The organism is Jutongia huaianensis (genome assembly GCF_014384985.1).
Classification (GTDB): Bacteria; Bacillota; Clostridia; order Lachnospirales; family Lachnospiraceae; genus Jutongia; species Jutongia huaianensis.
In genome coordinates this window covers 1-57671 of sequence record NZ_JACRSX010000017.1, presented here as the reverse complement: position 1 = coordinate 57671, position 57671 = coordinate 1, and the positions used below count along the sequence as shown (strand labels likewise).

Below are 57671 nucleotides of genomic sequence, written 5' to 3'. Positions count from 1 at the left end.
GGCGCACACAAGTCCATTGTCGTTGACAGTTGCGATGCGGGGACGGCTGGATTTCCATGATGGCTGGATCCCGGAAGATACCTCGGCGGTCAGCTGGATCTGCTGGCATCGAAAAAGCTTTGCATAGATGTGATTCAGTTTGATCACGGGTTTTTTAACCGTAACGCGACAGGTAACCGTGGTTTTTGCTGCTTTGACAGAGATTATGGCAGTACCCGGTTTGCAGGCGGTGATCACGCCATTGCTGTCCACGACGGCAACACCCTTTTTGTTGCTGCGGTAGACAGGACAGGTGCCGTTGGATACAGATGCCCGAAGTGAAAAAATTTCTCCGTTTTCCATGGATATCTGTCTGGTATTTAATGTGATCTTAGGTCTGGAAACTGTTTTTCCTGTGGATCTGGCTGCGGCTTTGCAGGAGACGATGGGAATGCTGAAAAGTCCCAGAAGGATTGACAGTGTCGTGAGTATGACGAGAAGATATCGTCGAAATGATAATGAATGTTTCATAGAGAACTCCCTCCTTGCCGGGGGAGAAATATTGTAAAGTGTCTGGAGTATAACACCACGCATTGCAAAGGTCAATAGGGACGTTATATTTTTGGAACATTGCACGAAAATATAAATTTTTTCCAGTAAATATCACGGAAAATTCGGAAATCTCCGGAAACCAATTTGTGCATCATGCTTTTTTGTGGTATAGTTAAAGAGAGTGATGTTCTAATGCATACATGTGTATCAGTATACGAAACATTTGCCGGAGATTTTCAATAAATCCGGCATACATATTGCAAAAATGGAGGATAATGACATGGCAAAGATCGAGATGAAGACACCGTTAGTTGAGATGGATGGCGACGAGATGACCAGAATTCTCTGGAAAATGATCAAGGATGAGCTGCTTCTTCCTTTTATTGATCTGAAGACAGAGTATTATGATCTCGGACTGGAGTACCGTAATGAGACAAACGATCAGGTAACGATCGACTCTGCAGAGGCAACCAAAAAGTATGGTGTTGCTGTAAAATGTGCAACGATTACACCGAATGCAGCTCGTATGACAGAGTATAATCTGAAGGAAATGTGGAAGTCTCCAAATGGTACGATCCGTGCAGCGCTGGACGGTACTGTTTTCCGTGCACCAATTCAGGTAAAGGGCATCGAGCCTTGTGTAAAGAACTGGGAAAAGCCGATCACATTGGCACGTCATGCCTATGGAGATGTTTATAAAAATACAGAGATCAAGGTGCCTGGCGCAGGTAAAGCAGAGCTCGTATTTACCGGTGCGGACGGCAAAGAGATTCGTCAGACGATTCAGGAGTTTGATGGACCGGGTATTATTCAGGGTATCCACAATACAGACAAATCCATCACAAGCTTTGCAAAGGCATGCTTTAACTACGCATTGGATACAAAGCAGGATCTGTGGTTTGCAACCAAGGATACGATTTCAAAGATTTATGATCATAATTTTAAAGATATTTTCCAGGATATCTATGATAAGGAATACAAGGACAAATTTGAGGCAGCCGGTATTGAGTATTTCTATACTCTGATCGATGATGCCGTTGCCCGCGTTATGAAGGCAAAGGGTGGATTTATCTGGGCCTGCAAGAACTACGACGGAGATGTTATGAGCGATATGGTTTCCTCTGCATGTGGTTCTCTGGCAATGATGACTTCTGTACTGGTTTCTCCTTCCGGTGTATATGAGTATGAGGCTGCCCATGGAACCGTTCAGAGACATTATTATAAGCATTTGAAGGGCGAGGAGACATCAACAAACTCTGTAGCAACAATCTTTGCCTGGACAGGTGCTCTTCGCAAGCGTGGTGAGCTGGACAACATTCCGGAGCTGATGGCATTCGCCGACAAGCTTGAGAAAGCAACACTTTCTACGATTGAGAGTGGAAAGATGACAAAGGATCTGGCGCTGATCACCAGTATGAAGGACGTTACGGTATTAAACAGTGAGGGATTTATCAAGGCAGTCCGTGAGTCCCTGGAAACAATGCTGTAACAGGCATTCTTGCATAAAAAACAAAATCATAGAATAGAGATCCGTATGGAAGCAAAAAGCCTCGCAACAGGGGCTTTTTGTTGTTTGATGATGTATATTGTATATACAAGGAATTTAAAATAGATTATAATGATATCGGATTATTAAAACAAAGCATTGTAGAAAAGGAGATGAAGGCTTGCCGGAAATTAGCAGATTTTATGGAATTATTATTAAGATGTTTTTTAAGCCGAAAGAGCATGAACCAAGCCATATACATGCATTATATGGTGAGCATGTAGGTATTTTTGATTTAAGGACTATGGAAATGACAGAGGGGGACTTACCGAAGAGAGCACAGGAACTTGTAAAAGAGTGGCTGCTTCATAATCAGGAAGATTTGTTGGAGATGTGGGAGAGTCAAAATTTGAGAAAATTACCACCATTATAAGCGGTTTTAATGTTTGGAGGGATTCTATGATACCAAAAATAAAAAGTGTAAAACCGTTGGAGAATTTCATTTTATATGTAGTATTTGATGATGGAAAGACGGTTTATTATGATGTGAAAGATGATATTAATACTATTGCTGATTTTCAGGATTTAGAAAGTATACATGGGTTATTCTTACAGGTACAATTAGATCAAAGCAGAACCTGTATTTATTGGAATGATAGAATTGATCTTCCAAGTGATACAATTTATGAATTTGGAAAAGAGAGAATATTAGGGGAACTACAGACCAGGAGGACAACGTAATTATGATAGAATTTGAAAAAGAGGTTACCGGACTTGTGCCGGATCATGGATTTACTCATGGAGCTAAATTTCATGCGGATGACGTGTTTTCTACGGCGTTTTTACGCCTGTTGAATCCTGCGATTGAGGTGACGCGTGGATTTGATGTACCGGAGGATTTCGATGGCATTGTATATGATATTGGAAGAGGAAAGTACGACCATCATCAGCAGGACAAAGATATTCGTGAGAATGGTGTGCCCTATGCGGCATTTGGACTTCTTTGGAGAGAATTTGGCACCTGCTTCCTGACAGAGCAGGAGGCGGCTGATTTCGATGAGAAGTTTATTCAGCCATTGGATGAATCAGATAATACAGGATCTGAGAATATCCTGTCAGAGCTTATGGAAAAGTTTAATCCGGGCTGGGATTCGGATGCTTCCTATGATGATCGATTCTGGGAGGCAGAAGCCTTTGCGGAGAAGATTCTGATTCGATATATAGAGAGTATACAGGGACTTCGCCGGGCATCCGATGTGGTGAAAAAAGCTATGGAGGAGAGTGATGGAGAGATTCTGATCCTGCCGTGCTATGTACCATGGAAACGGGATGTGATTGGCAGCAGCTATCAGTTTACGGTATATCCATCGAATCGGGGAGGATATAGCGTACAGGGTGTACCAAAATCCAAAGAGGATCGGAGTCTTGTCTGTGATTTTCCTAAGGAGTGGTGGGGGTGTGATCCTTCAGAGCTTCCGGGTGTCAGCGGTGTAGCTACTGCACGGTTTTGCCATGCGACAGGCTTTATGGGAGCTGCGGATACAAAAGAAGATGCTATAAAAATGGCTGTGATATCGTTAGAACAAAACAGATAAATTGAATAAATACTGTATAGAAACACTTATAGGGGAGAATCTATTTCTATTTGAAATAAATCCTCCCCTTATTTGATTGTTTTAAAGTTTAATGATCATCCTTCGGTTCCGGAGGGGGTGACAGAAGCACGCTCCTGATAAGAAAGCACCTTCTCTACAGAAGCACAAACGCTGTAATACTCTCGTTTTGTTTCCTCAAGATGCTGCTTGCCGGCCTCTGTCAGGTGATAGTAGACACGGAAACGCTTTCCAACCACCTGAACCTTACGCTCGTCAAGATAACCATTCTTTTTTAAACGGTAGAGTGTTGGGTACATTGTAGCTTCATTTAACTGGTAATCGCCCTCACTCTGTTTTTCGAGATCCTGTGATAACTGGTATCCATACTTATCTTCCTGCTCCAGTAAATGCAAAAGGATCATTTCAATAGTTCCACGCTTTAAATTATCTTTTATGCCCATCGCTATCCATCCAACTTTCTATAGTTTTTTATGTATCTCTCATTATAACACATATTTAGAAAAAATGTCACACCTTAATATAAGAAATTGGAACATTTTCTAAAAGATATGCTGTAAGCCGATTTAAAACAAAATATCCAATGACAATAATAGCGATACAGCCTATAGCAATTGCCAACAGGATTTTTTGACGGCGTCTTAGGTCGAGCATCTTCCGTGTATCATCGTCAACAAAGTGACAATAAATTTCACGGTATCCATAATCAGGATGTTCTTCACTGTATTGCAACATATCACTGTAAAGTGATAAACATGCCGGAGATATATCGTCCTTGGTATGATTGACTTCTGACGTTGAAAACTTATGCCGAATTAAAGTGCGGCTGAGAAAATACAATCGCCGGGTTAATAGAAATGAGCGCATGAATATTCCTTTCTGTTAGCTCAGAACACCATGTTTACTACATGAAATCTGTAAATTAACAGTTTTTGAAGTGGTGGTTGCAATTAAGTGAATTGTTGCCCGACCGTAAGCGGTATTGCCCTGTTTCCAATGCTTTCCACCTTCATAGATCCATCTTTTTGGGTTATATATATTGATTTCATTAGATGTATCAGAGCATACAACAAGATAGTCATCATACATAAATGTAGCATGAAGAATATATTCCCATACGAGAACATCGCTGGCATTGTAGTATCGATATGCTTTTTGTGCCCCTTTTGTCTTCGTTTTTCCGCGTGCTACAGATGGGATCATAGTTTCGGTTGTTGTCACAATGCAGTATGCCCCATCCTCTAACTGGATGGTTTCCTCTGAGACTGTTGTGACATCTGACGATGCGGATGCCGGAACTGCTGTAAGTAGGATTGATGCCAGCATAGAAAGAGAAAGTGCAAAACAAGTGAGTGCTTTAAAAAGTTTTTTCATAGTAATTCCTCCTATTCGATAATATGAACTCGTGGTTTGTCGGAGGGGACATTCTTAGTGCGGCTGTAATTATCTGGTTTGGCATCTTTTGCCTTTTCTTCTTTTAAAATCACTTCGGAATGTCCATTAACTTCGTTAAGTATTTCGCAGGAATGAAGAATAAATGCTCCCAAAATTAACAGACATGCAGCAAAGATCGCAATGATCACAGTTTTGAAAAACTGTTTTTTATGCTCCCTGTGTTGTGCTGCAACAGCTTCCTCATATTGTTCCTCAAGTTCTTTTGGATGTCCGAAATGATGAAAGATTTCCACTGTCGTAGCAGAAGGATGTTCTTTCAGATAACAGTCCAAAGAATCGCTCATCTCTTCGAGAAACTGTTCTGTATCATTACGGTCTCCGGAGTAGTACATCCGTAATTGTTTCAGATATTGTTCCCGATTAAAAGAGTTCATCAAAATCCGCCTCCTCTTAAGTTACATTTTTATCATAACAAATCTAATATTTTTTGCAAATACATTGGCATAAAAAACATTGTGTTTAATCATATTCAAACAATAAAAAAGATGAAAAATATTTTTAGTTCATTTTCCTAATTTGTATGTTTGCAAAAATTGATTTTATCAAAAAAATAAATATCAGACAAGAGTTTTTTTTGCTCGAAAAAAGAATATACTCTCTATAAGATTATACGCAAACGCAAACAGAATAAAATTAACCATATTACACAAGTATAATCGTATATATCAGATACATAAAGAAAAAATATGCAGCAGAAATGGGCATTAGTTAAAATATAGAAGGTGTATATATGGCTTTAAGTGACAAAGAAATTGGAATGAGAGTTCGTAATATCCGTAGGGAAAACGGACTTACTCAGGATAAATTTGCAAGAAAATTTCATATGACACAGCAAACATTAAGTCGTTATGAGAATGGAAAAATATCTATTCCGAATGGTACTTTGGAAAACATTGCAAAGGGAATGGATGTGCTGATAGGTTATTTTCTTGGAATAGATTCCATGACATTTACGGATGATGAACTACGCCTTCTGGAACTGTACCGCCGTGCAGACGATCGTGTCAAAGAATATATTTTTGAGATGGTCCGGATGTCGGCAACAAAGCTGAAAGGGAAGGATAGTTAAATTTTATTGTATGTAAGGCTTTGAGGCTGAACCGGAAGTGTCTGGGAAAGATTTACTCCTGCAGATGTAACGGGAGAACAATAATTTGTTTATGAATTTAACCGTTGGCGGTTGACAAGCAGCGAAAAGGATACTAATATAAAACTATAGTGAAAAACTGTGACGGAGACAGTACCTTGTTTGGAAACGCTTCAGTGAGTCCGGGATAGTGCGAACCGGATGCATAGAGAGTATTCTCTTGGATAGATGAGGGAAGATCACTCCTGAGTTGCAGACTGGAACGTTGTGTTATCAGTACAGCCTGACGGATCCCGCCGTTATAGGGGTATGTATCGAATCGTTATTGCGTACAATGTGGTGTACACAAGGGCAAAGAATTTCACTGCCCCATTTTCCGTACAGATTAAATAGGTGGTTATGAATGTTACGGCTTTCATCCTGTTTAGGATGAAGGTCTTTTTTATTGATAGGAAACAAATATCCGGTTTTCTATAAATAGCAGCCTTATTTATATAACGGTTCACAGATGGGCAGACTGTTGATACCGGTCTGCTTTGGATCAGATATTTTAGAAGGAGGAAAACGTATGTATCAGAAAGTTTCACCTGACATGAATTTTGTTGACAGAGAAAAAAACGTAGGAAAATTCTGGCGAAATCAGCAGATTTTTGAGAAGTCCATGAAGGCAAGAGAGGGAAAGCCGGTTTATACCTTTTATGATGGACCGCCTACCGCAAATGGTAAACCTCATATTGGTCATGTGCTCACCCGTGTTATTAAGGATATGATCCCCCGTTACAAAACCATGAAGGGATATATGGTACCTCGTAAAGCAGGATGGGATACCCACGGACTGCCGGTTGAGCTGGAGGTAGAGAAGCTTCTGGGTCTGGATGGAAAAGAGCAGATCGAAGAGTATGGTATGGAGCCTTTCATTAAGAAGTGTAAGGAGTCTGTCTGGAAATATAAGGGAATGTGGGAGGATTTCTCCGGCACCGTTGGTTTCTGGGCAGATATGGACAATCCATATGTCACCTATGATGACAATTTCATTGAGTCCGAGTGGTGGGCTTTAAAGGAAATCTGGAACAAGAAGCTTCTATATAAAGGGTTTAAGATCGTACCTTATTGTCCGAGATGTGGTACACCTCTTTCTTCTCAGGAGGTAGCACAGGGCTATAAGCTGGTCAAGGAGCGCTCTGCAATCGTCCGTTTTAAGGTGGTTGGCGAGGATGCGTATTTCCTGGCATGGACCACGACTCCTTGGACACTGCCATCAAATGTGGCACTTTGTGTAAACCCGGAGGATACTTATATTAAGGTCAAGGCAGCAGACGGATATACCTATTATCTGGCCGAGGCTCTGGCAGACAACGTACTTGGTGGTCTGGCACAGGAGGAAGGCGTTAAGGCATATGAGGTGCTGGAGACATATAAGGGAAGTGATCTGGAGCATAAGGAATACGAGCCGCTTTATGCCTGTGCAAAGGAATGTGCGGACAAGCAGCACAAGAAAGGTTTCTTTGTAACCTGTGATACTTATGTTACGATGTCAGATGGTACCGGTATCGTTCATATTGCTCCTGCATTTGGTGAGGATGATGCGAATGTGGGACGTAACTATGATCTGCCGTTTGTACAGTTTGTAAACGGCAAGGGTGAGATGAGCGAGGAGACTCCGTTTGCGGGACTTTTTGTAAAGAAGGCAGATCCGGAGGTGTTAAAGGATCTGGACGCATCCGGTAAGCTTTTTGCAGCTCCGAAGTTTGAGCATGATTATCCTCATTGCTGGCGTTGTGATACTCCGCTGATCTATTATGCCCGTGAGTCATGGTTCATCAAGATGACAGAGGTTCGTGATGATCTGGTCCGCAACAACAATACGGTCAACTGGATCCCTGAGTCGATTGGTTCCGGACGTTTCGGAAACTGGCTGGAGAATATTCAGGACTGGGGTATTTCCAGAAACCGTTACTGGGGTACTCCGTTAAATATCTGGGAGTGTGAGGGCTGCGGCAGACAGGAGTCTATCGGAAGCCGTGCAGAGTTGGCGGAGAGAAGTGGCAATCCGGAGGATGCCAAGGTAGAGCTTCATCGTCCGTATATTGACGCCGTAACATTTACATGTCCGGACTGCGGCAAGACCATGCGCCGTGTTCCGGAGGTTATTGACTGCTGGTTTGATTCCGGAGCAATGCCGTTTGCACAGCATCATTATCCATTTGAAAATAAGGATCTCTTTGAGCAGCAGTTCCCGGCACAGTTTATTTCTGAGGCTGTGGATCAGACAAGAGGATGGTTCTACTCCCTGATGGCAGAGTCTACCCTTCTGTTTAACCAGGCTCCTTATGAGAATGTTATCGTTCTGGGTCACGTTCAGGACGAGAATGGACAGAAGATGAGTAAGTCCAAGGGGAATGCGGTAGATCCGTTTGATGCGCTGGATAAGTATGGTGCTGATGCGATTCGTTGGTACTTCTATATTAACAGTGCCCCATGGCTGCCGAACCGTTTCCACGGAAAGGCTGTACAGGAGGGACAGCGTAAGTTTATGGGTACTCTTTGGAATACCTACGCATTCTTTGTACTTTATGCAAATATTGATGAGTTTGACGCAACGAAATATACATTAGATTATGACAAGCTTTCTGTTATGGATAAATGGCTTCTGTCCCGTCTGAACAGTACCGTTAAGGCTGTGGATGAAAATCTGGCTGCATATCGTATCCCGGAGACAGCAAGAGCACTGCAGGAGTTTGTGGATGAGATGAGTAACTGGTATGTACGTCGCTGCCGTGAGCGTTTCTGGGCAAAGGGAATGGAGCAGGATAAGATCAATGCTTATATGACTCTTTATACCGCACTTGTTACGATCTCCAAAGCGGCTGCACCAATGATCCCATTTATGACTGAGGATATTTACCGCAATCTGGTATGCTCTATTGATCCAAGTGCACCGGAGAGCGTACATCTGTGTGACTTCCCGAAGGTGGATGAGGCACATATTGACTCTCAGCTTGAGGCTGATATGGAGGTTGTACTGGAGGCGGTCGTGATCGGACGTGCCTGCAGAAATACCGCCAATATCAAGAACAGACAGCCGATCGGCAAGATGTATATTAAAGCCGGCAAGGAGCTCAGTGACTTCTATGTAGATATTATCCGTGACGAGCTGAATGTGAAGGAAGCAGAGCTGACTGATGATGTGAGCAAGCTGACAACCTATAGCTTTAAGCCACAGCTTAAGACGCTGGGACGTCGTTTTGGCAAGAAGATCAATGATGTGAGACAGATTCTTGCAGAGCTTGACGGTCAGGCAGCTATGGCAGAGTTGAATGAAAAGGGAACTCTGACGATTCAGGTCGATGGTCAGGATGAGGCTTTGGAGAAGGATGATCTTCTGATTGAAGCAGCGCAGATGGAGGGCTATGTTTCTGACAGTGACCACGGCATTACGGTGGTTCTTGATACGAACCTGACACCGGAGCTTCTGGAGGAAGGTTTTGTACGCGAGATCATCAGTAAGGTTCAGACTATGCGTAAGGATGCAGGCTTTGAGGTGATGGATCATATCAGAGTCAGCATGCAGGACAATGATAAGGTTCAGAAGGTGATTCAGGACAATGAGGCACAGATCAAGTCTGAGGTTCTGGCCGACGAGGTTTCTTATGATGGAGCAAAGGGTTTTGTCAAGGAATGGAGTATCAACGGCGAGAAGGTTACGCTTGGTGTCGAGAAGCTGTAAGAGTTCATGGAGCAGTTTTAAAGATAAAAAGCCGGTGGGCTGTCACAAATGTGGCAGCCCACCGGCTTTGTTGTGTGTCAGAATAAAGTGATCCGTCAAAAATTATGACAGCTTCTCAATGGCAGCAACAGCGTCATCAAACCAATTTCCCTGCAGCTCCTCGACATTACCGGCATCGCTGGCAGCAGCGATCTCGGCAGTCATTGGGATGCGACCAAGAACCGGCAGATTATACTGCTTTGCAACCTCATCAACATGGCTTTCTCCGAAGATATGGATCTGTTTGCCGCAGTCCGGACATTCCACATAGCTCATATTTTCAATGATACCGAGAATTGGGATGTTCATCATCTGTGCCATACGAACTGCTTTGCCGACGATCATAGAAACAAGCTCCTGAGGAGAAGTCACAATAACGATTCCGTCTACCGGAAGAGACTGAAATACGGTCAGAGGCACGTCACCGGTTCCCGGAGGCATATCCACGATCATATAGTCAACATCCTTCCATAATACATCTGTCCAGAACTGCTTTACAGTACCAGCAATGACAGGTCCTCTCCAGATGACCGGGTCGTTGGAGTCCTCCAGCAGGAGATTGACAGACATGGTCTGGATGCCGGTCTTGCTTTCTACCGGGTAAATAACCGTGTCCGTGCCGATGGCATGCTCTGTGATCCCGAAAGCCTTTGGAATAGAAGGTCCTGTCACATCGGCATCCATAATGGCAGTATGGTGTCCCTTTCTCTGGAGGTTGACAGCCAGCATAGAGGAGATCATGGACTTGCCAACGCCTCCTTTTCCACTGACAACGCCGATCACCTTGTCGATACGGCTCTCTTTATTTGGTTGTTCAATCATATTCTGAGGGGAACGGCTGCTGCAGTCAGCAGAACAGCTTCCACAATCATGGGAACAGTTTTCGCTCATAATAATCCTTCCTTTCTTTATACACGTAAAATTCAGTATAACAATTAATTGACAAATTGTCCACACCTGTTCTAAGGGATGGAGTATGTACATATATTATGTATTATGACACGGGGATCAAAAGCAGATTGTAGTGCAGCGGTCTCTGGCATCAGCTGCAAAGTCATATAGAAAATAAAGAGGATGATGTTTTTCGGTATTGCCGGGTTGATCATTCCGGAATGGAGGAAATATGAGCGGGTATCAGAGGATGGTTTCCTATCTTTATCGATATGAGAAGGGAATCAAGGGGAAAAATGTCGGTTATGCGAGGATTGAATTAAGAAATGGTAAATGTCGCGTTACTGTGAGATTTCAGGATACAATCTCAGCATCCCCGGGAATGTCATTTTTTATACAGAAGGAAGAGGGACTTATTCCGGTGCCGGCGGGAAAGCTTGCACGAAATGGCAATACCTTTGCCGGAAGGATCGAGACTTCCCAGGTGCATGTGGCGGGAACAGATTATTCCTTTGAACAGATAGACGGAATTTATATTACGGGATCGCAGAATGTATTTTATGCAACGACATGGAAGGATATCGTCATCTCGGAGCATGGCACAGATACAGACACAGAAATCTCCGAAGGATCAGAGCATATGGAAGTGGAGCCGGCTGCACCGGAGGGAGGAAAAATTGGCAGGAAAAAGGAGTATGTCATACCGGAGCAGACAGAATTTGGGCCGGAGCAGACAAGGCTTGGACCGGAGCGGACAGAACTTGAGCAAGGGCAGACTGTGCCTGAATCGGAAGTGCCCCAGATGGAGGCTTCCTCGGTGTCGGCGGAAGGCTGCGAAGACAGGGATGCTATGCCGGAGGGGAGGCAGCAGAACCCCAAAACACGCTCGCAGGAATTTTGTGAAAAAATGCTGCGGGTATTTCCGAAAATGTATCCTTTTGAGACGGCAGGCATGGGAGAATGTGTGCGGATCGACCTGAAGGATATCGGGAATCTTCCGGTAGCGTACTGGTCGCTGGCGGGCAATCCGTTTCTGCTTCGGGGATATTATTGTTACCGCCATCTGATCTTTACCCGGATGGATGGTGACAGTTATGGAATCGGTGTACCCGGTATATATAGCGAGGATAACGGAAGATGGGCAGAGGAATGCCGGATGACACATTTCCAGCCTCTTTCTCCTGTAAAGGATCGTCAGGGGGCCTTTGGCTACTGGCTTTACCGAATTTCTTAGTGATGCTTCCGAAAACGGGAGCTTCCGGAGAAAGTATTTCGAAAATGCAGGTTTTCCAACAGGGCCAATCTGTGCTAAAATAAAGTTACATAAAATAAAAATGGAGCAGGGATTGCAATGGCAGAAGAGATCGCGGTTAAGGAAAAATATATGAAAGAGGCGCTGCGTCAGGCTAAAAAAGCGGCAGAGGCAGGGGATGTGCCGATAGGTTGTGTGATCGTGTATAAGGACAAGATCATTGCCAGAGGCTACAATAAAAGAAACCAGCAGAAAACAGCACTGGGTCATGCAGAGATTGCAGCGATACGAAAGGCGAGTAAAAAGCTGGGAGACTGGCGTCTGGAGGAATGTACCATGTATGTCACGCTGGAGCCATGCCCTATGTGTGCAGGAGCTATTGTACAGGCGAGGATTCCGGAGGTTGTGATTGGAGCGATGAATCCTAAGGCGGGATGTGCGGGAAGCATCATAAACCTGCTGCAGATGGATCGTCTGAATCACCGGGTTCGTATGGAAACCGGCATTATGGAAGAGGATTGCCAGAAGCTTTTAAAGGACTTTTTCAAAGATCTGCGTCAAAAAAAGAAAGCAGAGAAAAAGTCATCCAATGAAAGCTGATGTGTTCTGACCGGAAATGCCGGGACTCTATGCAAGATATGTATAAATGTAATGATTTTCCCACTGACCGTTGATCTGGGCAAAGTCATGAAGCAATCCCTCACGGTGGAAGGTCAGCTGCTCCAGAAGAGCGATGGAAGGGAGATTATCCGGCATAACATATGCTTCAATACGGTGAAAACGATATTCACGGCATACCAGAGGAATCAGAAAGGAGAGGGCCTCCATCATATAGCCTTTGCGGAGATGGTCTTTGTCTGTTTTATATCCGATCATACAACTGGAAAAAGCACCCCGGAGAAAATTACTGAAACAGACAGTGCCCACGGGAATCTCCGGCTGCTGTTTGTCGTAAAGCCACATGCGCAGATAGCGGGATTTCACGAAGGAATTATATTCAAAAGTGAGGTTTGAACGCTGGAATTCCAATGTATAAAAACCGGGTCTTTTGGAGGGTTCGTATGGCTCCAGAAAATCACGGTTATTTTCATAGAATGTCAGGATGCTGGCGGCCTTGTCAGGATGACTGACGCTGAGAAGAAGGCGTTTTGTCTCATATTCCGATCGCATGGTATCATACCTCCTTTTGTTTTTGTCTGCTGATTAGTTTAGCATGGGCAGGGAAAAATAACAAGGAAATATATCTTGACAATATCCTGTGGGAGAGGATATAATGAGCCTTACCTAGTATATATATTGTGTGAAATATGAAGTATGTCATAAAGCTTCCGTGCTAGCCGGGGAGATAGCGGTGCCCTGTACCTGCAATCCGCTACAGCAGGGGTGATGTTCTGCTTCGGATGCATTGATTGTGGAGCTGCCCGGTATAAGTGGTGTTGACGTTTTGGTCTCGCGCAATGGGAACTCATGAACCGTGTCAGGAGGGGAACCTAGCAGCACTAAGTGAGCCCTCCCGTGTGCCGTGAGGTTGCCGGAGCCGAGCTAACTGTACCGGTAACGTCCGCAGAGATGTGTACAACGCAGAATGCACGGTTTTTAAAATAAATGTATAAATATTTTTAGTTAGTTGGAAAAGTGGACGAAATGCCACTTTTTTCTTTATTTCTGGCGTAGATTTTGGTAAAATAAATGTATATTCTGAATGTTCGGGTACAAAGGGGGAGAAGCAGTGAAAGCAGAGTTGAAAAAGGGCAGTATTAATCAGATCCTTAAGGGGACAGATATATACGAAGCGGGAGAGTTTCTTGATTCTATTGCAATGGTAGTTAAGGGCAGGATACGGGTACACGGTTATGGCATCAATCTGGTAGTTGGATCGGGATGCTTTCTTGGGGTACGCGATCTCAACAGAGGAGCCCATAGTGTAACATATACGGCACAGACCAACGCAGTGATCTATGTATTTCCATCTTCCGGTGCAATGAGTGATATCCGTAAGATCATGCAGATCAACAAGGACTATGTGGCTTTGATGGTATCAGGGCTTCATCGCTCTCTGGCAGAGCAGGAAGCTGCATATGAAGAGCTGCAGGAGGCTGCACAGGGAGCATATGAACTGGTTGACAGAGTGTACCGGAAGTGTCAGGAAATATCAAAGGAGACCGGTGCATATTTTCAGGAGCTTCCGGCACTGGAAAAGCTGCATCCTTTTGATGAACCGCAGATGCTTTCATTGGACAAGGTTCATTATTACCAGGCGTGTGCCAAGGTTCCTATGGATGTACAAAAAGCATTTTACGGCAGCTCTGCAGAAATTTGTCTTTATCATGTACGGGAGCAGGTAGATCTGCTGCATCAGCTTCATGACTATAGCAAGTCCCTGGCGGAGTATCTGGAGCTGATGATGCGTCATCTGATCCTGGATGGCAGGAATCTTTACGCCTCTGTTGCCGGATTTGCGTTGATCCTGCAGAGAGCAGACCAGGATGCCGGGGAGGTTATGTCAGAACTGGATGAGGTGATTGACCGGATCAATGTGCTGGAAGGCGTTTTGATGAAGCGGGCAGATGTAGAGAGTGCCATTGACAGGGCGGCAATGGAAGAAACGTATTTTAATTTGCTGAATCCCGGCCGCAGCACAGGAAATGCACTGGATGTGGCAGGGGATACCCTTGCGCTGGTGGAGACATCGGATATTGATGCGGCAGAGCTTGTGGATACTCTGGGAACCATTCTTGCTTTTGGTGAGATTGAGGCGGGGGAAGCAGAGCACTTTGAAACCCTTGTAGGACAGTTTGAAGCGCTGAAGGACAAGGAAAGCTCATCGGATGAGGTGAGAAATCTGCGCCGTTCATTAATGAAAGCATATTATCCGATCTACGAGAAGGTTTTTTTGAAGGATTTTTATTCCAAGGAAGATACTCCTGTTGAGGTGGATCTGTTCCTGCGGTACGGCTTTTTGAGTGAACGCCTGCTGAGAGAGGATCTCATCGAGGATCTGCTGTCTCTGGAAAATGGCGGAATCCATCAGAACGGCTGCCAGGTATATGATATGAAGGAGTGGCTGCAGGCCATTATGAATGGTGACAGAATGCCGTCAAAAAATGAATTTGATCTGGATTACGAGGAAAACCTCCGGGACAAGGTTAAAAATAAAGAGATTACATCGCAGCAACGGGACGGGTTGTTGAAGGATTCGGAGCAGAAGCTGCATTTTGAAGTGACAAATATGTTCCGTATTACACACCGTCTGGTCAGTGGGCAGATCGTATCTTTTGTACCGTTTTTGTACACCGAGGGATGTACGGCGCTGGAAAAGAATTTTCTGTCCAAGGAGAAGATCTGTGCGGCATTCAACAGACTGCGCCGTATTGACTTTTCGGCATTTTACCGGGAAGTGCTGTTTCGGAAAGAAGTGCCGGGCATCAAAAAGGAGTTTATCCAGCAGGAGGTATGTCCTGATGTGATCCTTTTGCCGACGGTTGGTTCCAAGGACATTATGTGGCAGGAACTCAGTGGCAGAAAACGAAATACACCGGGACGTCTTTTACTGCCTGTCTTTTTAGAGGGAGATCTGGACAAATCAGTGGTACATCTGACCGGAGCATTCCGCTGGGAGCTTTGCCGTACCATGCAGGGTGTTTATTGGAACAATATCCAGTACAAATCCCTGACCAGTGAATATTCTGATTTTCTGCAGTTTTATCGTAAGAATCGTGAATTGTCCGATGACCGCAAGGAAAAATTAAAGCTTCAGATTCAGAAGCATCGAAATAACAGCAGAGAGATTTTTGCGGCAGATTACAGCAATTGGATTTTGCATGAATCCCAGGGAGGCATGCTTCTCAGTAAGCCGGTGAGAGAGATTCTGGCGACATACTGTCCGTTTGCATTGGAACTCCGCCAGAATCTGGAGGCGCAGCCGGTATTCCAGAATGCGATGGCCCGCTATGAACGGGAAAAGGGCAAAAAGCTCCGGGAATATGATCTGAAATTCCGTGTATGGGAAAAGGATCGTGTAGATGTGCCGGCAGAGATCATCCAGACGAAAGAATTCTACGAGAAATAAATCTGTACCACCGGTCAGATCCATCCTCCGTCCAGAGTGATGATCTGGCCGGTCATATATTCCGGGGCTTCTGCAACCTGACGGACCAGTGCGGCAGCCTCTTCCGGGGTACCGGCGCGGCCGGCCGGGATTTCCTCAGTCAGGGCAGACAGTTCATCCGGATCGAGAAAGGCGTTCATCGAAGTATCGATCATACCGCATGCAACTGCATTGACCGGAATACCGCTGGGAGCCAGTTCCTTGGCCAGAGCCTTTGTCAGAGCATTGACCCCGCCCTTGGAAGCAGAGTAGGCCGCCTCTGTAGAAGCACCCACATTGCCCCATACGGAGGAGATATTGATGATCCTGCCATGCTTTTCCTGCAGAAAATAAGGAATGATAATACGGCTTGTGTAAAAGACAGAGGAAAGATTGGTGTGCAGAAGGTCATCCCATTGCTGTGGAGTCATATCCTGAAGCAGACCGATATGGGAGATTCCCGCGTTGTTAACAAAGATTTCCGGAATGCCGAAGGTCTGTACGGATTTTGTCACAAAAGCTTCAGCATCCTCCGGGTTTCCCATATCGCCGTAAAATGCGAAATACTGGCCGCCGGCCGCCGTGATCTGTGCTTTTGTATGCTCCATATCCGGGCTCTTATGGCGGCAGCAGATAGAGATATTCCAGCCCATAGAGGCGTATAACAGAGCAATCGCCTGACCGATACCGCGGGATGCTCCGGTGATGATAATGTGATGTGTATTCATAAAATGTAGTTCCTTCCTTAGTTATTCCATTTGCTTTTGACACAATATATAGTATACAGAAAGGGAGTTTTCATGCAAGTCTTTACACGGTTTGGGAAGTTTGCTATAATCTGTTATAATGTTGTAAATTTCGGAAACAATTCCAAGGGGATAATGAAAGAGAATAAAAGAAAGGTACTGATATGAAGAAAAATGCAGTGATGTTTTTTTTAAAGAGCTTATTGAAATCAATTTTGGTTATTGTGTCTATTCTGGCGGTAGGTGCGATCAGCTACAAGGTTTCCTATGAATATTTATCAAAGCAGCTGGAAGCTGGAAAGCTGGATGTACAGGAGAAGGAGCTGGAGACGATTCTGGATCAGGCAAAGACGGACGAGATTTCCAAGAACCTGATCTATATTGTGGATGACAAGCAGAGGATCACACATATGCTGCTGGAGATCTGTAATACCAAGACATACAATATGGACTACGTTACCATTCCGGTAGAGACGGATTATACGATACCGGCCAGAATGTACCAGAAGCTTTGTGTAGTGGATGAGGAGATTCCGCAGATCGTACGCCTTTCCAAGCTGCGCAAATATTTTGCGGATCTGGAGGATACACAGGCATATGGTTATGCAGAGCTGATCATGGAAAAACTGTTAAAGACGGATATCAGTTATTTTACGGTGATCCCTCAGGATATATATGATCTCCATTATCAGGAGCAGAAGATGACGACGCAGTATACCAAGGTGATGAGTGGAACATCACAGCAGCCAGCGACATCGCCGGAAGCAAGTGCAACGCCTCAGAATTACAGTGCTTCCGTAACGATGAAAGTATCTATGCTCAGCGAATCCTATATCAATCAGTTAAATGATCTGGGAGATGACGAGGCAAAGATCATGGCATATATCAAGGAGCAGTATAAGCAGGATGGTGTACAGTCCAACCTGACGGTATATAACAAGATCGGATATATCGAAGCATATATGAAAATGAATACTTCTCTTTATCATTATTGGGGATTGCCGGGAGAGTATAATGGCAAGCTGTTCCAGGTTGATACAGATTCTGCCGCGAAGTTTATCAAGAAGCTGGAAAATGTCGCAGAGACATATACAGAGCCCCAGAGTGAGGAAAAGGCGGTACCTGCCAAAAAGCAGATCAGTTCCACAGGGAAGAAGATAATGATTCTCAATGGAAGCAAAATTTCCGGTCTTGCGGCTTCTAAGCAGACGGAACTGGTGAATGCCGGGTTTACGGTTCCGAAGGTAGGAGATTATACTCAGGAGGTATTGACCAGAACCAGGATCATTGTTTCCAAAAGGAGAATGGGAGCAGATCTTACAGCGTATTTTAAGAATCCGGAACTTGTAGTGGGAGAGACACCGAATGGCTATGACATTGAAATAATTCTTGGCACAGTAGATGCCAATTAGAATGGGATTTAATTATGCAGGCTTCAGTAAAGATCATGGATATTGATGTGGATATGATGAGTAATGACGTCTTTATCCGAAAAATGAATGAATACTTGACCGATGACCACCTGGATGTCATTATGTTTGCTTCCACCAAAATGCTGAATAAAGCAATGGAAGATGAGGAATACCGTGCCTTCCTTGAAAAGGCGGATCTGTTTCTGCCGGGAGAAAAGGCATTGCTGGCAACGCATCATGCAGATGTCCTGGAAGCGGGTAATATGGTTGTAAGCTACCGCAGTCTGGGGATGATGCTGGAAAATCTCATCAAAGAGGACAGAACACTGTATATCATAGCAGACAATCAGAACGCCGTAGAAAAGCTGCAGCATTACTGCAAAAAAATGCAGCCGGAGCTGCGGGTGGTAGGCTCCTATTCCTGTGAAATGGATATGGAGGATGCAGCAATCGTTAATGAGATCAACAGCCACACGCCGGATATGATCCTGTTGAATCTGCCGGTAGGGGTGCAGGAGAGCTGGATCATGGAACATTCTTCTCTGCTGAATGCCAAGCTTTGTATTGCCATAGGCGGAGTCGCAGAGCTGATCCTGGCGATGCAGAGGGAGACCCCGGAATGGGTCAAAAAGCTGCATCTGGAGGGCCTTTATCATCGGATTTTCCGGGAACAGGCGGTAAAAAAAGATGTCCGGACCCGTATATTTCGCAAAAAAGTAGTCAAATATAATAATCAGAACGAAATCAATGAAATACATGATTATACAAAGGATGATGGCAGATAGCCATCATCCTTTTCTGGTGAAAAGAGGATGGCGATGAAACGAGAGCGTTTGGCGGGAGGAAAAGGAAGAAATCTGATGATGATCGCAGCGGGGACGATATGTATGGCTTTGGCGGTAAATCTGGTATATGAGCCATTAGGAATGGTAACAGGAGGCATATCCGGACTTTCGATCATCGTAAGACGCCTCACAGGACATTGGCTTGGGAGAGGTGTGCCGGTCTGGCTTTCTAACTTGTTATTTAACATTCCGGTCTTTTTGACGGCATTGAAAATAAAAGGAAAGGCATATATGAGGATGACCCTGTTTGCAAATCTGTGTTTTACGGCGGCTCTCTTTTTGATTCCCGTACCGGCCACTCCGCAGAAGGACTTTGTATTGGCAGCAGTGGTGGGAGGTGTTCTGACCGGTGCAGGTCTTGGTCTCGTATTTTCCAGAGGCTGTTCCACGGGAGGAACGGATCTGCTGGGAGCTGTGATCCATCACGTTTTTCCGTATTACCCGGTGGGACAGATCCTGTTTCTGCTGGACTGTCTGATCATTGCAGCAGGAGCGTGGGTATTTGGCATCCGGCCGGCAGTGTATGCGGCGGTGGCGGTCTATCTGACCACACGGCTCATGGATACCATTGTGGCAGGAGGTAATTTTGCCAAGCTCGCCTATATCATATCGGATCATTACGAGGAGATTGGATGCAGTGTTATGTCGCAGCTTGGAAGAGGTGTCACAGTGCTGGAGGGAACAGGTATGTATACCGGCAAACAGAGAAGGACTCTGATGTGTGTGGTGGACCGGAAACAGATCAGCAGGGTTAGTCAGATTGCGCGGAATATCGACAAAAAAGCATTCGTCATAATTTCAGATATCCGGGAGGTTCAGGGAGAGGGATTTGTGGAAAAGGTACAGACGTAAACGGCCACAAAGGACTATTTTTTGACGAAATGAACGAAAAAAAATAAAAATATACGGTTTGCACAAAACATTAAAATGTTCTTTGGCTATTTGTGCTATGGTAAACAATGCTTGGATGGTGTAATATAATTCTTGGGTAAAGCGTTAGGGATAAACGCGAAAACTTGAAAGGCATATTATTTAAAACATTATAGGAGGAACACACAATGGCAAGTTTATCATTAAAGAACGTTGGTAAGACATATCCTAACGGATTCGTCGCAGTTAAAAATTTTAATCTTGATATCGCAGATAAGGAATTCATCATTTTCGTAGGACCTTCAGGTTGTGGAAAATCTACAACACTTCGTATGATCGCTGGTTTGGAGGAGATTACATCCGGAGAGCTCTGGATCGGTAATACAATGGTAAATGACGTAGAGCCTAAGGACAGAGATATCGCAATGGTATTCCAGAGTTACGCTCTGTATCCACATATGTCAGTATATGACAATATGGCATTTGGTCTTAAGTTAAGAAAGACTCCAAAGGAGAAAGTTGATAAGCTCGTTCACGAGGCAGCTAAGATCCTCGACATCGAGCATCTGTTAGACCGTAAGCCAAAGGCTCTGTCCGGTGGTCAGAGACAGCGTGTGGCAATGGGTCGTGCAATCGTTCGTAATCCTAAGGTATTCCTGATGGATGAGCCACTTTCCAACCTGGACGCAAAGCTTCGTGTACAGATGCGTATCGAGATTTCTAAGCTTCATCAGAGACTTGAGTCTACTATCATCTATGTAACTCATGACCAGACAGAGGCTCTTACACTTGGTACCCGTATCGTAGTTATGAAGGATGGTGTTATGCAGCAGGTTGCTACACCAATCGATCTGTATACAAAGCCATGTAACCTGTTCGTAGCCGGTTTCATTGGTTCTCCACAGATGAACTTCATCGATTGTAAGGTTGTCAGAGATGAAGAGGGCATTAAGCTTGCATTTGGTTCCTATGCAGTGAAGCTTCCAGAGAGCAAGGCTGAGAAGCTCGTAGAGGGTGGATACATAGATAAGGAAGTTATTATGGGTATTCGTCCAGAGGATATTAAGGATGAGGAGATCTTCATCAATGCAGGCAGCAGCAACGTACTTGATGCTACCGTTCGTGTATACGAGATGCTCGGTGCCGAAGTATTCCTGTACTTCTCAGTTGAGGGACATGACATTACTGTTCGTGTTAACCCACGTACAACTGCTCGTCCTGGTGATACCATCAAGATCGCTCTTGATACCAGCAAGATCCATATCTTTGATAAGGATACAGAGACAACAATCACAAACTAATCTGAAATGCTCAGAAGGCAGTGGCAGTGAGGCTGTCACAGTGCCGGATTGGTTATATGATCTGAAAAATGGAGGGCTGTCCATAAGGACAGCCCTCTTTACATTTGTGCAAAATGATGATAAAATGTATGCGGTAGACTCTATGTATTAGAAGAAATAACAATAAATTCATAATAATGTAACAGATAAGATAAATAACGTGGAGGGGTTGTATGATTTCAAATCAGGTATTGCAGACAACGATCGACGGGTTAAAGAATATTACCCGTATTGACATCTGTGTGATGGACACAGAGGGAAAAGCGTTGGCAACGACGATTAACAATGTAGAAGAGTATGAAGAAGCGGTAATGGGATTTGTAGATTCGCCGGCAGACAGCCAGGTGCTGCAGGGATATCAGTTTTTTAAGGTATTTGACGAGCATCAGCTGGAGTATGTGATTCTAGCAAAGGGTGACAGCGACGACGTTTATATGGTTGGAAAGCTGGCAGCATTCCAGATTCAGAATCTGCTGGTGGCATATAAGGAGCGTTACGATAAGGACAACTTTATAAAGAACCTGTTGCTGGACAATCTGCTTCTGGTGGATATTTACAATCGTGCCAAAAAGCTTCATATTGATACAACGGCACGCCGTCTGGTATTCCTGATTGAGACAAAAAATGAGAAGGACACAGGAGCTCTTGAGATTGTAAAGGGATTATTTGCAAGCAAGACAAAAGACTTCATCACACAGGTGGATGAGAAAAACATCATCCTTGTGAAGGAAGTAAAGCCAAATGAAACCTATGATGATATGGATAAGACTGCAAAGGTCATTCTGGATATGCTGAATACGGAGGCTATGACGTCCGTTCATGTATCCTATGGCACGATGGTCAATGAGATTAAGGATGTATCCCGTTCGTACAAAGAGGCCAAAATGGCATTGGATGTGGGAAAGATTTTCTACAGCGATAGAAATGTGGTAGCATATAGCAGTCTGGGAATCGGCCGCCTGATCTATCAGCTCCCGATGCCTTTGTGCAAGATGTTTATCAAAGAGATTTTTGGTGACAAATCTCCGGATGAGTTCGATGAGGAGACGATCGCAACCATTAACAAGTTCTTTGAAAACAGTCTGAACGTGTCAGAAACATCCAGACAGCTTTATATTCACCGTAATACATTGGTATATCGTCTGGATAAACTTCAGAAAAGCACAAATCTGGATCTGCGGGTATTTGAAGATGCGATCACATTTAAGATCGCATTGATGGTGGTCAAATACATGAAGTATATGGAAACCTTTGAATATTAATTCAAATAAAGCGTGAAAGCCCCAGAGATGGGGCTTTTAAACGATATGCCCCATCAATCGGGGATGAGCGGAAATGAGGATAGAAATGACTGGAATAAAAACCTTTGGAAATAACAGCGAATCGATGGAAACCATGATCCGGATGCAGAATGTAAATTTGGTGTATCCCACAGGAACTGCAGCGTTGAAGGATTGTTCTCTGGAAATAGCAAAAGGGGAGTTCGTATTTATCGTGGGAAGCAGTGGCTCCGGTAAATCCACGCTGATCAAGACACTTTTGGGGGAACTGGCGATCAGCTCCGGCAGGATTGAGGTGGCAGGAAAGAATCTGGCCAATATAAGCCGGAGGGAGCTGCCTTATTTCCGTAGAAGACTGGGTGTGGTATTTCAGGAATTCCGTCTACTGGATGAGATGAATGTTTTTGAAAATGTGGCACTGGCGCAGAGAGTGGTGGGAGTATCCAGCCGGGAGAAACGGCGTAAGAATTCTCTGGCAATGCTGGAGATGGTAGGGCTTGCCAAAAAGCTTAAGGCATATCCCAATGAGCTTTCCGGTGGAGAGCAGCAGAGAGTAGCGATCGCCAGAGCCATGGTAAACCGTCCGGCGATTTTATTGGCGGATGAGCCGACGGGTAATCTGGATCCGGAAAATTCCTGGGAGATCATGAAGCTTTTGCAGGATGTTCATGAGCTGGGGACTACAGTGCTGGTGGTAAGTCACAATGAGGATATCGTCAATAAAATGCAGAAACGGGTGATTACGCTGCATAAGGGACAGATCACAAGCGATGCGAGACAGGGGGGATATTTGCAGTGAGTACATTATGGTATGGCCTGAAACAGGGCATTAAGAGTATTATCCAAAATAAAATATTTTCGCTGGCCGCCATCGGAACCATTACAGCGTGTCTGTTCCTGCTGGGAGTATTCTATTCATTATTTACCAACTTTCAACATATGGTGTATAACGCAGAAAGTACCGTGGGAATTATCGTGTTTTTTGATGAGGAAGCAACGGATGCGCAGATCAGCAGCATTGGAGAACAGATCAAAGCACGAAAGGAAGTAGAACGGGTCGATTTTGTTTCGGCGGAGGAGGCATGGAAGCGTTTCCAGTCGGAAATTCTGGAGGATCAGAAGGAGCTGATGAACGTATTTGGAAATGATAATCCGTTGGAGCATTCTGCCTCTTATGAGGTTTATCTGAAGGATGTAACAAAGCAGTCAGAGATGGTATCCTTTATCGAAGGACTGAGTGGAGTCAGAAAGGTAAACAGTGCACAGGATGCGGCGACAGGCTTTGGAAGCTTTAATATGCTCATCGGTTATGTGTCTGTTTCAATTATCATACTGCTGATCCTGGTATCGGTATTCCTGATCTACTCTGCGGTAGATATGGGAATCAATGTGCGGAAAGACGAAATTGCGATCATGAAACTGATCGGAGCAACAGATCTCTTTGTGCGTCTGCCTTTTATTGTGGAGGGAATCGCAATGGGGATCATCGGAGCGGCCGTTCCGTTGGTGATCCTGAGAATTATGTATGAAAATGTAGTATCCTTTATTGTGGCACATTTTTCTGCACTTTCCGGCTGGCTTGCGTTTGTAAGCACAGGTCAGGTATTTCAGGTGCTGGTTCCTTTATGTATGGGAATCGGTATTGGTATTGGGGTACTGGGAAGTACTATGTCTGTCCGGAAGCATCTTCAGGTGTAAATGAAGGATGCAGGGAAAGCAGACCGGGTGAAATGAATTGTGCAGAAGGAATGGAGTGAGACAGGATGAGACGCAGATGGAAGATTGCGGCCGGTGTATGGCTGGCGGGTGCTGTACTGACAGGAGCTTCTGGTTTTGTTAAGACGGAGCTGCCGGGACTGAAAAACATGGATAAAGTATATGCGGCACCTCAGCAGAGCGAGGGAACAGACCCGGATACAAGCAGCACTTCCGGGGATAACAGCTATCAGGGGCAGCTGGACGCGGCAGAAAAGAAAAAACAGGGACTGGAAGAAGAACAGAAGGTTCTGGAACAAAAGCTGGATAACATTCAGCAATTTGCAGATGATGTAAATAAATATGTGAGAACTCTGGATATGCAGATGATGAACCTGCTGGATAACATTGAAAGTAACAAAGAGGAAATGAAAGCGATCAAAGAAGAGATCCAGGAGGTCCATGAAGAGTACGAAAAGGCACAGAGTCTGCAGCAGGAACAGTATGACGGGATGAAAGCGCATATCAAATATATGTACGAAAATTCGGACAATAATTATCTCGTATATTTGATGAAATCCCGTAGTCTGGCAGATTTTCTCAGCAGAGAGGAATATGTTGAAAAGGTCACAGATTATGATAAGGTTCTGCTCAACAGATATCAGCAGGTGCTGGATGAAGTGACTCTGGCGCAGCAGAGAGCGGAGGAGAAGCAGAAGGAAGTAGTTGCAACGAAAAATTCTCTGAAATATGAGAAAGAAAAGGTGGAGCAGCTCTCCGAAGAAAAGACCCGTCAGATAAAGGTTTATCAGGGACTTATTAGTGATAATAAAAAGAATGTGGCAAGTTATGCGGCACAGATCGCGGCACAGGAACAGGAAATAGAAGACCTTTTGCAGCAGAATCGAGACAATATTTCTGCCCAGGAGCAGGATGGAAATACGGTTCAGATCGTGCCAACTACCGGAGAATATGCGTGGCCGCTGCCGGTATCCGGAAGGATTACTTCCACATTTGGATATCGAAAAGCACCGACGGCAGGAGCCAGCAGCTATCATAAAGGTGTTGATATTGCGGTTAACACGGGAACAAATGTGCTGGCATGCAAGGAAGGAAAGGTTGTAACTGCAGCGTATTCTTCTTCAGCCGGAAATTATGTGGCAATTTATCATGGAGGGGGCATTTATTCTTATTATATGCACTGTTCCCAGCTAAGGACTTCCGTGGGAAAGCATGTGGAAAAGGGGCAGGTGATTGCCAAGTCCGGATCCACCGGCATATCTACAGGTCCCCATCTGCATTTTGCTATGTACAAATCAGGAAATTATGTAAATCCGATGTATTATGTAAAACAACCGTAAGGGAACAAAAGGATACCTGCAGCACAGGGTAGCGCTGCAGGTATTTTAAGTCATAGAAGGGGAAAATAAAGTTATATAATGAGATAGAGAAATGGAAAGGTGTGGTTTTATGAAAGACAAAAAATTCTGGCAGGGATTTCTGGGAGGAGCATTGTCGGTGATCACATGTGTTCTGCTGGGATGTGTGATAATGACGGCGACAGGGAGGATCGATCTGACCATGGTGCTGCATGGGAGCTCTAACAGTATTCTCAACAGCAGTCTGCAGCGGAAAATGACAGAGATTCAGTCTTATGTAAATCAGTTTTTTCTGGATGACATTGACCAGGAAAAAATGCAGGATGCTGTCTGCAAGGGGATGGTAAACGGCCTGGGGGATACATATGCTGCTTATTACAATGAAGAGGAATATCAGGATATGAAGGAAAAAACTTCCGGAAATTATTGTGGTATTGGTGCGGTTGTAAGCCAGAGCGCAACAGACGGGGCGATCAGCATTGTACAGACCATAAAGGGAGGACCGGCAGAGAAGGCAGGGATGAAGTCCGGAGATATGATCGTTGAAGTGGATGGCATTTCGACGCAGGGAATGGATCTCACAGCATTGATCAGTAAGACAAAGGGAGATGCCGGGACGAAAGTGAAGGTTACGGTACTGCGTGACGGACATCAGAAAAAATATATGATCACACGAAAGGAAATTCATTCCCAGACAGTGGAATCCAGAATGCTGGATAACAAGATTGGCTATATCGCTGTCAGCTCCTTTGAAGAGGTGACAAAGCAGCAGTTCAGGGATGCTTTAAAGAAGTTGGAGAAGGAAGGTGAGAAGTCGTTGATCATTGATCTGCGGAATAATGGAGGAGGACTTCTGAGTACCGCTGTGGATATGCTTGACCGGCTTCTGCCGAAGGGAACTCTGGTTTATACCAAGGATAAGAACGGCGAGAAGGAGGTTTACAGTGCGACCGATGAGGAGAGCTTTGATAAACCGGTTGCGATTCTGGTGAATGAAAATTCGGCCAGTGCATCAGAGGTATTTTCCGGAGCGATGCAGGATTACAAAAAAGCAGTTCTTGTGGGAAACACGACATTTGGAAAAGGGATCGTGCAGACGGTATTTGATCTGCCGGATGGTACGGCATTGAAACTGACTACCTCAAAGTATTATACGCCAAAGGGAAGAAATATCCATGGAACAGGTCTGGAACCGGATATTTCCGTGGCCTTGGATGAAACGACTTATACCCAGAAAAAAAGCGGTTTGACCATTGATAATCAGATGGAAAGAGCGGTTGAATATTTGCTGAATAAATGATACTATTAAGCTGTAAAGGAAAAGGAAAACTTTTCCGATATAAAATACATAAATTATAGGAGGGATAAATTCATGAACCGAAAAAGAATGAGAAAACGCAGCATATCATGGTTGTTGGTTTTGTCTATGGTACTGAGTCTTTTTGGCGGAGAATTTGCAAGCCCGTTAAGTGCAAAAGCAGACGGGGAAGCGACCATTACATTTGGTGATGCAAAAATCTCTTCCAACGGATATTATACATATCCGGATCTGACTGTTACAGTTGCCAATAAGTCAAAAAGAATACACAACCTGACTGTAAAGGCAAGCGATACAGTTACGTCCGGAAGCTCTGACAGTGGATATATCAGAGTAACGGGGACAACGATTGAGGATTACCTGGGCAAAAAGATTACCGGTAAGGGTATTCTCACCAAGGAAAGTCTTGACGAAAAGTATGGCACAGAGGGTGGTGTCAGTCAGGGAAGTAGTAATGAAGAGCTTTCCACAGACAGTACCTCTATGTATGAGTCTATTACCTTTGATTTTGATTCGGCATACGGATCTGATGCTACACCGCAGGGTGCACTTATCAGCGAGGTGCAGTCATATCTCCGTACCCTTCGCTTTACTACCAGTGAGGATGGTAAGCAGGAGGTCAGCATTACAGCAACGACGCTGTCAAGCTCTGATATGAAGGTGACGATCAATGAGAAGGAAGTACAGCTTCATTATTACAATGGTCATTTCTATGGATATGTTCCATTTGCGAAGGAAGCATACGGCTGGGAGACAGGCTCATGGAAGAAGGCTTATGAGGAGGCACAGACGGCTAATTTTAGCGGTGTCACAGGATATCTGGCAACATTGACATCCCGTGGTGAGGATCGTTTTCTGTATTCTACCTTCCCGCTTTATAGCAATTATGCCAAGATGGGATGGATCGGATGTACCAGAATGTCTCTGGCAGACGTTGAAGCAGGCAAGGAAACAGAGAAGCTTCCTGCATTTCAGGGTCCGGATGATCCAAACTTTGTATGGCGCTGGGTCAGCGGTCCGGAGAAGGGACTGGAATTTGGACAGCAGATCAATTCCTGCGGATATGGTTCCGGCGATGGTGGATTTGAAGCTTATACCGGCTGTTTCTCAAACTGGGAAAATGGCAGCCATGTAGAGCCAAACGGTGGTACTTCGATGCAGCAGGAGGGCTTTGGATATTATGGTCAGTATGAGTATGGCCGTTGGAATGACTGGCCAAATGATGCTACGATTTCCGGTTATTATATCGAGTTCGGTGGTATGCCGGGAGATAATCAGAAACTGAAGGACAGCCTGGGTGAGGATGTTATCATATCCGGCAGCACGATCGAGGACAAGGTAGTAAATCCAAACGTAAAAGAGCCTGAATCCACAGATGCTCCGAAGGAGACCATGAAGGGTAAGCCGGCGATCAGGTTAAGAGACGGAGTTACCAAAATTGAAGTGGGTACCCAGTTGATTGCAGACGTGAGCAATGTTACACCGGATGATGCTGATTATGTTTATAAATGGTATTATGAGGATAAGGATACCGGCGTATGGAAAGAGATTTCTACTACCAATGACAGAATCACATTAACAGGAGATCTGATCGATCATAATATTAAGGTGGAGCTGGTTGGAAAGAATAAATATGAGGGAAGTGTCGTAAGCTCTGATCCGTTTGATGCGACACATACCAAAAAGCCGTTGACCGGCTCTCCGTCAATTGATAAGAAGAATTCGGATGACGAGCTGGAACCGGGAACTGTTCTGGTACCGAATCTTGATAAGCTGGTAAGTCCAAAGGATTCCACGATCGGGGATCAGCTGGAGTACACGTGGGTTGCCAAGGATCCGGAAACAGGCAAGGAAGAGATTGTCGGTACAGACAAGTCCTATGTTATCAAAGAAGCAGATCAGGGAAAGGATCTCTATCTGACGGTAAAAGCAAAGGACGATTCGGATGATTATACAGGAGAGGCAACCTCACAGGAGGCGCTTTCTGTTCCGGCAGCAGCAACACCAACACCGGCACCGTCAGACGCACCATCTGCCACACCGGCACCGGTTGCCATTGGAGGCAGACCTGTTATCGAGAATGATGCAACGGATGAGGAAGGAAATGACCTGAATAAGGAAGGCACAGTTCTGACTGCCAATATTGATAAGATCACACCGGAGGGAGCAAAGGCCACTCTGACATATCAGTGGTCTATCCGTGCGACAGATGGTACTCTGACAAAGATCGAAGGTGCTACCGGCAAGAATTATACTCTGAGAAAAGAAGATCTGAATAAAGATCTGGTGGTATCTGTTACTGCAGACGAGGACAGCGGTTACTATGGAACCAGACGTTCTTTCCCATATACAACAACACAGCAAAGAGAATCCATTAAGGGAACGGTTGGCATTATTAACGAAACAACAGAAAAGGATGCGAATGGCGATCCATATGAGGTGAAGCGAGAGGGAACGATCCTGACTGCAGACATTACTGGTGTTACACCGGAGGATTCTCATGATTCCCTGACTTATCAGTGGGGTATCTGGAGTGACGATGGAAAATTCACACCGATCGAAGATGCCACAGACCGCAGCTACAGGCTGACAACGGACGAGATCGACAAAAAGATTGGCGTTAAGGTGACCGGAAACGGTTCGTATAAGGGAACGATTGATTCTTCAAAATATGATACAACCCGTACAGATTCCGATGTAAAGATTGAGGATTCTAATGAGGATGGAAAGAGACTGATCGTAGTATCACCGACTATGGAAGATACAGTGTATGCCATTGTAAAGGCGAGTGGCACCGGAACACCGTTGCTTGACATTCCAACGGTCGATGAACATAATATTGAACAGCATCCGACGATCTTTACGAAGGAGCTCCCGGGATATTACAGACCGGCGAAAGCGGGCGGCAAGCTGATCTTTACAGTAGATAAGAATGAGCAGTATATTATCTATGCTAAGAGAGAAACAACCACAGATGTTGTTATCGTAGCACCGGAAATCAATGCAAAGATCGGTGATTATGATGATAAGAACACCTTAGAAAATAACGAGGATGATACCATTTCCGTTGTAGTAAATCCGGCTGATCCGGAATATAAATACGGTATTATGGTAAAGAAGGATGGTAAGTATACCTCTTTGGGAGTTACATACGATCCGGATAAGAAGGAATATGTATATGACAAGTCCGGCAATTACTGGAGCGGGGGCGGCGAAGGAAAGGTGATCTTCTCCAATCTGCCGGCAGACGGTACCTACAAGGTAGTTGCCGTTCGAAAGGATGCTACGGTTGATGATGGTATATTGAAGGATCTCACACCGGAACAGATTGAAGGTGGATCTCCGGATATTATTTCTGAGCCGAAGCCGGTACAGTCCAGTCAGCCGACGGGAAGTCCGAGCCCATCGCCAAGTACAAGTCCGAGCCCATCCACATCACCAAGCAGTAAGCCGGGAGACGATGCAAGCCCAAGCCCATCCGTATCACCAAGCGGTGAGCCGGGAGACGATGCAAGCCCAAGTCCATCCGTATCACCAAGTAATGATCCGAATGCAGGTAAATCTCCGGCACCAAGTGGAAAACCGTCTGCTTCACCGGTGACAAGTCCGAATACCTTGACAACAACGGTACCGGCTGCAACGTCATCACAGTTGACACCGGATCAGATCAGCAGAGTGGATCAATTTGTAGAGGATCACGGAAAAGATTCAACCGGTGATATCGTTAAGAAAGTGGATGATCTCACAAAGGATATTATTTCATCCGGTGAGAAGGAATGGAATGAGATGTCTTCGGCAGAGCAGGATGCAGTAAACCAGCGATTGAAGGATGGTGGATGTCCATATACTTATTCGCAGCTTCTGGAGTTGGCCAATGCATACAAGATTCCAGGCTTCAAGCTTCATAAGGTAATGAAGAAGGGATCTAAAGCAAAGCTGAAGATGATGAAATGTAAGGGTGCGACAGTGATCGTAACATCTACAAACAAGAAAGTCGCTACTGTGAATAAGAAGGGTGTTATCAAGGCAAAGAAAAAAGGAAAAGCAACTCTTACTATTACAGCAGTTAAGGGCAAATACAGCAACCGTCTGGTTGTCAAGATTGAAGTTCGGAAGAAGTTTAAGAATGCGACCGAGCTGAAGAAGTTTAAGTCCGGCCGAATCAAGACTCCTACGATTCTGATCGCTAAGAAGAGAAAGCTGAAGAAGTCAACAAAGATCAAGATCTATGGTCTGGAAAAGAGTGCAAAGGTGAAGTATGTGTCATACAATAAGAAGGCACTGCCGATTAACAAAAAAGGGCGTTACACCGCAAAGAAGAAGGGAAAATCCCTGATGCGTGTAACTGTAAAGCAGAATGATAAGACATACTTCCTGTATTTGTATGTAACAGCATTCAAATAAAACAGAATAACATTTCTGAGAGATCAGAGAGAAAATCACAAGCGTCGTACGAAAGGTGCGGCGCTTGTTGACGTTTTGGACCGGATTGCCTCATCTCAGGAGAAAAATCCAATCGGGAACATTTTTTGATAATTCCTATTGACAAAGTATGAAAAGGGGTGTAATATATCCCTAGTAAGTTGATAGAGATTAAAGGGATTGGAGAAAACAAATGACAGAGTATGGATTTAACACAATGCTTTTGCACGGTGTACCACAGGAGGATCCTTACGGAGCCACTCATACACCGATTTATCAAAGCAGTGCCTTTCAGCACAAAAGTGCCGAAGATCTGGAAAATATCTTCACGAATAAGGCGATGGGGTTTTCTTACACCCGGATCAATAATCCTACCGTGGAGGCATTTGAAAAGAGAATTACAAAACTGGAGCACGGAGTGGCAAGTGTCGCATGTGCTTCCGGGATGGCGGCATTATTTAATGCACTGGCCAATATCCTGCAGACCGGGGACGAGGTGGTTGCGGCAGCCGGACTTTACGGCGGCACTGTGGAGCTTTTCGAGGATCTGGAAAGATTCGGGATCACTACAAGGTATGTGACAGAGAATGAGCCGGAGGCTTATGAGAAGCTCATCACAGACCGGACGAGAGTAATCTTTGCAGAGACTATCGGTAATCCGAAGCTGGATGTCACAGACATTCAGGCAGTGGCAGATATGGCACACTCCCATGGACTGCCTCTTGTCATAGACAATACCGTGGCAACTCCTTATCTGGTAAAGCCGCTGGAGCTTGGAGCTGATGTGGTGGTAAACTCTTCTTCAAAGTACATAAATGGAAACAGTGATGCCATCAGCGGTATCCTCACCTGGGGAGGAAAATTTCAATGGGATCCGGAGAGATATCCCGGACTTATACCTTATAAAAAATTTGGTCCAATGGCATATGTGGCAAAGCTTCGAAATGGATTGTTCCGAAATACGGGAGCCTGTTTATCTCCGCAAAACGCATTTCTCAATAATCTGGGGCTGGAAACTCTGGGACTGCGAATGCAGAGACAGTGTGACAATGCCTGGAAACTGGCAGAGTTCCTGAGAGATATGGGAGCAGGACTTACCGTAAATTATCCGGGACTACCGGAGAGTCCGTACTATGAGCTGGCAAAGAAACAGTTAAACGGTGGATTTGGAGCGATCATCACAGTGAGGACAGGAAGCAGGGAAAAAGCATTTGAGATCATTAACTCATTAAAACTTCCATACATTCTGTCCAATATTGGGGACACCAAGACATTGGTTCTTCATCCGGCATCTACGATCGCGGTCCATCTTTCCAAAGAAGATCAGCTCCAGTCGGGAGTATATGAGGATCAGATCCGGATCAGTGTTGGTATTGAGGATATTGAGGATCTGAAAAAGGATTTTGAAACTGCAATCCGTGCAGTAAACGCATAAATAAGAAATGATCTGATAAAAGAAGATCAAAGGAGAAAGCTGCGGCTGGCGCAGTTTAAGATATAAAGGGCATATGAAATATGAAAGGATAGGTACAGAACATGGCAGTAGATTACGGAACATTAAAAAAGGGCGGATTTATGAGACAGAAGCAGAAAAATAACTTTTCTCTTCGTATCGCCGTAGTGGGAGGAACTCTTACAGTAGAAAATCTCAAAAAGATCGCTGAGGTTGCAGAGGAACATGGTGAGGGGTATGTACATCTTACCTCCAGACAGGGAGTAGAAATTCCGTTTATTAAATTAGATGATATTGACGTGGTGAAGGAAGAGCTTGCTGAGGGTGGCTGCAAGCCGGGAGTATGCGGACCGAGAGTCCGTACCGTGACAGCCTGTCAGGGTAATGCAGTTTGTCCAAGCGGTAACATTGATACACAGGACATTGCAAAGAAGCTGGATGATCGTTATTTCGGGAGAGAGCTTCCACACAAATTTAAGTTTGGTGTAACAGGATGCCGTAACAACTGCCTTAAGGCAGAGGAAAATGATGTGGGAATCAAGGGTGCCACAAAGGTAGCCTGGAAAGAGGATGCCTGCATCAGCTGTGGACTTTGCGTAAAGGTCTGCCGCGAGGGAGCATTGAAGCTGGAGGATGGAAAGATCACACTGGATCAGGGCAAATGTAATTACTGTGGCCGTTGCGTGAAGTCCTGTCCGACAGACGCATGGGATTCTCAGAGTGCATATCTGGTATCCTGTGGCGGTACCTTTGGAAATACCATCAAGGAAGGCCAGTATATGCTGCCACCGATCACCTCAGAGGAACAGCTTTTCCGGGTGACAGATGCAGCGATCCAGTTCTTTGATGATCACGCAAACGCAGGAGAGCGTTTCAAGTTTACCATTGACAGAGTAGGAAGCGATAAATTATACAAGGTATTAAAGGAGGCATATGATGGCTGAGATTAAGGTTGATGATAATGTAGATATTACAGATGTGGTTTGCCCGGTAACTTTTGTGAAGGCAAAGGTTGCACTGGAGGAGCTTGATGATGGAGAGATCCTTGCAATCAAGATGAATGACGGCGAGCCGGTACAGAATGTACCGAGAAGTATAAAAGAAGAGGGTCATCAGATCCTTAAGCTGGAGGACAATGAGGATGGAACTTACACCCTGATCGTCCGCAAGGTGGAAGAAGAGTAAAGAAAGAACAAATCATAGAAAGGCATGGTGATACATATGGCAGCAAGAATTAATGAGCAGCAGTTTGAAGAAAAGGTATTGAAAGCGGATAAGCCGGTTTTGGTGGATTTTTATTCGGATACATGCATTCCATGCAAAAGAATGACTGGTGTGCTTGGTGAGATTGAGGAAGATTACGAGGGTAAGCTTGATGTTGTCAAAGTCAATGTGAATTATGAGCAGGGTCTTGCCGGTAAGTATGATGTAATGTCAGCACCAACACTGATCTATTTCATTCACGGAGAGCAGCAGTGGAGACTCACCGGAGTGGCAAAGAGAGAAGAGATCACAAAGCTTGTGACAGATATCTGAAAATGCAAAACAGTGTCCGTAAAACAGGACACATAAAAATAAAAAGTCAATGTGTCTGCAGGTTAAGCCGGATACAGGAAAGGGTAAAGGTTATCATTATGACAATCACAATCGCAGGAAACAAAAAGGAGTATGAAGAGGGCGTAACAGTAGAGACGCTCATTGAGAAGGAAAATGTAGAGAATCCATTGTATGTTACGGTAACGATCAATGATGATTTCGTAGACAGAGAGAAGTTTGGCGAGACTGTCCTGAAGGACGGAGATGCTGTAGAATTTCTTTACTTCATGGGAGGAGGAGCAAGATAATGGCTTTTACAAACGAACAGCTTGAGAGATATTCCCGTCATATCATTCTCCAGGAAGTGGGAGTGAAGGGACAGAAAAAGCTGCTGAATGCCAGCGTTCTGATCATCGGTGCCGGTGGACTTGGTGCCCCGGCAGCACTTTATCTGGCAGCAGCAGGAGTAGGAACTATCGGTATTGTGGATGCGGATGAGGTAGATCTTTCCAACCTGCAGAGACAGGTCATTCATACGACTAATGATGTGGGTAAAGCAAAAGTAAAATCCGCAGCGGAGACTATGGAAGCAATCAACCCGGATGTAACCGTAAAGACATACCGCACTTTCGTAGATTCCAGCAATATTATGGATCTCATTAAGGACTATGATTTCATTATTGACGGTACCGATAACTTTCCGGCAAAGTTTTTGATCAATGATGCCTGTGTTATGGCAGAGAAGCCATTTTCCCATGCCGGTATCATCCGCTTCAAGGGCCAGCTTATGACCTATGTACCGGGAGAAGGACCATGTTACCGTTGTGTATTCAAGAATCCACCGCCAAAGGATGCCGTTCCAACCTGTAAGCAGGCTGGTGTCATCGGTGCTATGGGCGGCGTGATCGGAAGCCTGCAGGCGATGGAGGCCATCAAATATATTATTGGCAAGGGAGATCTTCTCACAGGAAAGCTTCTGACCTATGATGCGTTAAAGATGGAATTCCATACCATTAAGCTTCCGAAGGATGATCACTGTGCGGTATGCGGTGATGAGCCAACCATCACAGAGCTGATCGATTATGAGCAGGCAGAGTGTGACCTTAAGTAAAACTATTCACCGGTGCATAAAATAAGTAGACTGCTTTGCAAGCTTGCTTGCAGAAAGCAGGAAACTTATTTTATGTAAGCCGGTAAGGCTGTTTCCGCCCTTCAACCTCAGCCGGAGGATGTGCGAAGCACAGACGGAAGCTGCGATAGCAGCGGGCTGTGGTCTGAAGAAGGAAACACCGGTGAATAGTTTTAAAGCAAAAGAGTAGACTGCTTTGCAAGCTTGCTTGCAGAAAGCAGGAAACTTATTTTATGTAAGCCGGTAAGGCTGTTTCCGCCCTTCAACCTCAGCCGGAGGATGTGCGAAGCACAGACGGAAGCTGCGTAAGCAGCGGGCTGTGGTTTGAAGCAGAAAACACCGGTAAATAGAATACAGAATAAAGAGATGATATAGAAAGCAAGGTGAAAATATGGCGATCACGCTGAAAATGAAAAAGGAAGATTATGAGAAGATCCTGGCACACTGCCGGGCAGGACTTCCGAACGAGTCCTGTGGTCTTTTGGCAGGAGATATTGACGGAGAGATCAAGATGATCACAGATGTATATCTTTTGACCAATATTGATGCAAGCAATGAACATTTTTCCATGGATCCCAAGGAACAGCTTGCAGCCGTGAAGGATGCGAGAGCCAAAGGAAAGAAGCTGATCGGCAACTTTCATTCCCATCCGGAGTCGCCATCCCGTCCTTCGGAGGAGGACAAACGGCTGGCTTATGATTCCACGATGGAATACCTGATCCTGTCTTTGCAGGAGGCAGATCATCCGGTATTAAAAGCATTTGGCATTGATCCGGAGAAAAACGTTACGATACACGAGATACAGTATATATAAACACGACACAGAAAGGATGGTTCCATGAGTAAAGATTTCGAGGTGCGCCGGATTACGACAGACGTGCTGATCATCGGAGGAGGTACAGCAGGCTGTTATGCAGCGCTGACACTGAGCCGGGATACGGAGCTGTCTATTGTGATCGCGGAGAAAGCACATATTAAGCGCAGCGGCTGTCTGGCAGCGGGGGTCAATGCTATCAATGCCTATATCACAAAAGGTCATGTACCGCAGGATTATGTGGATTATGCCAAAAAGGATGCTGCCGGCATTGTCAGAGAAGATCTTTTATTGACAGCGGCAGAGCATTTCAATGAAGTGACGGCAGATATGGAGCAGCTTGGCCTTGTTATCCTCAAGGATGAAAATGGAGAATATGTTACCAGAGGAAACCGCAATATCAAGATCAATGGCGAAAACTTCAAGCCGATCCTTGCCAAAGCGGTGCAGGCACAGGAAAACGTATCCATTTTAAACCAGGTGAATATCACAAAGCTTCTGACAAAGGGCGGAGCTGTTTACGGTGCCGTAGGATTTTCTCTGGAGGATGAGGAGGCCTATGTGATCGAAGCAAAGGCTGTTCTGGTAGCAACGGGAGGCGCTGCAGGACTTTACAAGCCAAATAATCCGGGCTTTTCCAGACATAAAATGTGGTATCCGCCGTTTAATACAGGAGCCGGATATGCAATGGGGATTCAGGCGGGAGCCGAGATGACATCCTTTGAGATGCGCTTTATCGCACTGAGATGTAAGGATACTATTGCCCCAACCGGAACCATTGCACAGGGTGTCGGAGCCAGGCAGGTTAATTCCAGAGGCTTTGTCTATGAGGATAAATACGGACTTACCACCAGCGAGCGTGTCTATGGCACGGTCAAGGAAAATCAGCAGGGAAATGGTCCATGTTATCTGCAAACAAGCGGAATTGATAAGGAACAGGAAGAGAATCTCCTGAAAGCCTATCTGAATATGGCACCAAGCCAGACATTGAAATGGATTGAAACCGGAGAGCTTCCGGGAGAGCAGGATGTGGAGATTGAGGGAACGGAGCCTTATATTGTGGGAGGTCATACCGCCAGTGGTTACTGGGTGGATACCAACCGGGAGACAACGATCCATGGTCTTTATGCCGCAGGAGATGTGGCAGGAGGCTGTCCGCAGAAATATGTGACCGGAGCACTGGCGGAGGGAGAACTTGCGGCAAAGGCAATTGAAGCACAGCTTATCGGAAATGCAAAGGTTTCCGATGGAAAAGCAGGTCCGTTTGAGAATGATTTGGCGAAAAAAGCAGAATCTTCTCAGGAAAAGATAAAGAAATACATTGAGACAGAGGCAGGACAGGAGATTGATGCTTACCGGCATATCCTGAGTGAACATAAATCTTCCTTTACCGCAGAGGAGCTGGAGGAAGCGATGCAGAAGGTGATGGATGAATATGCCGGCGGCATTTCAACCCATTATCAATATAACGAGAAGCAGTTGAAGCTTGCGGATGAGAAGATCGACCAGTTGATCGCACTGGCGGATCAGCTAGCGGCAGAAAATATGCATGAGCTTCTGTTTGTTTATGAATTAAAGGAGCGTCTGATCGTCTGCAAGAGTCTGATCGCTCATTTGAGAGGACGTAAGGAGACAAGATGGCATTCCTTCAATGAAAATCTGGATTATCCGGAAACAGACGAGAATTATTTTAAATATGTCAATTCCCGTCTGGTAGATGGAAAGCTTCAGATCATCTTAAGAGACATTGTAAAGGAGGGATCCTATGAGCATACAAATTAATCAGCAGAAATGTGTGGGATGCGGACAATGTATGGAGGTTTGTCCCGGTACTCTGATCGAGAAGGAGCAGGGAAAGGCAGTCATGCGGTATCCCAGAGACTGCTGGGGATGTGCTTCCTGTGTGAAGGAATGTCCCGTTGGGGCCATAGGATTTTTCCTGGGAGCAGATATTGGCGGCAATGGAAGCGTTATGACTGTGACAAAAGACGGACAGATCTTACATTGGAATATTCATAAAAGCAACGGACGCGAGGTTACGATCGACGTGGACCGGCGCAGTTCCAACAAATATTAGAAAAGGATGGAGACGACTATGAGTGGATTAACACATTTGGATGAATTAGAGGCAGAGGCAATCTACATAATCAGAGAGGTTGCCGCAGAGTGTGAGAAGCCGGTTATGTTATATTCGATCGGTAAGGACAGCTCAGTAATGCTTCATTTGGCAATGAAAGCATTTTACCCGGAGAAACCGCCATTTCCTTTTCTCCATGTCAATACGACCTGGAAATTCCGTGAGATGATCGAGTTCCGTGATAAAACGGCAAAAGAGCTGGGCATTGAAATGCTGGAATATATCAATGAAGAGGGGGTAAAGCAGGGAATCAACCCGTTTGACCACGGTGCTGCTTATACCGATATTATGAAGACCCAGGCATTAAAGCAGGCACTTAACAAATATGGTTTTACCGCAGCATTTGGTGGCGGCCGCCGTGATGAGGAAAAGAGCCGTGCCAAGGAGAGGATATTCTCCTTCCGTAATGAGTCCCATGCGTGGGATCCGAAGAATCAGCGTCCGGAAATGTGGAAATTATACAATACAGAGATCAACAAGGGCGAAAGCATTCGTGTATTCCCGATTTCCAACTGGACTGAGAAGGATATCTGGCAGTACATTAAACGGGAAAATATCCCGATCGTACCACTTTATTTTGCAGCAGAGAGACCGGTTGTTTACCGTGACGGCAATATTATCATGGTGGATGATGACCGTATGCGTCTGGAGCCGGGCGAGAAGCCGGAGATGAAAATGGTTCGTTTCCGTACACTGGGATGCTATCCGCTTTCCGGTGGTATCGAGTCTGATGCAACCACACTGGATGAGATCATAGAGGAGACCTTAAGCTCCGTAGAATCTGAGAGAACCAGCCGTGTCATTGACAAGGACGGCGGTGCTGCAAGTATGGAAAAAAGAAAGAGAGAGGGGTATTTCTAGGATGAATGGATTATTAAAATTTATAACCTGTGGAAGTGTAGATGACGGAAAATCAACCTTGATCGGACATATTTTATATGATTCCAAGCTGCTGTATGCAGATCAGGAGAAGGCATTGATCCTGGATAGTAAGGTTGGTTCCCGTGGCGGTGAGATTGACTATTCACTGCTTTTGGATGGACTGATGGCAGAGCGTGAGCAGGGTATTACCATTGATGTGGCATATCGTTACTTTACCACGGATCATCGCAGCTTTATCGTGGCAGATACACCGGGTCATGAGGAGTATACAAGAAACATGGCAGTTGGTGCTTCCTTTGCCCAGCTTGCAGTTGTAATGGTAGACGCAAAGCAGGGGGTACTGGTACAGACCAGACGCCACGCAAGAATCTGTGCCCTGATGGGTATCCGCTATTTTGTCTTTGCAGTTAATAAGATGGATTTAGTAGATTACAGCGAGGAGCGTTTCAAAGCCATTGAAAAGGATATTAAGGAGCTGGCAGAAAGCCTCGGTCTTTACAGCGTGAAGATCATTCCGGTCAGCGCGACAGAGGGTGACAATGTCACGGTAGAGTCAGACAATATGCCTTGGTATCAGGGTGGAACACTTTTAAATTATCTTGAAACAGTGGATATTTCAGAGCAGGAGAATTCTTCCGTATTTTATATGCCGGTACAGCGTGTATGCCGTCCGAATCATGAGTTCCGTGGATTCCAGGGACAGATTGAGAGCGGTAAGATTAAGGTGGGAGAGACCATCACAACACTGCCGAGCGATGAGAAGGCAACCATTAAGTCAATCCTGAACGGAGATACCGAGGTGCAGGAGGCAGAGGCAGGACAGGCGGTAACGATCCAGCTTGATCGTGAGGTGGATGTAAGCCGTGGCTGTGTGCTTACCAATGACGAGGATCTGCCATACACCAAAAATGTTACAACAACGCTTCTCTGGATGGACGACGAGCCGTTATCTCTGGGCAAGGAGTATCTTGTCAAGCTTGGAACCAAAAAGATTCCGGGTATTTTAAAAAGCATTGAGTATAAGATTGATGTCAACAGTGGCGAGCATATTCCGGCAGACCATGTAGAGAAAAATGAGATTGCCGTATGCCATCTGGAATTCTCTGAGAAGCTGGTGGTTGATAAGTTTAAGACCAACAAGACACTGGGTGAGCTAATCCTGATCGACCGTATCAGCCATGCAACTTCCGCATGCGGTGTGGTAGAGGATGTTTCCGAGGACGGTGAGGTTCCTTACTTCCAGAAGGATGATATCAAGACAGGCGGTTATATCTTCGAGGAGTTCTATTTCAATCTTGAAAACGCATTCTTGTCCAAGGTGAATACACAGGATAAGACATACCATGTAGGAGATACGGTACCGATCGAGGGCGACAGCTTCAAGTATCCGGATTATTTTGATATTCTTGCAGCAGACAGCGATGCCGTTATTCTAATCCGTAACCGTGTTATCGAGGATATCATTCTACTGTCCGATTATCAGTACACAGGACTTCCGGTACTGGATGAGAGAGGTTTTGCCCTCCGTATCCGAGTTAAGGCGGATCTGGATAATTATTTATATGAGTACAAGAATCTGGACAAGGAGAACCATTTAGAGTTCTTTAACAAGTGGTCCAAATTTGAGACATACCGTAGAATTATATGCACTGATAATTTCTGGATGATATGATGCAAGGGTCAAAAGTAGATAGCAATGTATGTTTACATACAAATTGCTATCTACTGGCTTGACCCGCCAAACACCGACAAGAAGCAGATTTGCTTGCAAATCTGTGGGATTGGAGGTGGTTGCAGGATTGCGGAAATTGCGTCGCAATGGAGCAATCCGTGGCATCATGGTTTTAGAAGTTGCTTCGCATATTATTAGTGTCAACCGTAGTTTTAGCAGTTAGAAGAGGAGTTCCATATGAAGATTTCTACCAGAGGAAGATATGCTTTGATCCTGATGCTGGATCTGGCGAATCATAATCGCGGCGTGCCGGTGCCGTTAAAAGAAACCGCAAAACGTCAGCAGATTTCAGAAAAATATCTGGAGCAGATTATTTCCGTGCTCAACAAAGCTGGCTTTGTTAAGAGCGTCCGTGGACCTCAGGGTGGTTATCTGCTGAAAAAAACACCGGAGGAATACACGGTGGGAATGATCCTGCGGCAGACGGAGGGGGATTTAATGTCCCTTTCTTCGGACACCTCCAACGAAATGGAAAAGGCTTCTGTGATCAACCGTGTCTGGGACAAAATGGGAAAAGCGGTCAATGATATTGTTGATAATATTACACTGCAGGATCTCTTGGACTGGGAAGAAGAGCAGACGGAAGAAGCCGGATTTTATGTAATCTAAATAATAAAAATAATACCGATAATGTTTCTTGGCGATACAGGATAAGGCATTATCGGTATCTTTGGTTTTGAGAAGAGAACAACGGGAAAGGAAAACGGATATGAAAGATATTATAATTATAGGAAGCGGTCCGGCGGGATTGTCGGCTGCAGTTTATGGCAGACGTGCCGGTCTGGATATTCTTGTGATCGAAAAGGAATATTGTGGAACCGGGCAGATCGCGGAGAGTGGTCAGGTGGATAATTATCTGGGCATTCCGGGGATTGAAGGATATTCTCTGGGAGAAAAATTCCGGGAGCATGCTGAGAATCTGGGGACGGCTTTTCTGGAGGAAGAGGTCACGAAGCTGGAGCAGTCCGATGGTTATTGGAAGGTGCTTCTGGCAGGCGGGGATGTTTTGGAGACGAAGACCGTGATCTATGCGGCAGGAGCATCCCATCGCCATTTAAACGTACCGGGAGAGGACAAGCTTTCCGGCAGAGGTGTGTCCTACTGTGCTACCTGTGATGGTGCATTTTTTCAGGGAAAAACCACGGCAGTGATCGGCGGTGGTGATACGGCACTGGATGATGCTCTTTATCTGTCACAGATCTGTGAGAAGGTTTATCTGATCCACCGCCGTGACGAGTTTCGCGGAAATGCGGGGACGGTGCAGAAGGTAAAGGATGCAGAAAATATTGAGATCCTGACGAATGCGAGAGTACAGGAGATTCAGGGAGAACAGCGGGTAGAGGCTCTGATGCTGGAGGATGGCCGCAGACTGGAAGTGTCCGGTGTCTTTGCGGCAGTAGGAATGGAGCCGGTAACAGGACTGCTTCAAGGCGTTGCAGAACTTGACGAGTATGGTTATGTGGCAGCAGGAGAGCAGGGGATCACCTCGGCCCAGGGACTTTTTGTGGCCGGAGATGTGCGTACCAAGGCACTTCGTCAGGTGATCACGGCGGCAGCAGATGGGGCCAATGCAGCGACAGAGGCGGAGAGGTATATCCGGAGATAGTATGTAACATAGAAAATGTTCATTGACTTTCCTTTCTTTCTTTCTTATAATGATAAAAAGTGAGAAAGGAGAGAAAGAATGGGCGAGATGTCAGGTGAAAAGTTAAATACAGAATATAAGCAGGAATATGTTTCAGATATAAAAAAAGAAGTAATTGCATTTGCAAATGCTGAGGGAGGCACTGTTTTTGTTGGGATATGCAATGATGGTGCTGTCAAGGGGGTAGATGATCCGGATGAGGTTATGCTTCGCATTGTGAATTCCCTGAAAGATGCGATTGCACCGGATGTTATGCCTTTTGTCAGGGTGGACAGTGTTGCTATCGAGGGCAGAAATGTGATTGAAATTCAGATCACAACCGGGACAAATCGTCCGTATTATTTGAGGGAAAAGGGATTGAAGCCCGGAGGTGTATATGTTAGAAAGGGCAGTTCTTCACAGCCTATGACGGAGGAAGGAATCCGGGAGATGCTTCTTCAGAACAGCGGAAGATCCTTTGAGTTGTGCCGGAGTATGACACAGGAGCTGACCTTTCGGGAATTCTACCGGGAAATGGAGCTGAGAGGATTTGAAATCGGAGATGCCCAGATGCGGACACTGAAATTGATCGGGGAGGACGGATTGTATACCAATCTGGCTTTGTTGTTGTCTGATCAGTGTGAGGTGACGACTAAAATAGCATTATTTCAGGGAAAAGACAAAGAGATTTTCCGGGATCGCAAAGAGTTTTCGGGTTCTCTTCTAAAGCAGTTGGAGGATGTTTACCAATATGTTGATATGGCCAATAAAACAAAAGCGAGCTTTTCCGGGTTAGAACGGACCGATACCAGGGACTATCCGGAGGAGGCTATCCGGGAGGCTCTGCTTAACAGTATCGTTCACAGAGACTATTCCTTTAGTGGAAGTAATCTGATCAATATTTATGAGGACCGGATGGAATTTGTTTCTTTGGGAGGTCTGGTTCCGGGACTGGAGATCAATTCCATTTTTCTTGGAGTTTCCCAGTCGAGAAATCCGGGTCTGGCGGCGGTATTCTATCGTATGAAATTGATTGAGAGTTATGGAACCGGCATCGGGAGGATTCAAAGAGCATATAAAAACAGGAAAGAGCAGCCGAAGTTTGAAACAGCCAAAGGCGTTTTCAGGGTGACGTTACCTAATCGAAATGAAGAAATAGAAGAGCTTCCTTTTGTGGTTCGGGAGGTTCCTGTAAATTATATGATGTCTGTTCCGAATGAAAAGCAGCAGCTTCTTGATTATGTCAGAAAGAATAAAGTGATCACCAGAAAAGAGGCGGAAAAGCTTCTTGGAGCAGGTTCGACAAAGGCGTTTCGGCTTCTCAAGGAATTATGCGGTTCCGGACAATTAGAACAAAGAAAAAAGGGAAGATTGAGTATCTATACGGTGAACGATAATGATAATATTCAGTAAAAAAGAAAAAGCCGGAAATCAACGGAGAATATTTCATAAGGCTGCCAGATGTATGGGAGGGCTATGATTCATACATTAAAAACAGGAGAAAAGGGATATCATAATATCAATGATTGTGGTACACTAAGTAGGACTATTAGAAAGGCATGGTTATTAGTATGTTAAATCAGTTTTCCAGAACACAGCTTTTATTGGGAAAGGAAGGAATTGACCGGCTGGCATCGGCAAAGGTGGCAGTTTTTGGTATTGGCGGTGTCGGCGGTTATGTCGTGGAGGCACTTGTCAGAAGCGGTGTGGGTTCTTTTGTACTTGTTGATGATGATAAGGTATGTCTGACCAATCTCAACCGTCAGATCATTGCGACCCGCAGCACCGTTGGACAATATAAAACAGATGTGATGCGTGATCGTATTCTTGATATTAACCCACAGGCACAGGTGGAAGTCAGGCAGTGCTTTTATCTGCCGGAAAATGCAGACGAATTTGACTTTTCCGGGTATTCTTATGTGGTGGATGCGGTGGATACTGTGACTGCCAAGCTGGACATCATTATGCGGGCGAAAGAAGCAGGCGTGCCGGTGATCAGCAGCATGGGAGCAGGAAATAAGCTGGATCCGACGAAGTTTCAGGTGGCAGATATTTACGATACGACGATCTGTCCTCTGGCGAGAGTCATGCGCCGGGAGCTTCGCAAAAGAAATGTTAAGGATCTGAAGGTAGTTTACTCTACTGAGAAGTCCATTCGACCTTTGGAGGATATGAGCATCAGCTGCAGGACAAACTATATCTGCCCGCCGGGAGCAAAGCACAAATGTACAGAGCGTCGTGATATTCCGGGCAGTGTGGCGTTTGTTCCATCCGTAGCGGGACTGATCATTGCCGGAGAGGTTGTGAAAGACCTGGCAGGTCCGTTGCCGGTTGAAGAATAGAAGGGATGATATCCGATTATGAATATTGAAAAATTAGAAAAAAATTTGAGAGATCTGATCCTGGAAGAACAGATCAAGCTAGGCTATCGTAAGGAGCTTTTACGTCTGTATTATCCGTTATCCTCTCTGAATCATCTGCTGGAGGTAGATTGTACGGAAGAGGAAATGTTGGAGCGGATGAAGGAGTTTTCAGAGGCCACAAGAGCGCATTTTGGCGGGATTACGGCATCTTCCCAAAAAGAAAGATTCTGTATCCAGATTCCGCCGGAGGGAGTCGAGTATGTCCATGAGCATCAGGGAGAGGATGATTTTCTGGTGAAATTTATTCAGACGATCGCCCATCACGGCTGTACTCTGCAGGATGTGGAAACGCTTTTTACACAGTATTCGGATCAGGTTTTTGAGGGCAGTTATGCAGGGGATGATTTTGATTATCTGTTCTATTTTCGGGACAATAAACCAAATGATTACCGCTATTGCATTACCTTTGAGGGCCGTCATGTGATCTATCACCGGTTTACTCCGGAGGATTATGTGGATTATGATTTTGGAGAGGTTATTCCGGTGAAGGGAGAGTAAGATTATGTTTACAGGAACAATTTGGTCATTGCTGCCGCCAATTTTGGCGATTGTACTTGCATTGATCACAAAAGAGGTTTACAGTTCGCTGTTTGTTGGGATCGTAGTAGGTTCCTTTATGTATGCACAGTTTCATCCATGGACGGCATTTACCGTGATCTTTGACACCATTAAGGATAGCATGAACATTAATATTTTATTTTTTATGGTTATGCTTGGAATGGTGGTTGTGCTGATGTCCCGTTCCGGCGGTTCTGCCGCCTATGGAAAGTGGGCGATTTCCAAGATTAAAAATAAAAAAATTGCATTATTATCGACCATGGGACTGGGTGTACTGATCTTTGTGGATGATTATTTTAATTGTCTGACCGTAGGCTCGGTGATGCGGCCGGTGACAGACCGCTATAAGGTATCCAGGGCAAAGCTTGCATATATCATTGATGCCACGGCAGCACCAGTCTGCATTATTGCACCGATCTCAAGCTGGGCAGCGGCAGTAAATTCCTATGTGCCGAAGGGATCCTCCCTGACCGGATTCAGTTTATTTCTGCGGACGATTCCGTATAATTTATATGCCATTCTGACCTTGATCATGGTCTTATACCTGATCCTGACCGGCTTTGATTTTGGTCTGATGAAAAAGCATGAGATCAATGCAGAACGGGGAGATCTTTTTACCTCCGGATCGGAGAATATCAAAGAGGAAAAGCAGGAAAAGGTCAATGAAAAGGGGCGCGTGGCGGATCTGATCCTGCCGGTTTTATTGTTGATCGTATCTGCGATCGGAGCCATGATCTATACCGGCTTTTTAGGGGGAGCGACCAATGTTGTTGCTGCATTTTCCGGCTGTGATTCCGAGAGGAGTCTGATCTTTGCGGGACTTGTCACGATATTATTCTGTATGATCTGGTATCTGCCACGAAAGGTACTGACATTTCAGGACTTTATGGACAGTTTTGTAGAGGGCTTTCGTCTGATGGTTCCGGCAATGGCGATCCTGACCTTTGCATGGGCATTGAAGGGGATTGGCGATCATTTGGAGATCAGTACATTCGTTAAGGGTGTTGTAGGACAGAATGCATCCGCCAGCCTGTTTATTCCGATGATCGTTTTTGTGATAGCGATCTTTCTGGCATTTTCTACAGGGACAAGCTGGGGAACCTTTGCGATTCTTGTACCGATTGTGATTGCTATGTTTCCGGAGCAGGGACATATGGAAATGATGATCATTTCCGTGTCTGCAGTTTTGGCCGGAGCGGTGTGTGGTGATCATGTGTCCCCGATTTCGGACACAACGGTCATGTCCTCGGCGGGAGCACAGTGTAATCATATGAATCATGTATCGACACAGCTTCCCTATGCGGCAGTGGTGGCGGCCGTTTGTGTTGTGGGCTATATCCTGGCGGCATTTATCCGGATCTGGTGGGTCGTACTTTTGTTGAGTGTGGCGATCCTGCTGGCAGTGCTTACCGGGATGCGTGTATGGATTCAGAAGAAAGCGTGACCTTAACATCAAGGAGGAATGCTATATTATGTCTTTAATCAGTCAAGAGCTGTTCGTGAGACAATCTGCGAGCTTGTTAGGCAGAAGGAGTTTCGGGAGAAACCTTCGAGACTGCAGTGTCTGTATGTGTGTAAGACTCTGGAGGCGGCGCTTAAATGGAAGGAGAATTTTGAAAGCTTTGACCGGAAAGTACTTCAGTTAGTCAGTTTGAGTTCCGATGGAGAGGTGTTTACCGGAGATGCAGCTTTGCTGCCGGGAGTTAATGGAGACAGTTTTGATCGCAAAATACAACAAGCACGGGATTATTGGAGTGGCCGTCTGACGGGTAGGCTGGAGGAAACGCTTTTGGGTGGAAGGATCAGGGTGGAACGCATTTTAGAGGATTATCAATAAAATATACGCTACTAGACAAAAAAGATAAATAATATGCAAAGTTTTTCGGGTTGAAACCGAAAAACTATAGAAAATGAGATTTGAATTATTAGCCAATAGACTTGACGAGTGCTAAAATAAGTGGTATAACATAATCGAAAGTAAAAATGCAATACAGCAGGGTTGATATATTGGATGGTTTATCACCCTATTAACAGCCTTGGAGGGATGCGAACCGGTTCGTATGCCTCTTTTCTGTATATTTTCAAAGCTTCCGTTTTCCAGGTAGTAAGTGAAGGGAAAATGGACAGTTTCATTTTATTCGGAGGTGAGGATCATGAAGAAACGAGATTATTACGATGTCCTTGGTATCCGGAAAGGAGCGGATGAGAAGGAGATCAAAAAAGCATACCGTAAGCTTGCCAAAAAATATCATCCGGACGTAAATCCGGGGGATAAAGAAGCAGAGAAGAATTTTAAAGAAGTAACCGAAGCATATAATGTACTCAGTGATGCAGAAAAGAAAAAGCTTTATGACCAGTATGGTTTTGCAGCGTTTGAAGAAGGAGGAACAGGTTCTACAGGAAACGGACATTTTTATCAGAGTTATGGCGGTCCTGATTTTGGGACAGGTGGCTACCGGGAATATCATTTTGAGGGTGGCGATATGGATGATATCTTTGATGATATTTTTGGTGGTATGTTTCATGGAAGATCCCACGGAGAGAGCTCTCGCGGGCAGAGCCATTATGGTTTTGGCAGTGGTTTCCGTCAAGGCACAGGAAATGGCTTTGGAGGATTTGGACAGGGTACCGGAACGGCGAAAGGAGAAGATCTGGAGGCACAGACAGACATTACCTTTGAAGAGGCGGCCTTTGGCTGTGACAAAACGATCCATCTGGTTTCGCAGGACGGTTCCGGACAGAGAACATCCCTGCAGGTACACATTCCTGCCGGAGTAAACGATGGAATGCGTGTACGTCTTCGTGGCAAGGGACAGCCGGGATATGGAGGTGGTCCGGCCGGCGATCTGTTTTTAAAGGTGCATGTACAGCCTAAGCCGGGATTTGACAGAAAGGGAATGGATATATATACTCAGATTGAGGTTCCTTTTACAACGGCAGTTTTTGGCGGCGAGGCACCGGTGGATACGCTAAGTGGCAGAGTGATGTGCCGTATTCCGGAGGGAACCCAGGCGGGAAGCAAGATCCGGCTTCGTGGAAAAGGCATTGTGTCCATGAAGGATTCTTCCGTTCATGGAGATGAGTATGTGACAGTACAGGTAAAGGTGCCAAAGGATCTGAGTCCGCAGGCAAAGCAGAAGCTCCGGGAATTCCAGCAGATATGTGATGGAGAATGTCATAGCCGGCGAGGCAGTGCTGCCTGAGAGAAGATCATTGAAGAAATCAGTGGGCGGGTGTATTGCTGTCTGTGACAGAAAATAGAAATTAAAAAGATAGAAAACTATAAAAATAAGAAAGAGAGGACATATCATATGAGTGAAACAATGAAAACAATCCGTACAAGAAGAAGTATTCGCAAATTTCAGGACAAAATGCCGGAGAGAGAGTTGATTGACCGTGTGATCGAAGCCGGAACATATGCAGCCACAGGAATGGGCAGGCAGTCACCGATCATTGTAGCGGTATTAAATAAAGAAGTGAGGGATAAGCTTTCCCGTATGAATGCGGAGATTATGGGAGCGGCTGAGGGGACGGATCCTTTTTATGGAGCACCGGTTGTACTGATCGTACTGGCAGATAAGGCAATGCCAACCCATGTGTATGATGGTAGTCTTGTTATGGGAAATCTGATGCTGGCAGCCAAAGATGCAGGGCTTGGAAGCTGTTGGATTCATCGTGCGAAGGAGGAATTTGAAAGTGAAGAGGGAAAAGCACTTTTGAAGTCTTTGGGAATTACGGGAGATTACGAGGGCATAGGTCATTGTGTTCTTGGATATGTGAATGGAGATGAGCCGGGAGCAGCACCACGCAAGGATGATTATGTATATTATGTGGAGTAAAACGATGAATATGAAGATTTTCCAGACAATGAAAAATTATAAATTAAATTATCTGCCAAAGGATATTCTGGCAGGTATTATCATAGCGGCAGTATCAATCCCGATATCCATGGGATATGCGGAGGTCTCAGGACTTCCGCCTGTCTATGGACTGTATGGGTCTGTACTGCCTATTTTATTTTTTGCTATGTTTACCACGTCACCCCAGTTTATCTTCGGAGTAGATGCGGCACCGGCAGCGATCATTGGTGCGGCGGCTGCGGGACTGGGCTTGCAGGCACAGTCTCCTGAAGCCATGGCATTTATTCCTATGACAGCATTTTTTGCCGGAGTGTGGCTCATGATCTTTTTCTTATTAAAAGCAGGAAAGATGGTAGACTACATATCTACTCCGGTTATGGGAGGTTTTATCAGCGGAATTGCGGTAACGATCATATTAATGCAGATTCCCAAAATACTGGGAGGCAGCTCCGGGACGGGAGAACTGCCGGAGCTGATCGTTTCCATTATAGAAGCGGCATCGCATATCAATCCGGTTTCTGTTGTACTGGGGATTTGTTCTCTGGCAGTGATCGTTGTGGCAAGGAAGCTGGCACCAAAGTTTCCTATGGTGATCGTGGTTATGGCGGCGGGGGTATTGTTGACCATTTTTTGTCATATTGATCAGTATGGGGTAAAGTTGTTATCTGCTGTGGAACCGGGGCTGCCACATTTTCAGTGCCTGCAATTTCGGTCAGTAGATCTGTCTCAGGCAGCAGGACGCGGACTGATGGTTGCCGTTGTGATCATGGCGGAGACGCTGTTATCGGAGAATAATTTTGCATTTCGAAACGGATATAAGATCAGAGATAATCAGGAAATATTGGCATGTGCTGTGGGAAATATTGCATCGGCAGTTGTTGGATGCTGTCCGGTCAATGGAAGTATTTCCAGAACGTCCATGAATGACCAGTATGGCGGCAGAACACAGATGGTTTCCATTGTGGCAGGTTTTACTATGGTATTACTGCTGTTGTTTGGTACGGGATTTATTGGATATCTTCCGGTGCCGGTTCTCACGGCCATTGTGATATCTGCTCTTATGAAGGTGGTAGAATTTGATCTGGCAGAAAGGTTGTTCCGCGTCAGCCGGAACGAATTTTACATTTTTATGGCTGCCTTTTTTGGTGTCCTTTTACTGGGAACGATTTATGGAGTGATCATAGGAATTATTCTTTCCTTTATCGCAGTGGTCTTGAAAGCGACGAATCCCCCAAGGGCTTTTCTGGGAGTTATTCCGGGAAGAGAGGGCTTTTATGACTGCAGTAAGAACCGTTATGCCCATGAAATTGAGCATGTGATAATCTACCGTTTTAGTGAGAGTCTTTTCTTTGCCAATGTAAAGACTTTTCAGGAGGATATTGAGAACAGCATAAAAGAGGATACAAAGGTTGTCATTGTGGATGCCGGAGCGATGACAAGTATTGATATTACTGCGGCAGACAGGCTGGAAATGATGTGTGACCGTTTTGAAAAACAGGGGATACATTTTTATATGACAGAGCATATGGCATCAGTGAATGAGCAGATGAGACAGCTTGGGATCGGACATCTGATTGAAAAAGGAAATGTACGCCGGACCATTACGGCAGCACTTCATGACAGCGGATACATGGAGCCATATGTTCTCAATGGATATACTGTCCATAAAAACGGACATATGCTTAATATTCCCGCGGAAACAGAAAATACGCTGGAGGAGTTTACCTGGGCTTTTGGTGACGAGACAGTGGACCAGATTGAAAAGCGTGTACATCAGGTGTTGGAGAGCATTCACAGTATGCCGGAGTGGGAAGAGATTGCGGAGCAGGGAATCGAGAGCAGCCTGAAATACTGGCATGGTATTGGAGCCATTGATGAGGATGAGTTTTTACGACGTATGGAGATTCATATGGATGAACTGCCGGAAAAACTGGCGGATCAGGATCACCGCAGGATTATTCTCGGCTTGCTGGAAAAACGACGTCATCATATCCGGGAGCAGATTGGCAGAGAACATCCGGAGGTATTGGAAAGGCTTCAGAGACGCCGGGAAAAGCTGGAACAGCGGCTGGAAAAACAAAATCCGGAGGGAGCCCGCAGATTGCGCCAGTGGGAGCGTGAGCTTCGCTGGAAAAAAGAAGAAAATGAAACGATATAAAAGGTGGTTATGTGGGCTTGGATTTTAAAATCGCAGTGTGTGACGATGAGGCCTATTTTCGGGACAGAATAAAAGAACTATTGCAGAGCCGGATACATAGTGAAGATGGCTGGTTTTATTAAATGTCCGGCTAAGAGTGATTTTTCTGAACAAGAAAGGGTTGTGCCTGAACAATTTCATCTGTTAAGGCAACAACCCTGTTGATTGTGAGTTATTTGATAAATTTATTGTGCGATCAATTGCCATTTCTGACAGTTATGTCCGTTGTAAACCCATTGCTGTACATTGCCGTTATTGCTGCGGTTTGCATTAGCAATCTCGACAACACTCTTACAGCCGGAAGACTTTGTATAAATACTATAGCTTCCGTCAGAATTTTTTACAAGCTTGTAAAGCTGGGCACTGCAGTTGGTATTTTTGTAAATTCCGATGTTTGTCCCATTTGCACTGCTGTTGCACGAAACATCCAGAAGAAATGTCCTGCCGTCTCCCAGACAGGAGTAAATATAGTAATATCCTTTTCCGTCAGGAACAAATTTCCAGGTATTATTTGCTTTTGCTTTGGAAGCAGAGTACTGGATGACATTTGTACCATTTACCGCTTTTGCACCGCAGACATCCATATACAGACCGCTGTTTACGTTTTTCAGCATATATGTTTTGCCGGTATCAATGCTGCCTGTGGAATCGGAGTTATTGCCTGAAGAAGGATACACGGCAGTGATGGCATTGATGATCTTTGGTTGTGTAACTGCACCGGTATTGCGGTTAAATAAACCGAAACCGTATGTGCCGGTTACGCCGTTGTCCCACCAGATTGGAATACAGCCGTATTTCTTTGCGTAAGTGCAGACTTTGGAAGCAAATTCCGCACGGCATGCCGTGTTGTTTGAATCGAAAGCAGATTTGTCAATGGCACCGTATTCTCCGATCACGACCGGATATCCCTGGCTGCAGAATTTGTTATACAGACTGTTAAACTGGGATTTCAGATAAGACTCATCACCCCAGGAATCAACCTTTGAGCTGTTGTTTGCCTTGCTTCCCCATTGGGTTGCCGTGGTACTTTCTTCTCCGCAGAAGCCCCAAGGATCATAATAATGAACAGAGATCATGATGCGCTTTCCGCCGGCAGTGCAGTTGTTGTCGGTAGGAACCCGGAAACCATAATCGCCTACGGTGTAGTTGACGTTAGTGTTCCAGCCCGGGAGCATTAACCAGCGCTTCGCATTGTTTCCGCCGGAAGTGCGTACGGTATCTACAAAGATCTGATTGAGCTGATTGATATTTTCATAATATGTTCTGTTTGGAGTTCCGTAAGTGCCATCAAATTCTTCATTCATGGATTCGAAGATCAGGTGCTGGTCATATGACTGAAAACGTGTGGCAATCTGTTTCCAGCAGGCTTTGTATTTGGCACGGATCGCAGTCTGGTTGGAACCGTCACAGAAAAGCCAGCCGCCATCGACAGAATGATAGCCATCCCCATGCATATTGATAATAACATACAAGTCATTGGCAATACACATATCAACTACCTGCTGTACCCTGTTTAACCAGGAAGAATCAATGGTGTAACTGGAGTTGCTGCCGATCTTGCCCAAATAGGAAACCGGAATACGGATGGAACGAAAACCGGCATTTTTAACTGCCTTGATCAGATTGGCGTTGATCGTAGGATTACCCCAGCTTGTTTCATTTGGCGTTCCGTTCAGGGATGCTTCCAGCTGATTTCCAAGGTTCCAGCCGGCTCCCATTGCAGATGTGATCTGGCTCTGGTTCAGATTAACAAAGCTCGCTGCTTTTGCGGTTTTTGGAGCAGAAAAACCATGAAAACCATTGAGTGTGGATAGTGTTACCGCCGCTGCCATTACGACAGCAAAGATTTTTTTAAATCTCATAAACCCTCCTTTGAAAAAGCTCTGCCTTTTCGAAATATTTTTGTTTTGCTCACCCTGGAATAAATGTTAGCATGGTTTGTGCAAAATAACCATATATAAAACAATTCATAAGATAAAATCGGCAGAAACAACAAAAATACTGCAACTTAAATGATTTACTATAACATTTAAGTCGGATAAATTGCACAAATTTGGAAACGTAGTATGTACAACTTTACAGCTATTTTGTAAGTTTGAGTTTTTTAATAACAACATGTAGTTATTTGCATATTTTGACTCTTGATTTGCCTTGTAACCTTGGAGGAATATCGTTATAATGTAATAAATATATAATGACAGGAGAGCAGGTGAGCATATGAAAAAGGCGATTAGTATAGGAATACAAGGTTTTTCTGATCTGAGAGAGCAGGATTGCTTTTTTGTAGATAAAACCAATTTTATAAAAGAATGGTGGGAAAACCGGGATGTTGTAACATTGATCACACGTCCACGCCGTTTTGGTAAGACGTTAAATATGAGTATGCTGGACTGCTTCTTTTCTAATAAATATGCGAACCGGGCGGATCTGTTTGAGGGACTTTCTATCTGGCAGAATGAAACGTATCGGAAACTGCAGGGAACATATCCTGTGATCTTTTTGAGTTTTGCTGCTGTGAAAGCAGGCAATCTGGAGGATGCCAAAACCCAGATCAAGCAGGAGATTGCAAGTCTGTATGAAGAAAACAGATATTTGTTAGAGGGTAATGTATTAAGTGATAATGAAAGAAAAATATACAATAGTACCACGATCCAGATGGATGATACAATGGCACAGAATGCATTGAAGACTTTGTCTGTCTGGATGGAACGTTATTATGGCAAAAAGGTCATTATTCTTTTGGATGAATATGATACTCCAATGCAGGAGGCGTATGTTCAGGGATACTGGGATGAATTTACGTCTTTTGTGAGAAGTCTGTTTAATGCGTCTTTTAAGACGAACCCTTATCTGGAGCGAGCAATTATGACGGGAATTACCAGAGTATCCAAGGAGAGTATTTTCTCTGATCTGAATAATCTGCGAGTTGTAACGACGACTTCCAATCTGTATGCAGATTGTTTCGGTTTTACCGAGGAGGAAGTTTTTGCTTCACTGGATGAGTATGGGATGGGAGATAAAAAGGATGAAGTAAAAAAGTGGTATGATGGTTTTACTTTTGGAGAACACAGAGACATTTACAATCCGTGGTCCATTACAAATTATCTGGATGAAGGCAGATTATATCCATACTGGGCTTCCACAAGCTCTAATGGGCTTGTGAGTCGGTTGATCCGGACAGCATCTGCCGATGTGAAGGAGAAGATGGAGGATCTGCTGAGGGGGCAGACGATCACTGTAAACTTTGACGAGCAGATCGTATATAACCAGTTGGATGACAATGAAGAGGCAATCTGGAGTCTTCTGCTTGCCAGTGGTTATCTGAAAGTGCAGAATATAGACTACCGTGGGATTACTTTGGAACCATGGTACACGCTGGATATTACAAATATTGAGACATTGAGCATGTTCATGACAATGTTCCGGGGATGGTTTAAAAATAAAGATGCAAATTATAATGATTTTGTGAAAGCATTGTTAAAGGGCAGCCTCAAGGAAATGAATATCTATATGAATGATGTTGCACTTGCAACCTTCAGCAGCTTTGATGCCGGAAAGAAACCTTCTGAGAAAAGCCAGCCGGAGCGGTTCTATCATGGATTTGTTCTGGGACTTCTGGTGGAGTTACGGGACAGGTATCAGATCCGTTCCAACCGGGAAAGTGGATATGGACGATATGATGTGATGCTTACACCGGTGACAGAGGTGGATGATGCCATTGTGATTGAGTTTAAAGTGCATGAACCGGATGAGGAGGAAACTTTACTGGATACGGTTCGGGGAGCTTTAGAACAGATCACAGAGAAAAACTATGATGCCGAACTGCTGGCACAGGGAATATCGGCAGACAGGATCCGTCATTATGGCTTTGCCTTTGAAGGAAAAAAAGTTTTGATCGGATAGGACGAAATTAAGAGAAAGCATTGAATTTTACAAAGGGAAACAATTAACTATGAATAAAAAGGAATTGTTATTTTATGATGATTACGAAGCTTTTTACACAATGACAAAAGAATCAAATGCGTTTCAGTCTTTTTGTAAAGATGCTTTTGGTGAGGACTTTTCACAGGATGGATTTAGCAACAAAGAGCAGATAGATATGATTCTGAAATACATACCGCAAAATGATGATGTACATATTTTGGACATTGGCTGTGGTAATGGAAAAATGCTGGGATATTTGCAAGAGAGGACAAGGGCACATATATATGGCTTTGATTATTCGGAAACGGCAATTACCACTGCAAAGACTCTATTCTGCAAAAATGCCGAATTTAGAGAGGGTATCATCGGTGAAATAGAATATCCTAAAGAAAAATTTGATGTGATTATTTCTATGGACACCCTTTATTTTGCTGCAGATATGACCGCATTTATGGCACAGGTTCGAAACTGGTTAAAAAAAGATGGTGTGTTTTTTGTTGGTTATCAGGAAGGTGATGTTATACCGAAAACATCGAATGCTCACACTACGATGTTGGTAAAGGCGTTGCAGGAAAATAACATGACATATGAAGTCACGGATATTACAAAACAAACTTATAAATTGCTTAAGAAAAAGCGGGAGTCGGCAATAAAATATCGTACACTGTTTGAAGATGAAGGCTATAGTCAATGGTTTGATATGCTGATTGGTCAGACCGAATATATTAATGTACCATTTGAACAATTTAAAGAAAAAATGGCAAGATACATCTATGTCATAAAAAAATAGCAAAATCCAAACATATAGGAAAGTAAAATATCGGTATATTTTTAATAAAATTAAACAAAGTAGTTTAAATCGAACGGGAAACTTGCCGAGTTTGAATAGATAAAAATGTATTTCGGAATCCCACAAACCAGCATAAACAAGTGGTTTGTGGGATTTTTTTGTTAGGGCATATGCCCTGTTTTGCGAGCAAATTTCTCAACAGAGAAATGAGCGAAGCAAAAAAATAAACCACCTGCTGTGCGGATGGTTAGGATAGCTTAAGCGATGTGCAATGACAAACTCCTTTGTTATGATAATGATGGTCTGCCAAACACATTAAAATACAAAGGAGCTTCCCGTATGAACAACAGTAACAGTTTATCACATACTAAATGGAATTGTAAGTATCATATTGTTTTTGCACCGAAGTCCTAAAATTTAATTTTAGGTTTGATTATAAAATTTGAAAAAAATAGTGTATAAGAGTTGAAGAGTTGGTATAATAAAAACGTAAAAGCATATTTTGGAAGGAAGAGTTATTAAATTGTGTATGTGATAAATTGAAAGTTAATGAAATCATATGGTGGAGAGGATATCCATTTGGAGGAATTTTATGGAAAAATATTTAAAAGAGTATCAAAATATTAATGAAAAATTTTCAGGTATTATTTCAGAATCACTAGCAGGAAAAAATCTTCAAATGCATGCGAAAGCATCAAGGTTTGTTGAAGATTATAAACAGTGGATAGATTTTTTGGAAGATTCTTATGAAGTGGTAATCTATAAAGAGGCTTTAGCTGAGTATCAATCGATGTTATTATTTTGGTGTATGGGATTATATAAACATGCATTTATTTCCTTGAGGAGTTATTTTGAAGCTACAATGTTTGGAATACAGCTTTCAACCAATGAATTTAATTTTCGATTATGGAAATCAGAAACATTAGATTTATATTGGTCGCAAATAATGGATGATAATGAAGGGATATTTTCAAAAAAATTTGTACAAGCATTTGAACCATTATTTGCTGATGAAGCTTATGGGATGAAAGAGATAGCTAAGAAAGTTTATAGAGAATGCTCTGAGTTTATTCATAACAATTATGGGGCAACATCTTTGTTGCCTAAGGCAACACAATTTGATCAAGTTATTTTTGA

The 57671-nt window shown here is 44.5% G+C and carries 52 protein-coding genes, 1 other RNA gene and 1 pseudogene (1 of these 54 running past the window's edge); 45 read left to right on the top strand and 9 right to left on the bottom strand.

Going from position 1 to position 57671, the window contains the following annotated elements:
• Window positions 1-510, bottom strand: partial view of an Ig-like domain-containing protein gene (locus tag H8704_RS11340; RefSeq protein ID WP_249298337.1) — the 5' portion only. 303 nt of this gene lie to the left of the window's left edge; 510 of the gene's 813 nt are visible here — the first part of the coding sequence; its start codon is at window positions 508-510; its stop codon lies off the left edge, out of view.
• Between the two features lie 301 nt (window positions 511-811).
• Here H8704_RS11340 and H8704_RS11335 point away from each other — a divergent pair, with 301 nt between their 5' ends.
• The 4 genes from H8704_RS11335 (at window position 812) to H8704_RS11320 (ending at window position 3612) form a co-directional block, all read left to right on the top strand.
• Entirely contained in the window at window positions 812-2020 is a 1209-nt protein-coding gene (locus tag H8704_RS11335) for an NADP-dependent isocitrate dehydrogenase (protein WP_249298336.1), read from the top strand.
• A 178-nt stretch (window positions 2021-2198) separates the two neighbouring features.
• Window positions 2199-2450 carry a DUF4160 domain-containing protein gene (locus H8704_RS11330; RefSeq protein WP_118679737.1) on the top strand — a complete coding sequence of 84 codons (252 nt, stop codon included), beginning with the start codon at window positions 2199-2201 and terminating at the stop codon, window positions 2448-2450.
• A 26-nt stretch (window positions 2451-2476) separates the two neighbouring features.
• Window positions 2477-2758, top strand: a complete 282-nt coding sequence (locus H8704_RS11325) for a DUF2442 domain-containing protein (RefSeq protein ID WP_118679735.1) — start codon at window positions 2477-2479, stop codon at window positions 2756-2758.
• A 2-nt stretch (window positions 2759-2760) separates the two neighbouring features.
• Window positions 2761-3612, top strand: coding sequence for an MYG1 family protein (locus H8704_RS11320; protein ID WP_249298335.1), 852 nt, complete (start codon window positions 2761-2763; stop codon window positions 3610-3612).
• Window positions 3613-3707: 95 nt separating this feature from the next.
• Here the strand turns inward: H8704_RS11320 and H8704_RS11315 are convergent, their stop codons facing one another.
• The 4 genes from H8704_RS11315 to H8704_RS11300 all read right to left on the bottom strand — a co-directional run bounded on the left by H8704_RS11315 (window position 3708) and on the right by H8704_RS11300 (window position 5459).
• Complete coding sequence (locus tag H8704_RS11315; protein WP_118679729.1) at window positions 3708-4073, bottom strand: PadR family transcriptional regulator; 366 nt, start codon at window positions 4071-4073, stop codon at window positions 3708-3710.
• Window positions 4074-4140: 67 nt separating this feature from the next.
• Complete coding sequence (locus H8704_RS11310) at window positions 4141-4497, bottom strand: DUF1579 domain-containing protein (RefSeq protein ID WP_249298334.1); 357 nt, start codon at window positions 4495-4497, stop codon at window positions 4141-4143.
• A 15-nt stretch (window positions 4498-4512) separates the two neighbouring features.
• Window positions 4513-5004: a hypothetical protein gene (locus H8704_RS11305; protein ID WP_249298333.1), complete on the bottom strand. Its 492-nt coding sequence runs from the start codon at window positions 5002-5004 to the stop codon at window positions 4513-4515.
• Between the two features lie 11 nt (window positions 5005-5015).
• Window positions 5016-5459: a DUF1700 domain-containing protein gene (locus H8704_RS11300; protein WP_249298332.1), complete on the bottom strand. Its 444-nt coding sequence runs from the start codon at window positions 5457-5459 to the stop codon at window positions 5016-5018.
• A gap of 356 nt (window positions 5460-5815) precedes the next feature.
• On the opposite strand from H8704_RS11300, the gene H8704_RS11295 reads away from it, so the two are divergent.
• Together H8704_RS11295 and ileS are read left to right on the top strand one after the other, a co-directional pair.
• On the top strand, window positions 5816-6154 hold the full coding sequence (locus H8704_RS11295) for a helix-turn-helix domain-containing protein (protein WP_249298331.1): 339 nt from the start codon (window positions 5816-5818) through the stop codon (window positions 6152-6154).
• Between the two features lie 586 nt (window positions 6155-6740).
• A complete protein-coding gene (gene ileS, locus H8704_RS11290) occupies window positions 6741-9899 on the top strand; it encodes an isoleucine--tRNA ligase (protein WP_249298330.1) in 3159 nt (1052 codons plus the stop codon).
• A 102-nt stretch (window positions 9900-10001) separates the two neighbouring features.
• On the opposite strand, the gene H8704_RS11285 is transcribed toward ileS, so the two are convergent.
• Window positions 10002-10829 (bottom strand): Mrp/NBP35 family ATP-binding protein, encoded by an 828-nt coding sequence (locus tag H8704_RS11285; RefSeq protein WP_022465068.1) that lies wholly within the window; start codon window positions 10827-10829, stop codon window positions 10002-10004.
• Between the two features lie 232 nt (window positions 10830-11061).
• Here H8704_RS11285 and H8704_RS11280 point away from each other — a divergent pair, with 232 nt between their 5' ends.
• Both H8704_RS11280 and tadA read left to right on the top strand, forming a co-directional pair.
• Entirely contained in the window at window positions 11062-12063 is a 1002-nt protein-coding gene (locus H8704_RS11280) for a hypothetical protein (protein WP_249298329.1), read from the top strand.
• 117 nt (window positions 12064-12180) lie between these two features.
• Window positions 12181-12681: a tRNA adenosine(34) deaminase TadA gene (tadA, locus tag H8704_RS11275; protein WP_022465070.1), complete on the top strand. Its 501-nt coding sequence runs from the start codon at window positions 12181-12183 to the stop codon at window positions 12679-12681.
• A 27-nt stretch (window positions 12682-12708) separates the two neighbouring features.
• Here tadA and H8704_RS11270 read toward each other — a convergent pair whose 3' ends face one another.
• Complete coding sequence (locus H8704_RS11270; protein WP_022465071.1) at window positions 12709-13251, bottom strand: GNAT family N-acetyltransferase; 543 nt, start codon at window positions 13249-13251, stop codon at window positions 12709-12711.
• Between the two features lie 158 nt (window positions 13252-13409).
• Between H8704_RS11270 and ffs the strand changes: the two genes are divergently transcribed.
• Window positions 13410-13674, top strand: an RNA gene (gene ffs / locus H8704_RS11265) — signal recognition particle sRNA large type.
• Window positions 13675-13810: 136 nt separating this feature from the next.
• Window positions 13811-16150: a cyclic nucleotide-binding domain-containing protein gene (locus H8704_RS11260; RefSeq protein ID WP_249298328.1), complete on the top strand. Its 2340-nt coding sequence runs from the start codon at window positions 13811-13813 to the stop codon at window positions 16148-16150.
• A 14-nt stretch (window positions 16151-16164) separates the two neighbouring features.
• Here the strand turns inward: H8704_RS11260 and ymfI are convergent, their stop codons facing one another.
• Window positions 16165-16896: an elongation factor P 5-aminopentanone reductase gene (gene ymfI, locus H8704_RS11255; protein WP_249298327.1), complete on the bottom strand. Its 732-nt coding sequence runs from the start codon at window positions 16894-16896 to the stop codon at window positions 16165-16167.
• Between the two features lie 182 nt (window positions 16897-17078).
• Between ymfI and H8704_RS11250 the strand changes: the two genes are divergently transcribed.
• The 31 genes from H8704_RS11250 to H8704_RS11100 all read left to right on the top strand — a co-directional run bounded on the left by H8704_RS11250 (window position 17079) and on the right by H8704_RS11100 (window position 51781).
• Complete coding sequence (locus H8704_RS11250) at window positions 17079-18326, top strand: LytR C-terminal domain-containing protein (RefSeq protein ID WP_249298326.1); 1248 nt, start codon at window positions 17079-17081, stop codon at window positions 18324-18326.
• 14 nt (window positions 18327-18340) lie between these two features.
• Entirely contained in the window at window positions 18341-19111 is a 771-nt protein-coding gene (locus H8704_RS11245; RefSeq protein ID WP_249298325.1) for a WecB/TagA/CpsF family glycosyltransferase, read from the top strand.
• A gap of 33 nt (window positions 19112-19144) precedes the next feature.
• On the top strand, window positions 19145-20023 hold the full coding sequence (locus H8704_RS11240; protein WP_249298324.1) for a YitT family protein: 879 nt from the start codon (window positions 19145-19147) through the stop codon (window positions 20021-20023).
• Between the two features lie 206 nt (window positions 20024-20229).
• A complete protein-coding gene (locus H8704_RS11235; RefSeq protein WP_249298323.1) occupies window positions 20230-21342 on the top strand; it encodes an ABC transporter ATP-binding protein in 1113 nt (370 codons plus the stop codon).
• A gap of 212 nt (window positions 21343-21554) precedes the next feature.
• Entirely contained in the window at window positions 21555-22643 is a 1089-nt protein-coding gene (locus H8704_RS11230) for a PucR family transcriptional regulator (protein WP_022465079.1), read from the top strand.
• Between the two features lie 133 nt (window positions 22644-22776).
• Window positions 22777-23460: a cell division ATP-binding protein FtsE gene (gene ftsE, locus H8704_RS11225; protein ID WP_249298343.1), complete on the top strand. Its 684-nt coding sequence runs from the start codon at window positions 22777-22779 to the stop codon at window positions 23458-23460.
• On the top strand, window positions 23457-24359 hold the full coding sequence (gene ftsX / locus H8704_RS11220) for a permease-like cell division protein FtsX (protein WP_249298322.1): 903 nt from the start codon (window positions 23457-23459) through the stop codon (window positions 24357-24359). Before ftsE ends, ftsX begins: the two co-directional genes overlap by 4 nt.
• A gap of 65 nt (window positions 24360-24424) precedes the next feature.
• Window positions 24425-25717 carry a murein hydrolase activator EnvC family protein gene (locus H8704_RS11215; protein WP_249298321.1) on the top strand — a complete coding sequence of 431 codons (1293 nt, stop codon included), beginning with the start codon at window positions 24425-24427 and terminating at the stop codon, window positions 25715-25717.
• Window positions 25718-25826: 109 nt separating this feature from the next.
• On the top strand, window positions 25827-27035 hold the full coding sequence (locus H8704_RS11210) for a S41 family peptidase (protein WP_249298320.1): 1209 nt from the start codon (window positions 25827-25829) through the stop codon (window positions 27033-27035).
• 72 nt (window positions 27036-27107) lie between these two features.
• Complete coding sequence (locus H8704_RS11205) at window positions 27108-31457, top strand: hypothetical protein (protein ID WP_249298319.1); 4350 nt, start codon at window positions 27108-27110, stop codon at window positions 31455-31457.
• A gap of 211 nt (window positions 31458-31668) precedes the next feature.
• Window positions 31669-32910, top strand: a complete 1242-nt coding sequence (locus H8704_RS11200) for an O-acetylhomoserine aminocarboxypropyltransferase/cysteine synthase family protein (protein WP_249298318.1) — start codon at window positions 31669-31671, stop codon at window positions 32908-32910.
• Window positions 32911-33011: 101 nt separating this feature from the next.
• Window positions 33012-33872 carry a 4Fe-4S binding protein gene (locus H8704_RS11195; RefSeq protein WP_249298317.1) on the top strand — a complete coding sequence of 287 codons (861 nt, stop codon included), beginning with the start codon at window positions 33012-33014 and terminating at the stop codon, window positions 33870-33872.
• A complete protein-coding gene (locus H8704_RS11190; RefSeq protein WP_022465086.1) occupies window positions 33865-34113 on the top strand; it encodes a sulfurtransferase TusA family protein in 249 nt (82 codons plus the stop codon). The genes H8704_RS11195 and H8704_RS11190 overlap by 8 nt, the downstream gene beginning before the upstream one ends.
• A 36-nt stretch (window positions 34114-34149) precedes the next feature.
• A complete protein-coding gene (locus tag H8704_RS11185) occupies window positions 34150-34464 on the top strand; it encodes a thioredoxin family protein (protein WP_249298316.1) in 315 nt (104 codons plus the stop codon).
• 98 nt (window positions 34465-34562) lie between these two features.
• Window positions 34563-34772 carry a sulfur carrier protein ThiS gene (thiS, locus tag H8704_RS11180; RefSeq protein ID WP_022465088.1) on the top strand — a complete coding sequence of 70 codons (210 nt, stop codon included), beginning with the start codon at window positions 34563-34565 and terminating at the stop codon, window positions 34770-34772.
• A complete protein-coding gene (gene thiF / locus H8704_RS11175) occupies window positions 34772-35575 on the top strand; it encodes a thiazole biosynthesis adenylyltransferase ThiF (RefSeq protein ID WP_022465089.1) in 804 nt (267 codons plus the stop codon). The genes thiS and thiF overlap by 1 nt, the downstream gene beginning before the upstream one ends.
• Window positions 35576-35984: 409 nt before the next feature.
• A complete protein-coding gene (locus H8704_RS11170) occupies window positions 35985-36407 on the top strand; it encodes a M67 family metallopeptidase (RefSeq protein ID WP_249298315.1) in 423 nt (140 codons plus the stop codon).
• Window positions 36408-36431: 24 nt separating this feature from the next.
• Window positions 36432-38189: an adenylyl-sulfate reductase subunit alpha gene (locus H8704_RS11165; protein WP_249298314.1), complete on the top strand. Its 1758-nt coding sequence runs from the start codon at window positions 36432-36434 to the stop codon at window positions 38187-38189.
• Window positions 38173-38484 (top strand): 4Fe-4S dicluster domain-containing protein, encoded by a 312-nt coding sequence (locus H8704_RS11160; protein WP_022465092.1) that lies wholly within the window; start codon window positions 38173-38175, stop codon window positions 38482-38484. Before H8704_RS11165 ends, H8704_RS11160 begins: the two co-directional genes overlap by 17 nt.
• An 18-nt stretch (window positions 38485-38502) precedes the next feature.
• Entirely contained in the window at window positions 38503-39405 is a 903-nt protein-coding gene (cysD, locus tag H8704_RS11155; protein ID WP_022465093.1) for a sulfate adenylyltransferase subunit CysD, read from the top strand.
• A 1-nt stretch (window position 39406) separates the two neighbouring features.
• Complete coding sequence (locus tag H8704_RS11150) at window positions 39407-41098, top strand: sulfate adenylyltransferase subunit 1 (protein WP_249298313.1); 1692 nt, start codon at window positions 39407-39409, stop codon at window positions 41096-41098.
• 237 nt (window positions 41099-41335) lie between these two features.
• Entirely contained in the window at window positions 41336-41767 is a 432-nt protein-coding gene (locus tag H8704_RS11145) for an RrF2 family transcriptional regulator (RefSeq protein ID WP_022465095.1), read from the top strand.
• A gap of 100 nt (window positions 41768-41867) precedes the next feature.
• A complete protein-coding gene (locus H8704_RS11140) occupies window positions 41868-42764 on the top strand; it encodes an NAD(P)/FAD-dependent oxidoreductase (protein ID WP_249298312.1) in 897 nt (298 codons plus the stop codon).
• A gap of 78 nt (window positions 42765-42842) precedes the next feature.
• Window positions 42843-44195: an RNA-binding domain-containing protein gene (locus tag H8704_RS11135; RefSeq protein WP_207665516.1), complete on the top strand. Its 1353-nt coding sequence runs from the start codon at window positions 42843-42845 to the stop codon at window positions 44193-44195.
• A gap of 158 nt (window positions 44196-44353) precedes the next feature.
• The gene (locus tag H8704_RS11130) at window positions 44354-45124 is read left to right on the top strand and encodes a tRNA threonylcarbamoyladenosine dehydratase (RefSeq protein ID WP_249298311.1); all 771 of its coding nucleotides are present in this window, start codon (window positions 44354-44356) and stop codon (window positions 45122-45124) included.
• Between the two features lie 18 nt (window positions 45125-45142).
• Entirely contained in the window at window positions 45143-45703 is a 561-nt protein-coding gene (locus H8704_RS11125) for a DUF3877 family protein (protein WP_249298310.1), read from the top strand.
• Window positions 45704-45707: 4 nt separating this feature from the next.
• Window positions 45708-47207 (top strand): Na+/H+ antiporter NhaC family protein, encoded by a 1500-nt coding sequence (locus tag H8704_RS11120; RefSeq protein WP_249298309.1) that lies wholly within the window; start codon window positions 45708-45710, stop codon window positions 47205-47207.
• An 18-nt stretch (window positions 47208-47225) separates the two neighbouring features.
• A complete protein-coding gene (locus tag H8704_RS11115; RefSeq protein WP_118678795.1) occupies window positions 47226-47600 on the top strand; it encodes a DUF2441 domain-containing protein in 375 nt (124 codons plus the stop codon).
• Window positions 47601-47916: 316 nt separating this feature from the next.
• Window positions 47917-48966, top strand: coding sequence for a DnaJ C-terminal domain-containing protein (locus H8704_RS11110; protein WP_249298308.1), 1050 nt, complete (start codon window positions 47917-47919; stop codon window positions 48964-48966).
• Window positions 48967-49074: 108 nt separating this feature from the next.
• Window positions 49075-49602, top strand: coding sequence for a nitroreductase (locus H8704_RS11105; RefSeq protein ID WP_118678793.1), 528 nt, complete (start codon window positions 49075-49077; stop codon window positions 49600-49602).
• A gap of 4 nt (window positions 49603-49606) precedes the next feature.
• Window positions 49607-51781, top strand: a complete 2175-nt coding sequence (locus H8704_RS11100) for a SulP family inorganic anion transporter (RefSeq protein ID WP_249298307.1) — start codon at window positions 49607-49609, stop codon at window positions 51779-51781.
• A gap of 224 nt (window positions 51782-52005) precedes the next feature.
• Here the strand turns inward: H8704_RS11100 and H8704_RS11095 are convergent, their stop codons facing one another.
• Window positions 52006-53682 (bottom strand): cellulase family glycosylhydrolase, encoded by a 1677-nt coding sequence (locus tag H8704_RS11095; RefSeq protein ID WP_249298306.1) that lies wholly within the window; start codon window positions 53680-53682, stop codon window positions 52006-52008.
• Window positions 53683-54037: 355 nt separating this feature from the next.
• Between H8704_RS11095 and H8704_RS11090 the strand changes: the two genes are divergently transcribed.
• The 4 genes and pseudogenes from H8704_RS11090 to H8704_RS11075 all read left to right on the top strand — a co-directional run.
• Entirely contained in the window at window positions 54038-55723 is a 1686-nt protein-coding gene (locus H8704_RS11090) for an AAA family ATPase (RefSeq protein ID WP_249298305.1), read from the top strand.
• 49 nt (window positions 55724-55772) lie between these two features.
• A complete protein-coding gene (locus tag H8704_RS11085; RefSeq protein WP_249298304.1) occupies window positions 55773-56534 on the top strand; it encodes a class I SAM-dependent methyltransferase in 762 nt (253 codons plus the stop codon).
• A gap of 339 nt (window positions 56535-56873) precedes the next feature.
• Window positions 56874-56942: pseudogene (locus H8704_RS14610) on the top strand (IS200/IS605 family transposase); the annotation flags it as partial.
• Window positions 56943-57126: 184 nt separating this feature from the next.
• The coding region (locus H8704_RS11075; protein ID WP_249298303.1) for a hypothetical protein at window positions 57127-57671 on the top strand (545 nt) is incomplete at its 3' end.

Coding starts and splice junctions, on each gene's coding strand:
- H8704_RS11335 (WP_249298336.1), top strand. CDS start 812: ATGGCAAAGATCGAGATGAAGACACCGTTAGTTGAGATGGATGGCGAC.
- H8704_RS11325 (WP_118679735.1), top strand. CDS start 2,477: ATGATACCAAAAATAAAAAGTGTAAAACCGTTGGAGAATTTCATTTTA.
- H8704_RS11320 (WP_249298335.1), top strand. CDS start 2,761: ATGATAGAATTTGAAAAAGAGGTTACCGGACTTGTGCCGGATCATGGA.
- H8704_RS11315 (WP_118679729.1), bottom strand. CDS start 4,073: ATGGGCATAAAAGATAATTTAAAGCGTGGAACTATTGAAATGATCCTT.
- H8704_RS11310 (WP_249298334.1), bottom strand. CDS start 4,497: ATGCGCTCATTTCTATTAACCCGGCGATTGTATTTTCTCAGCCGCACT.
- H8704_RS11305 (WP_249298333.1), bottom strand. CDS start 5,004: ATGAAAAAACTTTTTAAAGCACTCACTTGTTTTGCACTTTCTCTTTCT.
- H8704_RS11300 (WP_249298332.1), bottom strand. CDS start 5,459: ATGAACTCTTTTAATCGGGAACAATATCTGAAACAATTACGGATGTAC.
- H8704_RS11295 (WP_249298331.1), top strand. CDS start 5,816: ATGGCTTTAAGTGACAAAGAAATTGGAATGAGAGTTCGTAATATCCGT.
- ileS (WP_249298330.1), top strand. CDS start 6,741: ATGTATCAGAAAGTTTCACCTGACATGAATTTTGTTGACAGAGAAAAA.
- H8704_RS11285 (WP_022465068.1), bottom strand. CDS start 10,829: ATGAGCGAAAACTGTTCCCATGATTGTGGAAGCTGTTCTGCTGACTGC.
- H8704_RS11280 (WP_249298329.1), top strand. CDS start 11,062: ATGAGCGGGTATCAGAGGATGGTTTCCTATCTTTATCGATATGAGAAG.
- tadA (WP_022465070.1), top strand. CDS start 12,181: ATGGCAGAAGAGATCGCGGTTAAGGAAAAATATATGAAAGAGGCGCTG.
- H8704_RS11270 (WP_022465071.1), bottom strand. CDS start 13,251: ATGCGATCGGAATATGAGACAAAACGCCTTCTTCTCAGCGTCAGTCAT.
- ymfI (WP_249298327.1), bottom strand. CDS start 16,896: ATGAATACACATCACATTATCATCACCGGAGCATCCCGCGGTATCGGT.
- H8704_RS11250 (WP_249298326.1), top strand. CDS start 17,079: ATGAAGAAAAATGCAGTGATGTTTTTTTTAAAGAGCTTATTGAAATCA.
- H8704_RS11245 (WP_249298325.1), top strand. CDS start 18,341: ATGCAGGCTTCAGTAAAGATCATGGATATTGATGTGGATATGATGAGT.
- H8704_RS11240 (WP_249298324.1), top strand. CDS start 19,145: ATGAAACGAGAGCGTTTGGCGGGAGGAAAAGGAAGAAATCTGATGATG.
- H8704_RS11235 (WP_249298323.1), top strand. CDS start 20,230: ATGGCAAGTTTATCATTAAAGAACGTTGGTAAGACATATCCTAACGGA.
- H8704_RS11230 (WP_022465079.1), top strand. CDS start 21,555: ATGATTTCAAATCAGGTATTGCAGACAACGATCGACGGGTTAAAGAAT.
- ftsE (WP_249298343.1), top strand. CDS start 22,777: ATGATCCGGATGCAGAATGTAAATTTGGTGTATCCCACAGGAACTGCA.
- H8704_RS11215 (WP_249298321.1), top strand. CDS start 24,425: ATGAGACGCAGATGGAAGATTGCGGCCGGTGTATGGCTGGCGGGTGCT.
- H8704_RS11210 (WP_249298320.1), top strand. CDS start 25,827: ATGAAAGACAAAAAATTCTGGCAGGGATTTCTGGGAGGAGCATTGTCG.
- H8704_RS11205 (WP_249298319.1), top strand. CDS start 27,108: ATGAACCGAAAAAGAATGAGAAAACGCAGCATATCATGGTTGTTGGTT.
- H8704_RS11200 (WP_249298318.1), top strand. CDS start 31,669: ATGACAGAGTATGGATTTAACACAATGCTTTTGCACGGTGTACCACAG.
- H8704_RS11195 (WP_249298317.1), top strand. CDS start 33,012: ATGGCAGTAGATTACGGAACATTAAAAAAGGGCGGATTTATGAGACAG.
- H8704_RS11190 (WP_022465086.1), top strand. CDS start 33,865: ATGGCTGAGATTAAGGTTGATGATAATGTAGATATTACAGATGTGGTT.
- H8704_RS11185 (WP_249298316.1), top strand. CDS start 34,150: ATGGCAGCAAGAATTAATGAGCAGCAGTTTGAAGAAAAGGTATTGAAA.
- thiS (WP_022465088.1), top strand. CDS start 34,563: ATGACAATCACAATCGCAGGAAACAAAAAGGAGTATGAAGAGGGCGTA.
- thiF (WP_022465089.1), top strand. CDS start 34,772: ATGGCTTTTACAAACGAACAGCTTGAGAGATATTCCCGTCATATCATT.
- H8704_RS11170 (WP_249298315.1), top strand. CDS start 35,985: ATGGCGATCACGCTGAAAATGAAAAAGGAAGATTATGAGAAGATCCTG.
- H8704_RS11165 (WP_249298314.1), top strand. CDS start 36,432: ATGAGTAAAGATTTCGAGGTGCGCCGGATTACGACAGACGTGCTGATC.
- H8704_RS11160 (WP_022465092.1), top strand. CDS start 38,173: ATGAGCATACAAATTAATCAGCAGAAATGTGTGGGATGCGGACAATGT.
- cysD (WP_022465093.1), top strand. CDS start 38,503: ATGAGTGGATTAACACATTTGGATGAATTAGAGGCAGAGGCAATCTAC.
- H8704_RS11150 (WP_249298313.1), top strand. CDS start 39,407: ATGAATGGATTATTAAAATTTATAACCTGTGGAAGTGTAGATGACGGA.
- H8704_RS11145 (WP_022465095.1), top strand. CDS start 41,336: ATGAAGATTTCTACCAGAGGAAGATATGCTTTGATCCTGATGCTGGAT.
- H8704_RS11140 (WP_249298312.1), top strand. CDS start 41,868: ATGAAAGATATTATAATTATAGGAAGCGGTCCGGCGGGATTGTCGGCT.
- H8704_RS11135 (WP_207665516.1), top strand. CDS start 42,843: ATGGGCGAGATGTCAGGTGAAAAGTTAAATACAGAATATAAGCAGGAA.
- H8704_RS11130 (WP_249298311.1), top strand. CDS start 44,354: ATGTTAAATCAGTTTTCCAGAACACAGCTTTTATTGGGAAAGGAAGGA.
- H8704_RS11125 (WP_249298310.1), top strand. CDS start 45,143: ATGAATATTGAAAAATTAGAAAAAAATTTGAGAGATCTGATCCTGGAA.
- H8704_RS11120 (WP_249298309.1), top strand. CDS start 45,708: ATGTTTACAGGAACAATTTGGTCATTGCTGCCGCCAATTTTGGCGATT.
- H8704_RS11115 (WP_118678795.1), top strand. CDS start 47,226: ATGCTATATTATGTCTTTAATCAGTCAAGAGCTGTTCGTGAGACAATC.
- H8704_RS11110 (WP_249298308.1), top strand. CDS start 47,917: ATGAAGAAACGAGATTATTACGATGTCCTTGGTATCCGGAAAGGAGCG.
- H8704_RS11105 (WP_118678793.1), top strand. CDS start 49,075: ATGAGTGAAACAATGAAAACAATCCGTACAAGAAGAAGTATTCGCAAA.
- H8704_RS11100 (WP_249298307.1), top strand. CDS start 49,607: ATGAATATGAAGATTTTCCAGACAATGAAAAATTATAAATTAAATTAT.
- H8704_RS11095 (WP_249298306.1), bottom strand. CDS start 53,682: ATGAGATTTAAAAAAATCTTTGCTGTCGTAATGGCAGCGGCGGTAACA.
- H8704_RS11090 (WP_249298305.1), top strand. CDS start 54,038: ATGAAAAAGGCGATTAGTATAGGAATACAAGGTTTTTCTGATCTGAGA.
- H8704_RS11085 (WP_249298304.1), top strand. CDS start 55,773: ATGAATAAAAAGGAATTGTTATTTTATGATGATTACGAAGCTTTTTAC.